Annotated in this window: 43 protein-coding genes and 3 pseudogenes (2 of these 46 only partly in view); 22 read left to right on the top strand and 24 right to left on the bottom strand. The window is 61.7% G+C overall.

Annotated elements, in window-relative coordinates; genetic code table 11:
- Both U1H99_RS20585 and U1H99_RS20580 read left to right on the top strand, forming a co-directional pair.
- Positions 1-581 carry the 3' end of a hypothetical protein gene (locus tag U1H99_RS20585; protein WP_323143577.1) on the top strand. Its footprint begins 859 nt before the window's first position, so the window shows 581 of its 1,440 coding nt (coding positions 860-1,440); its start codon lies beyond the left edge, outside the window; the stop codon is at positions 579-581.
- Positions 582-1,840: 1,259 nt separating this feature from the next.
- Positions 1,841-2,985: pseudogene (locus U1H99_RS20580) on the top strand (IS3 family transposase).
- Between the two features lie 714 nt (positions 2,986-3,699).
- On the opposite strand, the gene U1H99_RS30160 reads toward U1H99_RS20580, so the two are convergent.
- On the bottom strand, positions 3,700-4,233 hold the full coding sequence (locus U1H99_RS30160; protein WP_375341637.1) for an HAD domain-containing protein: 534 nt from the start codon (positions 4,231-4,233) through the stop codon (positions 3,700-3,702).
- A 157-nt stretch (positions 4,234-4,390) separates the two neighbouring features.
- Positions 4,391-4,795 (bottom strand): hypothetical protein, encoded by a 405-nt coding sequence (locus tag U1H99_RS20575; RefSeq protein ID WP_323143576.1) that lies wholly within the window; start codon positions 4,793-4,795, stop codon positions 4,391-4,393.
- Between the two features lie 321 nt (positions 4,796-5,116).
- Here U1H99_RS20575 and U1H99_RS20570 point away from each other — a divergent pair, with 321 nt between their 5' ends.
- From U1H99_RS20570 to U1H99_RS20560, 3 genes are read left to right on the top strand one after another with little or no spacing between them, the layout of a single operon-like run.
- Positions 5,117-6,424 carry a dsDNA nuclease domain-containing protein gene (locus U1H99_RS20570; protein WP_323143575.1) on the top strand — a complete coding sequence of 436 codons (1,308 nt, stop codon included), beginning with the start codon at positions 5,117-5,119 and terminating at the stop codon, positions 6,422-6,424.
- Complete coding sequence (locus U1H99_RS20565) at positions 6,421-6,627, top strand: ATP-binding protein (RefSeq protein WP_323143574.1); 207 nt, start codon at positions 6,421-6,423, stop codon at positions 6,625-6,627. The genes U1H99_RS20570 and U1H99_RS20565 overlap by 4 nt, the downstream gene beginning before the upstream one ends.
- Positions 6,606-8,237, top strand: a complete 1,632-nt coding sequence (locus tag U1H99_RS20560; protein WP_323143573.1) for a hypothetical protein — start codon at positions 6,606-6,608, stop codon at positions 8,235-8,237. Before U1H99_RS20565 ends, U1H99_RS20560 begins: the two co-directional genes overlap by 22 nt.
- Positions 8,238-8,785: 548 nt before the next feature.
- On the opposite strand, the gene U1H99_RS20555 is transcribed toward U1H99_RS20560, so the two are convergent.
- The 3 genes and pseudogenes from U1H99_RS20555 to U1H99_RS30155 all read right to left on the bottom strand — a co-directional run.
- Positions 8,786-10,057, bottom strand: coding sequence for a hypothetical protein (locus U1H99_RS20555; protein ID WP_323143572.1), 1,272 nt, complete (start codon positions 10,055-10,057; stop codon positions 8,786-8,788).
- Between the two features lie 578 nt (positions 10,058-10,635).
- On the bottom strand, positions 10,636-11,466 hold the full coding sequence (locus U1H99_RS20550; RefSeq protein ID WP_323143571.1) for a hypothetical protein: 831 nt from the start codon (positions 11,464-11,466) through the stop codon (positions 10,636-10,638).
- A 102-nt stretch (positions 11,467-11,568) separates the two neighbouring features.
- Positions 11,569-11,715, bottom strand: a pseudogene (locus tag U1H99_RS30155) (DUF4236 domain-containing protein); the annotation flags it as partial.
- A gap of 105 nt (positions 11,716-11,820) precedes the next feature.
- On the opposite strand from U1H99_RS30155, the gene U1H99_RS20545 reads away from it, so the two are divergent.
- The 3 genes from U1H99_RS20545 to U1H99_RS20535 are packed head-to-tail and all read left to right on the top strand — an operon-like array spanning position 11,821 to position 15,190.
- Positions 11,821-12,480, top strand: a complete 660-nt coding sequence (locus U1H99_RS20545; RefSeq protein ID WP_323143570.1) for a vWA domain-containing protein — start codon at positions 11,821-11,823, stop codon at positions 12,478-12,480.
- On the top strand, positions 12,465-13,235 hold the full coding sequence (locus tag U1H99_RS20540; protein WP_323143569.1) for a PP2C family serine/threonine-protein phosphatase: 771 nt from the start codon (positions 12,465-12,467) through the stop codon (positions 13,233-13,235). The genes U1H99_RS20545 and U1H99_RS20540 overlap by 16 nt, the downstream gene beginning before the upstream one ends.
- 11 nt (positions 13,236-13,246) lie before the next feature.
- Positions 13,247-15,190, top strand: a complete 1,944-nt coding sequence (locus tag U1H99_RS20535) for a helix-hairpin-helix domain-containing protein (RefSeq protein ID WP_323143568.1) — start codon at positions 13,247-13,249, stop codon at positions 15,188-15,190.
- 121 nt (positions 15,191-15,311) lie between these two features.
- Here the strand turns inward: U1H99_RS20535 and U1H99_RS20530 are convergent, their stop codons facing one another.
- Entirely contained in the window at positions 15,312-16,634 is a 1,323-nt protein-coding gene (locus U1H99_RS20530; RefSeq protein WP_323143567.1) for an SH3 domain-containing protein, read from the bottom strand.
- Positions 16,635-16,952: 318 nt separating this feature from the next.
- On the opposite strand from U1H99_RS20530, the gene U1H99_RS30150 reads away from it, so the two are divergent.
- Positions 16,953-17,105 carry a YceI family protein gene (locus tag U1H99_RS30150; protein ID WP_375341634.1) on the top strand — a complete coding sequence of 51 codons (153 nt, stop codon included), beginning with the start codon at positions 16,953-16,955 and terminating at the stop codon, positions 17,103-17,105.
- A gap of 115 nt (positions 17,106-17,220) precedes the next feature.
- Here U1H99_RS30150 and U1H99_RS20525 read toward each other — a convergent pair whose 3' ends face one another.
- From U1H99_RS20525 to U1H99_RS20505, 5 genes are all read right to left on the bottom strand, one after another.
- The gene (locus tag U1H99_RS20525) at positions 17,221-18,474 is read right to left on the bottom strand and encodes a HEPN-associated N-terminal domain-containing protein (protein ID WP_323143566.1); all 1,254 of its coding nucleotides are present in this window, start codon (positions 18,472-18,474) and stop codon (positions 17,221-17,223) included.
- A gap of 147 nt (positions 18,475-18,621) precedes the next feature.
- Positions 18,622-19,119 (bottom strand): hypothetical protein, encoded by a 498-nt coding sequence (locus U1H99_RS20520; RefSeq protein WP_323143565.1) that lies wholly within the window; start codon positions 19,117-19,119, stop codon positions 18,622-18,624.
- Entirely contained in the window at positions 19,109-21,472 is a 2,364-nt protein-coding gene (locus U1H99_RS20515; protein WP_323143564.1) for a hypothetical protein, read from the bottom strand. The genes U1H99_RS20520 and U1H99_RS20515 overlap by 11 nt, the downstream gene beginning before the upstream one ends.
- A 6-nt stretch (positions 21,473-21,478) precedes the next feature.
- Positions 21,479-23,548 carry a hypothetical protein gene (locus U1H99_RS20510; RefSeq protein ID WP_323143563.1) on the bottom strand — a complete coding sequence of 690 codons (2,070 nt, stop codon included), beginning with the start codon at positions 23,546-23,548 and terminating at the stop codon, positions 21,479-21,481.
- Positions 23,475-24,764: a tyrosine-type recombinase/integrase gene (locus U1H99_RS20505; protein ID WP_323143562.1), complete on the bottom strand. Its 1,290-nt coding sequence runs from the start codon at positions 24,762-24,764 to the stop codon at positions 23,475-23,477. The genes U1H99_RS20510 and U1H99_RS20505 overlap by 74 nt, the downstream gene beginning before the upstream one ends.
- Positions 24,765-25,200: 436 nt before the next feature.
- Between U1H99_RS20505 and U1H99_RS20500 the strand changes: the two genes are divergently transcribed.
- Complete coding sequence (locus tag U1H99_RS20500; protein WP_323143561.1) at positions 25,201-25,413, top strand: hypothetical protein; 213 nt, start codon at positions 25,201-25,203, stop codon at positions 25,411-25,413.
- 396 nt (positions 25,414-25,809) lie between these two features.
- A pseudogene (locus U1H99_RS20495) lies at positions 25,810-26,346 on the top strand (beta/alpha barrel domain-containing protein); the annotation flags it as partial.
- 137 nt (positions 26,347-26,483) lie between these two features.
- On the opposite strand, the gene U1H99_RS20490 reads toward U1H99_RS20495, so the two are convergent.
- The gene (locus tag U1H99_RS20490) at positions 26,484-27,251 is read right to left on the bottom strand and encodes a sulfite exporter TauE/SafE family protein (protein WP_323143560.1); all 768 of its coding nucleotides are present in this window, start codon (positions 27,249-27,251) and stop codon (positions 26,484-26,486) included.
- A gap of 129 nt (positions 27,252-27,380) precedes the next feature.
- Between U1H99_RS20490 and U1H99_RS20485 the strand changes: the two genes are divergently transcribed.
- From U1H99_RS20485 to U1H99_RS20465, 5 genes are all read left to right on the top strand, one after another.
- Positions 27,381-28,127: an SDR family NAD(P)-dependent oxidoreductase gene (locus U1H99_RS20485; RefSeq protein ID WP_323143559.1), complete on the top strand. Its 747-nt coding sequence runs from the start codon at positions 27,381-27,383 to the stop codon at positions 28,125-28,127.
- A 79-nt stretch (positions 28,128-28,206) separates the two neighbouring features.
- Positions 28,207-28,638, top strand: a complete 432-nt coding sequence (locus U1H99_RS20480; RefSeq protein ID WP_323143558.1) for a DUF4019 domain-containing protein — start codon at positions 28,207-28,209, stop codon at positions 28,636-28,638.
- Positions 28,639-28,727: 89 nt separating this feature from the next.
- Entirely contained in the window at positions 28,728-30,116 is a 1,389-nt protein-coding gene (locus tag U1H99_RS20475; RefSeq protein WP_323143557.1) for an FAD-binding oxidoreductase, read from the top strand.
- 59 nt (positions 30,117-30,175) lie between these two features.
- A complete protein-coding gene (locus U1H99_RS20470) occupies positions 30,176-30,937 on the top strand; it encodes a helix-turn-helix transcriptional regulator (RefSeq protein WP_323143556.1) in 762 nt (253 codons plus the stop codon).
- Positions 30,938-31,040: 103 nt separating this feature from the next.
- Entirely contained in the window at positions 31,041-31,997 is a 957-nt protein-coding gene (locus U1H99_RS20465; RefSeq protein WP_323143555.1) for a DMT family transporter, read from the top strand.
- Here the strand turns inward: U1H99_RS20465 and U1H99_RS20460 are convergent.
- Together U1H99_RS20460 and U1H99_RS20455 are read right to left on the bottom strand one after the other, a co-directional pair.
- On the bottom strand, positions 31,994-33,112 hold the full coding sequence (locus tag U1H99_RS20460) for an L-dopachrome tautomerase-related protein (protein WP_323143554.1): 1,119 nt from the start codon (positions 33,110-33,112) through the stop codon (positions 31,994-31,996). The two genes, U1H99_RS20465 and U1H99_RS20460, sit on opposite strands and share 4 nt — an antisense overlap.
- Before the next feature lie 213 nt (positions 33,113-33,325).
- Entirely contained in the window at positions 33,326-36,097 is a 2,772-nt protein-coding gene (locus U1H99_RS20455) for a hybrid sensor histidine kinase/response regulator (RefSeq protein ID WP_323143553.1), read from the bottom strand.
- Positions 36,098-36,378: 281 nt separating this feature from the next.
- Between U1H99_RS20455 and U1H99_RS20450 the strand changes: the two genes are divergently transcribed.
- Complete coding sequence (locus U1H99_RS20450; RefSeq protein ID WP_323143552.1) at positions 36,379-36,915, top strand: pyridoxamine 5'-phosphate oxidase family protein; 537 nt, start codon at positions 36,379-36,381, stop codon at positions 36,913-36,915.
- Positions 36,916-37,102: 187 nt separating this feature from the next.
- Here U1H99_RS20450 and U1H99_RS20445 read toward each other — a convergent pair whose 3' ends face one another.
- From U1H99_RS20445 to U1H99_RS20415, 7 genes are all read right to left on the bottom strand, one after another.
- Positions 37,103-38,158 carry an L-dopachrome tautomerase-related protein gene (locus U1H99_RS20445; protein ID WP_323143551.1) on the bottom strand — a complete coding sequence of 352 codons (1,056 nt, stop codon included), beginning with the start codon at positions 38,156-38,158 and terminating at the stop codon, positions 37,103-37,105.
- Positions 38,159-38,195: 37 nt separating this feature from the next.
- The gene (locus U1H99_RS20440; protein ID WP_323143550.1) at positions 38,196-39,326 is read right to left on the bottom strand and encodes a DNA topoisomerase IB; all 1,131 of its coding nucleotides are present in this window, start codon (positions 39,324-39,326) and stop codon (positions 38,196-38,198) included.
- Positions 39,327-39,481: 155 nt separating this feature from the next.
- Positions 39,482-41,110, bottom strand: coding sequence for a Na+/H+ antiporter (locus U1H99_RS20435; RefSeq protein ID WP_323143549.1), 1,629 nt, complete (start codon positions 41,108-41,110; stop codon positions 39,482-39,484).
- A 199-nt stretch (positions 41,111-41,309) separates the two neighbouring features.
- Positions 41,310-43,343: a S9 family peptidase gene (locus tag U1H99_RS20430; RefSeq protein WP_323143548.1), complete on the bottom strand. Its 2,034-nt coding sequence runs from the start codon at positions 43,341-43,343 to the stop codon at positions 41,310-41,312.
- A gap of 89 nt (positions 43,344-43,432) precedes the next feature.
- A complete protein-coding gene (locus U1H99_RS20425; protein WP_323143547.1) occupies positions 43,433-45,595 on the bottom strand; it encodes a TonB-dependent receptor plug domain-containing protein in 2,163 nt (720 codons plus the stop codon).
- Between the two features lie 137 nt (positions 45,596-45,732).
- Positions 45,733-47,415 (bottom strand): vWA domain-containing protein, encoded by a 1,683-nt coding sequence (locus U1H99_RS20420; protein ID WP_323143546.1) that lies wholly within the window; start codon positions 47,413-47,415, stop codon positions 45,733-45,735.
- 79 nt (positions 47,416-47,494) lie between these two features.
- A complete protein-coding gene (locus U1H99_RS20415) occupies positions 47,495-49,798 on the bottom strand; it encodes a hybrid sensor histidine kinase/response regulator (RefSeq protein WP_323143545.1) in 2,304 nt (767 codons plus the stop codon).
- A gap of 170 nt (positions 49,799-49,968) precedes the next feature.
- Between U1H99_RS20415 and U1H99_RS20410 the strand changes: the two genes are divergently transcribed.
- A complete protein-coding gene (locus U1H99_RS20410) occupies positions 49,969-50,331 on the top strand; it encodes a hypothetical protein (protein WP_323143544.1) in 363 nt (120 codons plus the stop codon).
- Between the two features lie 209 nt (positions 50,332-50,540).
- The gene (locus tag U1H99_RS20405; RefSeq protein ID WP_323143543.1) at positions 50,541-51,146 is read left to right on the top strand and encodes an isochorismatase family protein; all 606 of its coding nucleotides are present in this window, start codon (positions 50,541-50,543) and stop codon (positions 51,144-51,146) included.
- A 36-nt stretch (positions 51,147-51,182) separates the two neighbouring features.
- On the opposite strand, the gene U1H99_RS20400 is transcribed toward U1H99_RS20405, so the two are convergent.
- From U1H99_RS20400 to U1H99_RS20390, 3 genes are read right to left on the bottom strand one after another with little or no spacing between them, the layout of a single operon-like run.
- On the bottom strand, positions 51,183-52,700 hold the full coding sequence (locus tag U1H99_RS20400; protein WP_323143542.1) for a tetratricopeptide repeat protein: 1,518 nt from the start codon (positions 52,698-52,700) through the stop codon (positions 51,183-51,185).
- The gene (locus U1H99_RS20395; RefSeq protein ID WP_323143541.1) at positions 52,700-54,955 is read right to left on the bottom strand and encodes a xanthine dehydrogenase family protein molybdopterin-binding subunit; all 2,256 of its coding nucleotides are present in this window, start codon (positions 54,953-54,955) and stop codon (positions 52,700-52,702) included. The genes U1H99_RS20400 and U1H99_RS20395 overlap by 1 nt, the downstream gene beginning before the upstream one ends.
- Positions 54,952-55,437 (bottom strand): (2Fe-2S)-binding protein, encoded by a 486-nt coding sequence (locus U1H99_RS20390; RefSeq protein WP_323143540.1) that lies wholly within the window; start codon positions 55,435-55,437, stop codon positions 54,952-54,954. Before U1H99_RS20390 ends, U1H99_RS20395 begins: the two co-directional genes overlap by 4 nt.
- A gap of 230 nt (positions 55,438-55,667) precedes the next feature.
- Here U1H99_RS20390 and U1H99_RS20385 point away from each other — a divergent pair, with 230 nt between their 5' ends.
- The 3 genes from U1H99_RS20385 to U1H99_RS20375 all read left to right on the top strand — a co-directional run.
- Positions 55,668-56,174: a DUF3016 domain-containing protein gene (locus U1H99_RS20385; RefSeq protein WP_323143539.1), complete on the top strand. Its 507-nt coding sequence runs from the start codon at positions 55,668-55,670 to the stop codon at positions 56,172-56,174.
- A 5-nt stretch (positions 56,175-56,179) separates the two neighbouring features.
- On the top strand, positions 56,180-56,908 hold the full coding sequence (locus U1H99_RS20380) for a haloacid dehalogenase type II (protein ID WP_323143538.1): 729 nt from the start codon (positions 56,180-56,182) through the stop codon (positions 56,906-56,908).
- Positions 56,909-56,978: 70 nt separating this feature from the next.
- Positions 56,979-57,671, top strand: partial view of an MYG1 family protein gene (locus U1H99_RS20375; protein WP_141837399.1) — the 5' portion only. 264 nt of this gene lie beyond the right edge of the window; 693 of the gene's 957 nt are visible here — the first part of the coding sequence; its start codon is at positions 56,979-56,981; its stop codon lies beyond the right edge, outside the window.

The raw sequence follows: 57,671 nt of genomic DNA, 5'->3' as shown, positions 1-57,671 counted from the left end.
TGGGCGTCCAGTCGCTTAAGGGTGGCGCCGCAGGTGCCGTTTCCGGCGCCGCGCTCTACATGCTGACCAACTGCGCCGAACTTTCTGCCCCATTCGCCGGCGCGTTCGTCACTGCGGTAAAGGGACTGGCCCCGCTTATTCAGGATTACACGGCCGGGAAAATCTCGCTGGACACTCTGATAGACGAGGGCATGTTCGTTTGCTCTGACGTCGCGATTGTTGGCATTTGTACTGCTGTTGGTCAGGCAGTCATACCGGTGCCGATTCTTGGGGCAGTCATAGGCTCAATCGCAGGCAAAGTCCTGTCTTCGTGCCTCGGAAATAAGGTCCGGGCAGCCCATGCCAAAATCGAGAATCGAATGAAGGTGGCACTTGAACGCCTTGACGATGCATTCAGGAAGAAGGTTGCTGCGATTGAGGTGAAGTTCGACCGTCTAGGCGCACTCACGAAGGCTGCGTTTGACCTTTCACATAATGCTAAGCTTCTTGAAGCTAGCATTCACCTGGCTAGAGAGTATGGGGTGGCTGACTCTTTATTGCTGAAAAACGAGACGGAAGTGGACGCGTACTTCCTTACCTAATGTCTTCATGTCGTCTCATGTTTGGCATATCTGGCCCTTTTATACATCACTTACGCCACCACTAGCGTCGCAGAGAACTATGCCTTCACGGACGATGGTCGCTAGGGTGAGCCGCCTTTGGTCCTGACGGCGAGTGCCTCCGCGCATCGGCGTTTCATGACCGAGGAAGAAGCATTCAAAGCGAGTACATAGCAGTCAATGACTCCAGTCTACGCTTGAGCTTAGATTCGCTTGAAAGCAGTCTAAAGTAAGCTAATAGGTTTTGTCGCTCATTTTGCCCCGGTCGTGAAACTCCACGACTTGGAGACAGCGACACCATTCACCTTGCCATTGAACATGACGTTGTAGCTCGTATTAGCCTTAAATGGAGCCTGCCAACGACGAACGCGTAATTTGCTTGCACGTACTCATTCGGGTCACGGTCCTTAGTGATGAGTCGAACGTCTGGCCGCGTGCTCTGGCCTGATTCGGTCACGGTAAAGCTGGAAACGGTCAGCGTCGAGCCTTCTACAGATACGACGTTCACAGTTGAGGAGAGGGAGCCCTGTAAACACTAGAGCAAATGCTGGTTCTGTCGTCGAGCCGCTAAGGATTACTCGGACCCCGTGGTTCGCCCGGCATCCCGAGGTCGCAATCCACTAAGAAAACGAGTAAGTCCGCCCCTATTGTCGCCCAATCACTAAGAAGTAGCTAGTTTTGTCGCGGAGCCACTAAGATTTACTCGAGCAAGAACCTGTCCCTGGCATTGCAGGCGGCAAAATTCACTAAGAACGCGAGAAATTTCCGGGGTATTGACGCTCAGGGGCTTAGAAAGCCGAAAAAATGTCGCTAAGGCACTAAGAAGTGCGATAGCGAGAAGAGCTGTGCGGTCAAGAGTCGAGGGCCCACGGCAGCGCCGGACAGCGCAGCAACCGCAGAGGTCAGGCAGAAGTCGTCTCCTCACCAATCCACGTGCTCGAAGAGGTTTTTGGGCCAACTGCTTATTAACACCCGAAAATGGCGTTTTCTGGCAAAGCTCTGCGGAAGAGGCGTTCGAGCGAGAGCTCGACATTCGATGGCCTGGGAAGAGAACGGTCTATAGGAGACCCGCCGAAATCAACGGGTTAGCGTAATTTGTGTCAGGTCTCAAGTGCAATGGCGACGCTTTGGCCTCTCCAAGGGCAGAACTATGTGTACGAAAGTGCTCAGGGCAGAACTATTGCCTTCCCCCACCACGACGGACACTTTCGATAGGTATGTTGTCCCTATCGAGGTATTACATGGCACGTGAAAGACGGGTATTTTCAGAAGAGTTTAAGCGCGAAGCAGTCAAGCTGGTAGGCCAGCCTAGTGCGAGCAAAGCGGCAATAGCCCGCGACCTTGGCATCGGTGCTAATTTACTGGGACGATGGTGCCGAGATGCCAACGTCGATGCAGGGGTCGCAGTCGGGCACGAGAAGGTATCGGCCCACGAATACGAGCGTATGCGGCGCGAGCTGGCGAAGGTCAAGACGGAGCGCGACATCCTAAAAAAGGCGCTCGGCTACTTCGCAGCCGAACTCAAGTGAAGTGCGGCTTCATCGCCAAATATCGAGCCATCTGGCCAACGCGAACGATGTGCCGACTACTCGGCGTATCGAGCAGTGGCTTTTACGATTGGCTTGGGCGTCCAGCGAGTGCTCACGAGCGCGAGAATGCCGAACTCCTCAAAGCAATCAAGGATAGCCACGAAGCCAGCGATGGCATATATGGTTCGCCGCGCGTGGTGCGAGACCTTATCGATGCTAGTTTCTTCTGCAGTGAGAATCGTGTGGCGCGGTTGATGAAAGCTACTGGCATTAAGGCCCGTCATAAGCGGCGTCGAGCACCAGGACAGCTTGATTCACCTGTCCACGCCATCGCGCCAAATTTGCTGGACCGGCAGTTTGAAGCCACAGGTCCGAATCAGAAATGGGCCGCGGATTTCACCTAGGTGTGGACTGGCGAAGGCTGGTTATTCGTCGCTGTCGTCCTCGACCTGTACTCGCGGCGTGTAGTAGGCTGGTCGATGCAACCGACGATGACGGGGCAGCTCGTAATGGATGCACTGATGACGGCTATTTTCCGTCGCGGCCGTCCTCGTGCCGTGCTGCATCATTTAGACCAAGGAGCGCAATATACGAGCGAAAATTTTCAGCGGCTACTCGAATCCCACGGCATCGTTTGCAGCATGAGCTGTCGCGGTAACTGCTGGGACAACGCTGCAATGGAAAGCTTCTTCTCGACCCCGAAAACCGAGCGCCTTAGCAAAAAGCATTACCGGACCAGGGATGACTTGAGAGCAGATGTGTTCGACTACATTGAAAGGTTTTACAATCCACGCCGGCGTCATTCCACTATTGGCTACATCAGCCCGATACAGTTTGAAAATCTAAAATGCGCCTAACGGAAGTGTCCGTGACGATGGGGGGAAGCCAAATGTCACAAGATTTGTGCTGTGAGCTCTAGCGCTTTACTTCGATGGTGACGGCAATTAGCACGACTATAGCAAAAAACATAATACATCCAAGGACTACGGTGACTATGCGATATTTTTTTTCGTCGCTCGTTACTGATTGCATGTATTTCAGCATGAAAGTCTCTCAAAGAAAAGGTCCATTTGCCGCGAGCTCTCGGCGTTTTTAGACGCTAGCCGCTGTGGCTGCCGCGTTCTTTTTTACGTCATCCCTAGGCGCTAACGCTTTGCCTCTGGTACACGCTACCAGTTGCAAACGACTTACATTGTTTCGCAGCTGCCTGCGCGACTCAATGACAAACGCAGACGCTTCTTGAGCGAAAAGTCCCTTCTCGGAATTAGAGAGCATATCGTAAAGGGCGCAGAACCGATGGCTGAGTATTTGGGGCGGACCCCAGTCCTGCTCGTGTTTGGGAAGGTTGACATGGAAGTGTCCTAAGGTAGGCCTGCGACGTCATTCTTAGCGTAGCGCGAAGTGACGAATTGTCGCGCTTCGTCTTCCAGCCGCCGTCCGCGAGTGAGAGTTGCTCGCTCAGACTGGCCGCGTTCCAAGCGCGCACGAGGGAATCTGGCTTGGCCTTGGTCAACGGCCGCAGGAGCATGCGCAAGATACCAAAGTTCGAGTCCAAAGTCTCTCCTAATGGGCTAGCGAACATTTCGAACAGGCTGCTTTAATATTTTCCGCGCCGTCCTTAGTTTCGCGTAAGTGAAGCCCACCCAGGCGTCGCAGAAAACGGTTCTCTCTTCGAGCCAAGACCCGGATAAGGCCCCTCCCGACATGTGGTCATCAAGAATAATAAAGGCGAGGGCGTCCGTTGACGCGTAACGCTTGAGCCAGGTCTCGATTTCACTCAAGCGGCTCGAGTTTGTGTCGCGAGGAGTACACCAGTGTTCTGAGAGATTGGAGTTGACGAACTCGAGACCTGTGCGCATGAGTACTTCATTTATCTGGTTCCGGCCCAGATGCGATGCCCATGAAGAGCTGATTACATAATGTGGTTGGTATTCGAAGTCTAACGTTTGCAAATTTCGACGGGCGGCTGCATTAAAAACCTCGTGCCATAACTCAGGCAAAGCGTCTGTAGTTCCGTTTGCGAACGCATCGAGGACCCGATATCCGTTATGGACGGGATGAAAAGCAAGAACGTCATCGAAGTCGAGAAAGACGACAGGTCTCATCTGTTTTATGTAATGGGCATTCACTCAGGCCTCCGTCGAGACTCGTAGCGATGGGTTGTTGTGACTAACGTAACTCGAGGCACTGCCAGAGTGATAGGCAGATACAAACGATTCCGCTGCAGCCACGAGCATTGCGTCGTCATACTGCGTGAGCGTCTCAAGGCTGCAGCGATGCTGGGACGGGCCATGCGAGAATCTGCGCCGTGCGGCGGATGACGAACTGTGCTTCGGCTTCAGAAGTCCACTTGGTAGCGATGAGACGGGACAGATACTGCTCGAGTATCTGGACTTCAGACATATGTGCGCGTTTGCCCTCTTTTGACTCCAGCGATTTTGTAGCTAGCTGAAGTGCAAGGTCTTCGCACTTGTCCCACCGTGCGTACAGTTCTGGAGGTGTACATCCTGCGGCATACAATTTACCGTCGTACATCTTCAGTAGTACCTTCGACTGATATCCGCTGACCGAGCCGTGCGGCTCAGGGCGAGGGAAGTGCGGGGGCACAACACTGTAGTCCGGTTCACGGTCATGAAACAGTCCACCACAATCTTCTTCGTTTTCCATAGCTCCTCCTTGGCCATAAGATAACTTTTGTCCAGTGGTCGGTCAATGAAAAAATCAAAATTATTCAATATAATCATAGACTTACATGATTTCTGCTATAGTAATATAAACAGAGTGAACAGTAAGACTCGGCGGCTGTCAGTAACCATGCTTGAAAATGTAGCCTTCCCCTGACTACTAACAATTACCCAGTTATGGCACAATGATTTATATATGACAACAATTTTCCCAAGGTAACTTCCCGGTCCTTCAAAACTGGCCGCAATGCGATTGCGCATTTCCTGACCGCCGCCGAACCTTAATATCGACACTATCGAATACATGACTACGGCGCCAACTGAACCTCTTCTCCAACAAGTCGCATCGGACTTGTTCCGGGACTTTAAGGGAGATGAAATCGGTGGCCGGCATGCCATCCGCGGCTTCAGTTTTCAGGTGTGGCATGCAGTATTAGAAGCCCTTCGCGCCCACCGGACCGGCAACGACTACGCCGTCGTACTTGAATGGCAGCAGGACGTTGCTGTTTTGGATTCTTCCGTGGCACCGACTGGCGTACGTTTCGTGCAGCTGAAGAAACACGAGGCATCGACCCACTGGAAGCTGAATCATCTCATTGCGTCGCCGAAGGGTAAGGATGAGGATGCGCAAGCGACGGCAGATGAAGCCAACCCCGTCGAACCTGGCGGGGCGGTGACGGAGCCACCCCTTGAACCAGCGGCAACCAGGAAGGCTGCGAAGTCAAAGGCGCCTAAGAAGCCTAAGCCATCAATCCTGGCCAAACTCTATGCGCATCGGCGCCGTTTCAAAACTTTGGGGAAGTCGCGTCTTGAATTCTCGTCAGACGCTCAATTCGAAATGCCAGACGGTTCGGGCGCTAGCTCGCTGCAAAGCAATGTTGAGCTAGCTACTGCCGACCCTTTAGTTCGACAGGCCATTGAGGCCAAACTGCGAGAGCAGCTGGGTCTCGACTCGGCCGAGCCGGTCGACTTCTCTGACTTTGCTCTTGTGGTGAGCGACTGCCCGGTAAATGAGCCACATAAGTACCTCGCCGGTGAGCTTGCACAGATGCAACTGGAGTCGGAACTCAACCTTAGCGGTTCGGCTACCATTCTCGCGGTCCTAATAATCGCTTCGTACGTGAACCTCAGGGCAGGCAGCACTCGACACGCTAAGAATTTTCCCGAGTTGTTGGGCCGCGCGGTCACGCGAAGCGACATTGACCGCTATCTAGCCGCGGCCGACGAAGAAACAGTGTCGGCGCGAGAACTCGTAGAAGAGATTATCGAGCGGTTGAACATCGAGACGGCGCCGTTTACGCTGGTGAGAAACATGAAGAGGCAAGTCGTGCGCGCGTGTATGGAAATCACGAACCGTGCTGGCCCTGTGCCAATCTTAGCCGCGCACCTCAAATCGCTGTACGAAGCGAGGTCGGAGTACAACTCACTACCGAGGGTTACCGATATTTTCTCCGCTTGGTTCGAGGACTTCCAGCAGTTGCAGTTAAGCGAAGCTCGCCCTTACAGCCGCGAGTACATTTACTGTCTAATGTCCATGATTACCCAAAATGCAAACCCCACAAAACAACTACCATCTGTTCCGGCTGGTCCGCAACCTAAGGACTCGCAATGAGGCAAATCGTCACCTATCACGAGCTTTGGCTAGTATCCGAAAGGGACGAGAGCGCCCGGTTCCTGAAGTTCAGTCCGCGCAAGAACCTGCTCGCGGGAACGAATGAAACGGGTAAGTCACGCATCCTAAAGCACCTCGTTTGGGCGCTCGGCGGCGAGCCGTCGACACGCATTGCAGGAAATTGGGACGTCATATTGCAGTAAGCGTAGTGCTCAGTATCGGGCAGAAGCGGTTCACGTTCGTTCGAATGGGGCGCGACCAGCGCGCGGCCTTCGACGGTGAAGGTACGCTCCTACTTGCGACCGAAAGCGCCCAAACATGGGCCAGGTTTTTTGCTGATACGTTCGAGTTCCCGTTGAAGTTGCAGCGCCACCAGGAAGGCGCGTTTGCGTTGGCAGGGCCTGAGTACGCCCTGCTGCCGTTCTACATCGACCAAGAAGGGGGCTGGGCGCGGAAATGGGGGAACTTTCTCCGGCTGTCCCAATTCGCGCGCTGGGAGCCAGTCGTCTTCGAATCCTTCCTGGGCCTGCGGCCGCAGCGCTACTTTGATGCCCAGCTCACGCGGGACGAACTGGTCTTCAAGCTGCGCGAACTACGACTGCAAGCAAAGGTGCAGGCGAGCGCCTACCAGCACGTTAAAGCAATGTTGCCGGCGTCCGATGCCGCGCTCAATGAAAGCGCGTTTGCCAAAGAGCTTCAGCAGGTTGCCAGCCAGGTAGAGGCATTGGTCGATGACGAAAACAGGGTCCGCAACGATTTGTTCGAAATTGCTCAGCGACGCCAGGAGCTGACTGGCGAACTGCAACTTGCGGCCCGGGCAGAGCAGGATTTAGTAGAGGACCTTGCATACCTGTCCACGTATCCGGATGAGGAGCAGTTGAACTGCCCAACGTGTGGCCAAGCACACGGCTTGTCGTTTCGCGCGAAGGTGGAACTTGCTTCGGATGCCAACGAAGCGCATCAACTCTTTCTAAGTGTACGGACTCAGCTGGACAAGTTGAGTAAGCGCGAGGAGGGCTTGCGCAGCAAGCTTGCTAGTGTCACAAAACAAATGGAAGCGCTGCGGGTTTCGACTGAAAGACGGCCGGGGCAGGGTGGTATTGCCGAAATCGTCGCCGCAAAAAGCTTGGCCACTATTGAAGATGCATATGGGCAGACACGCCAACAACTGTCTGAATCTATCAATGAACTCGATGAAAGCCGAAGCGAGCTCCAGGCTGAACTAGACGCGTTGACGGATGCAGAGCGGGTGAAAGAGGTACGAGCCTTTTACAAGGCCGCAGTAAAATCGTGTGCTGACCGTCTCGGCATCGACAAGGCGGAAATTGCTTCTGTCAAAATCGGAGCGCGGCCAGCGATGGGCGCTGGTAGCTCGGGCCCACGCGTCTACTTGGCTATGCACATGGCAATGCTGGAAACCAACGCAAAATATGGTAGCGGGCCGCGCTTCCCCTTCATTGTCGACACGCCTCGTCAACAAGGCTTGGACGACCCTAATACGGGGCGGCTCCTCAGCGCGGTCTACAACCATGCTGAAGCAGAGCAGATTTTCATCGCAAATGAATCAGTGCCCGTTGACTGGACCCCACCGCAGGATTGTTCCGTTCAAACCTTCATAGAGAAGCGTCACTTCTTGCGTGAGGAGGAGTACCGAGCCGGCGTTGAACTGTTAGCGCCAATGGTGGAGGCGATGCGTGAGGCTATCGCGGCCGAGCGCGAGCGTGCTGCCGAGATAGCTGCAGAGAGCGAATCGGTGGAACGGGCAGACCAGCACGACGCCATCGATGCTGACGAGGATGAGGACGAAGATTGAGACACCCTTTAACGTAGGATGCTCCAACCTGCTGTCCTTTTGCGCGCATCTCCTATGGCGGGCGTTCCTGACCAGCTGTACCTGGCTGCCGGGCGTGTAACCGCTACGACGCGACGAGAATGCAGACTCTAGTATTTCTCGATTTTGATGACGTACTTGCCTTCAACTCCGACCACAAGTCACATCAGGTGGCCACTCCTCTCAGGTCGAAACGCTCAGGCCACATTAGCTCGACCTGAGCAACCTACCTGTCGCGCGAAGAGGTCAGTAAGGCTCTCGTCCGTAGCGGCTTGGGATTCGTGGCCTCAGCATTACATTCCGCTTGGCGAAGCGCCACCGATGTCGGTTCCTTGCCCGCGACCAACATAAGCTCCCGGCTTAAACGACATAATGGCCCACTATGGTTCGTCTTACGTGATACTCGACGATACGGCTAGAGGTCATAGGCTGTACGTCACGCCTTTGCAGTCGCACAGGGTGATTTGTGATGAGTCGCAAGGGTTCATGGACAGTCCTATGAACGTGCTTCGGTTTTTCGCTGCACACTACTATCCATACGCTTCCACCAATCTACCAACTAAGGCCTTCGCTTCATCGGGCCGAACTGCGTGGTCTGAGTGAGCTCGCGGTAGCAATATGGCCGAAAGCGCTGTAGGGGACGCAATCCGCTCTGAATCATCGAAGTCGCCAACAAATTCTTCTACCTCCCACCCGAGCCTTTTCTGCAGTTTATCGCAGTGGTGACAAATGCGAACTTCCAACTGCCATGCGCGAGGGGCATCGACAATGCTGAAATGCACCTTTCCTTTATCTGAAACGTAGACGATTTCAGCCTTGCCACGTGAACAGATAGGACAGCACCAGTCGCTGGGCGTTGCATCCCACTTCTCCGCCATGTAGTCGACGCTTCGCAGCATTGCAACGAAGTTAGGCGGTAACTGCCTTCCTGGTTTGGGTCTAACTGTTCGCCACCTCGACATATCGCGCGGGGCTATACGTGTCTGCATTCCCAGCGCATCGCTAAGCGTCTCCCAGCTAAGCCATCTGCTTATAATCTCAGAATGGCGCCCGCCATGACTGTACACCGGCACCGGCTCGAACTGCCTGTCATGTGGCTCGTACCAATGACAATCGGTAGCTGCCGCCTTGGCGACCGCTTTGATGATTCGCATTCGGAGAACGAAAGCTGCCTTCGCTGCTTCCCACTCGACGCGAGCCCTCTCTTCCAATACTCTGTGAGAGCGGTGCGCGGCCACATCAATGAACCGACTGATTTGACCGACCGAGAACGAAAATTCCCGTGGAATCTCTAGGGCGGCCTTTGCCGCAGTATCGGCATTATTGCAGTCCTCGCATACCAAGACCGGTTCATATGCGGCAAACGCTTCGCTCATTCGCTCAATAAGGCGAAGTCCGTCCATTTGTTCAAGTTCAGTGTTCGCTTCGGCGAACGCTGCATGGAACGCCTCGTGCAGCACGTCACCCATATGGTCGTGATGGATAACGTTCTTGGCCAAAATCTGCCCGCGGTTGCCGACCCGTGAAATCTCGAACTTGGGCCTCCGGCAGCATGGGCAAATCCACTCCTGAGGTGAACCGACCCAGTTTGTGTTCATCTCAAAGGGACGAGACCCATGCTTCTCAAGCATTTGTTTTGCAACTGGCGATGCTTGGCCGTCCAAGCACGATATCTCGCCAGTTCCGACACATTCGAGAAGAAGCGATAGTGCGACATTAGCGCCTTCTTCTCGACGCACGTTATGACTTTGCTTTCGGCTCCAAATGCCGAGTCTGCTGAAGAAAAGTTTGTCTGACCACATTGTTCGACCTTAATAATCGTGTCTTTGCTTAGATTGTTTAAGCCTTAAACACTTGACGATTCAACCAGCTAGATGCCCAAGTACTTTGGGTGCCACAATGCGTTTGCAGTATCTATCTTTTTAATTGCGATGTCCTTGTGCCAGTCTAGTTCCCGATTGTTGCTGTGGCTAAGCGAACGCTGCTGAGGACAGTTTGTCAGTCAGGGGCAACACGACAGTGTCAGCGATTTCTCAGTCTTGCAGATGCCGCTCGCGAGCAACGTGCGCGGGACGATAGCCGGCACGGCACGCGGAGTCTTTGGCTTCTTTCTAAATCTTATGCTCAGTCACTTCCTTGCCACCGACGACAACGACTTGATGGGTCGTAACACCGTTCTTTTCAGTGCCCGCCGGGCGATGTTCGATGTATGCCGCCAGCATTGGCTTCTCCATAGACGCCACGGAGTGTGGCTGTCCTCATGTAAGGATGGATGCGAAAAATACAGTATTGCCAAACGAACTGAGTTGAGGCACTACCGGAGAACAGCGATTACACGTTCCATGCTCTTCAATCAAACAAAGTAGGGGCATCTTCAGCTTCAAGCAGGTAGAAGCGATGACATTCGTCGTACTTCAGTACGGACGCGAGCGGTCAATGAGTGCTTGGACAACTGGTAGAGTTCGTTGAGTCCTGAAGTGCTCTGGAATGCTAGCTCCTCGTACAGGGCGACTGGGAGCTGACGATTGTTCTTGAACCGCCTGTCGGGCCCGCCGTTCTTGTTCACATATCGCCAAGTATGGCCCACCACCTCGGCATCGCCAGGAACAGCGCCGTCTTCAATGAATTGCCTGGATTGGCCGCTGACCTCCAAATCCTTGTAAGAGACGGCACCCACTCCAGCCGGCGAGTACACCAGCACACGGTCGGGCATGTAGTAGAGGGACGTCGACCCTGACTTCACATACGGCACTTCTAAATTCGACTTGAGCATTGGCGGCAAGCCTTTACCGAACTGGGCGTCCTTTCGCCTCACTACGGAACCGGCCCCGGCGTGGTATTTGCGGTCGTGGACCGTGGCTTGAGCATCAATACGCCACGCCTTTCGACAACTCGCCAACGTATGAAATGCTTCGTGCAAGGCCTCGAACGCACTCTCGTTCGCTGAGTCCAGTTCGTAGAACAGGACCGAAGTCTTGGCGACCGTGTCCCTTACCGCTATGTAAATCGTGAGTGCAACTAGTACTGCAGCGGAGACAAGAGTAATCCACTCGGGGCCGGTGGAGAAGACGTACCACAGCGCTAGCAGGCCACCAGCCGCGGTCCACTTCCAATAGTTGGGACGATTCGCCTTGCTATTCAACTCGCTCAGCAATTCAGCGGACGACGTGTCTTGCATAGCAGAGACCGGAGCGCTTTCAATGGCGACCATAGGTCCAAGGCCTGGTTGAGGAGCCATGTTCGGTGTCGGCGCAGGCGGCGTTCGCGGTATGGCCACGGGCTGTGCAGTCGGTATTGTGGCGCGGTAGTACAGGCCAGCGCGACCGACAGAGATGTAATTTCCTCGTGGGCCCGTACCAACGCGAAGTCCCTTAATGCCTGCAGACACTCCAACGCCCGACTTAGAAAGGTTGAATCGAAACGGTCCGACGCACACACTTTTTCGCAGATAAAAACCCATGAGACCTCTGAGGAATTGGTTTCAAAACAACAAGCAAGTTGCATTCTTTGCAGTGCAATGTTGCTATAATAAAGGTATTGCAGAAAATCAACTATAGGGGATGTCATGTCAGACCAGATTTCGTTTGGTGCCGCCGAATTCGCGAGCAATCCTGAACCACGTTGCCCTTGTATCCTTTTGCTCGACGTCTCCGGTTCGATGTCTGGTCAACCAATTTCAGAACTAAATGCCGGCTTGTCGGTGTTTAAAGACGAGCTCGCGGCTGACTCGCTCGCGATGAAGCGCGTAGAGGTGGCTCTAGTCACATTCGGCCCGGTCCGCGTCGAGGCGCCGTTCCAGGCTGCCGAATCGTTCTATCCACCGACGCTTTCTGCACAGGGTGACACCCCAATGGGCGAAGCAATTCGCCAGGCGATTCAGCTGGTCGACAACAGAAAGCAAGAGTATCGAGCCAATGGCATCTCTTACTACCGCCCTTGGATTTTCCTTATCACTGACGGCGGTCCTACTGACGAGTGGAAGTCTGCCGCGGCAGCAGTCCGCGAGGGTGAGGAAGCTAAGAAGTTCGCCTTTTTCGCAGTAGGGGTGAAGGGCGCCAACATGGATGTACTTTCGCAAATTAGTACTCGTACTCCTATGTCGCTAGAAGGCCTGAAGTTCCGCGAACTGTTCACCTGGTTGTCCAGCTCCCTGCAGCGCGTGTCGCAATCGACTCCGGGTACTGAGGTCAAGCTGGATGCACCGACGGGATGGGCCTCGGTGTGACTTGGCGAGTCGTTGCCGGCTCTGCAGCCGGCACATCGCACAGCGCTACTGGACTCGACTGTCAGGATAGCTGCTGGGCCCAAGTGGACACGCCCGCAGGTAAGACTGCAGTCTTGTCTATCTTCGTGGCTGACGGTGCCGGTAGTGCAAAGCACGGCGGTGAGGGAGCAGAGCTTGCCATCAAGGCGGCGGCCGAATTCATGCAGAAAAAAGCGGCTTTGCCCGAATTTGGATTAGGTGACGATTTTGCTGTCGACTGCGTCATGGGCATCCGAGCCGTGTTGTTTTCTGCTGCCGAGAAAGCAAAGGTCCGGGCGCGAGAGTTCGCTTGCACTTTCCTCGGAATAGTCTCGACGAACCTCGGTACCCTGATAATGCAAATCGGCGATGGAGGCATCGTAGTCGACATCGGCAACGGTCTCGAAGTCCCAATCGCACCAATGTCCGGCGAATACGCCAACATGACTCATTTCATCACTGATGAAGATGCCGTTGACCGTTTGGAATCGCACGCATTTAGTAAGCCCGTTCTCAAAGCCGCGGCGTTCTCCGATGGCATTCAGCGACTCGCGCTCCAAATGGACACAAACACTGCTCACGAGCCGTTCTTCGCTCCATTTTTCAAGGTTCTTTCTACAGCTACTGCCGAGCAAGAGGACCAGCTCCAGGATGCCCTGATGCGATTTCTGAATAGCGAAGCGGTGAACGAGCGGACCGACGACGATAAAACTCTTGCGCTCGCGGTTCTCATCTAGACGAAATTACTATGACGAAACGCTTCGTCACGGCTTCAGGAGCTGTAGTCCAGTTAGGCCGCGAGCTAGGGAAGGGCGGCGAAGGCTCGGTATTTGAGGTCCCGTCGCTACCAAATCAGGTAGCGAAGCTCTACCACGATAGTTTAGACAGGCCGAAGCAGGACAAGCTCCGCTTTATGGTCACTCGAGGTGACCAAGCCCTGCTCCAGTACTCTGCTTGGCCGCAAGACACGCTTCATCCTTCTTCCGGCGGACCCGTAGCGGGCTTTCTTATGCCTAAGGTCACTGGACGTGACCCCATTCACATGCTGTACGGCCCCGCATACCGACGGCAGAACCGTCCAAAGGCTGCATGGGATTTTCTGCTCTATGCTGCACGCAATACAGCCGTAGCGTTTGAGGCATTGCATGCTCGTGGGCACGTGCTGGGCGACGTCAACCAAGGCAATGTCTTCGTTGGAGCCGATAGCAAGGTCGTACTCATTGACTGCGATTCCTTCCAGATTAACGCCAACGGGACATTGCATTTATGTGAGGTTGGGGTTGCCCACTTTACGCCTCCAGAGCTTCAGGGGCTTTCGTCGTTTCGAGGAGTAAAGAGGTCGGCCAACCACGACAATTTTGGCCTGGCCCTCCTGATTTTCCACCTGCTGTTCGGCGGTCGTCATCCGTTCTCTGGAGTGCCGCAGAAAAGCGAAGCTGGCGAAGCCTTGGAATCGGACATCAAAGCGTTCCGCTACGCATACGCTCGCGACTCCAAGGCAAGAGGAATGCTCCCGCCGCCGAAGTCAATCCCGATTGCGCTCGTACCGGACTCAATGCAAGCGATGTTTGAGCAAGCATTCACAGAGCGAGGTACGTCTGGGTTACGTCCAACAGCCCAGCAATGGGTCGCCGCTATAGACGCGTTAAGAACGCGCATGAAGAAGTGTTCGTCGGCTTCGATTCATGTCTACCCGGACCATCTCACGCATTGCCCATGGTGCGCTTTGGAGCAGCAGGGCATTGTCTACTTCGTTGACCTTGGTACGACAATCACCGCAACGGCCAGTGGGTTCGTCCTGACGAAAGTATGGGCATTAATCGAGGCCATCGCACCTCCGCCACCGGTCAGCATGCCCAACGTTGCAAGTATTACTGTCACCGCTACGCCGCTTCCTGTTGGCCTCAAAGGCAACGGCCATCCAGGCCTTCTAAAAGCCCTCATCGTTATCGTAGCTTTGTGTCTCACTGCAGCAATCCCCGCGGCTTGGATTATCTGGGGTGGAGCCGCTTATTTCGCCTGGAGCGCGGTTGGGGGCTCGGATTCCCCTGAGCTGGCCGGAGAGAAGCTAAAGCGCAAGAACCGGATGATTACCGCTGAGCGAGCTTACCAAGCGCTCGCTGATAGAGCTCGCAAGGAAGCCGGACCAGAAGGCTTTAATCATCGCAAAAAACAACTGTCTGACTTGCGGAATGAATACGTTGGGCTTGCCGCTAAGGAGAAGGTAGAACTCGACAAGTTGCATCAGACAGCGGAGCAACGCCAACGAGACAAGTTCTTGGACCGTTATTTTATCGAAGTAGCTTCAATTCCCGGCGTTGGGCCTGCCAAGAAAGCAGCCTTGCGGTCGTTTGGCATCGAAACCGCAGCCGATGTTCAGTGGAACAAAGTCCGCAGCGTGAAGGGCTTCGGAGAGGTGCTAACGCGAGCTGTCGTCGATTGGAGGAAGGCGTGCGAGCGCAAGTTCGTGTTCAACCCGGCCCAAGCCGTGACCGAAGCAGACCGCAACGCGGTGCGAGCCAAACTAATGGTTCAAAGGAAGGGGCTCGAGGCAAGTCTCCTTGCAGGGGTTACAGAACTTCAGCGTATGAGCACTGAGGTAAACGGAAGAACCGCGGCGCTACGTAACCAGCTTCAAGCCGCTGCTCAAGAGTTTGCGCAAGCCAGAGCAGACCTAGCTGGGTTGAGCTAAGTACGGCATCGGAATAGCGTTGGTGCTCTCGCATTCGTTACAAGGGCAGGTTTGAGGTCGGCACACTTCTCCGGCGAGGGCGACATAGAAGCTCCTATGGTGGGGGCTGACAGAAGTCAACCTAGCGTCGAAATTTCGCGAGGTAGCGCGTGAACACCCAACCACTCACAAGCTGACCATCTCCGTATTCATATGAGACTTCCGTCCAGTCAGCCTTCGTAGAGATGACTGTGACAACCTGGCCAAACTGCAGGGTCTCGACAGATTTAGCTCGAGCGTTGGGGGTACTACGTAGATGGAGGGTAGGGGCTGTGACGAAGCGACAGTCTCGTAAAGCGGTGCCCAGTTCACCCATCGAAAGCTTCTTAATTTCCTTCACCTGCTCGCGGGGTGCTACAGCCGGGGACCGCTTAAGATATGCCTCGATGTACGGCATCGCCAGGTTGGCTGAAACGCTGACGATGAAGGGGGTCACCACGCAGGTGATGAGTGTTAGAAAAGCCCACTTTAAGAATGGGGATGCACGCGCCCAGAGTTCACGGAACCGCTCTGGTGTCTCCGCAGCATCAAGAGCCTTAAGCGTAGCCTCATCGTCCTCCGCGCTGTCTTGGTCAACGAACGAATCATCGACAACGTAAGCACCGGCAGAGATGTCACGTTCGATAGCCTCAAGGAACGAGTTTAGGTAGGTTGGGCGCGCGAGCTTTTCCAGTTGGCCAGTCCATGCTTCAGTCGAACTAAACAGCGCCTCATAGCGACGATTAACGGACTCCGCCGCCGACAGCCAATGCTCACTAGGGACAGTGTGCCGAATGTCTAGCGTATTCAGGAACCGTCTGTACAAACCATCCTCAACCATCGACTTCGACACCTTGTCGACCCACTCCATGCTCGCCTGTGCGCTCGCATGTGCAAGGTCTGTGGGCAAGCGTCCTAGCGCAGCGGCCTGACCACTAAGAAGTGAGCCTTCAAGTGACTTGAGGGACTTGCTGCGGAAGTGGTCAAAGTCTAAGCCACCAGCTAGCTTTTTCACTTGCGCACCGATGTCCAATGCCTTCGTGTACTCATGTAGAGCCAAACGGCTGCCGACAACATCGAACAACGACTGCGTTTTCCAAGTCGTATCAAGCGAGGCCGCCAGGCCCTGCAAAGAGGTCATCTCCTTCATGGCATTTTGTCGCGAATTCATTGACTGCAGAGCTGTCAGGTCTCTCGTGTGCGCCAAGCCGAGTGCATCCATACCAAGCTTATCTGCGCTGAGAACCCCAGCGATAGATTTAGCGTACTCTCTTTGCGCGAAGGTGCCGCCGAGCACCTGCTCAATCTCACGAACCCTATTTTGGGTAGATATAGCGTCAAGGTAAGCGCGAGAGTTGAAAATTGAATTCATTATGGTCGTCACGTGAAGATTGGCGCCTGAAATCCTCAGCGCTGGCAGCAGCAAGGTTACTCGGAAACTGAGCAAGATGCACTAAGGAGTGACTGTTCTTTTCGGCAGTTGGTATGCTACAAAGACCTGAACACGCCGCTTAGCTTGGGACGACTTCATGAGGTTCGACGACTAACGCCTCGAACCCTTGTTATTGGGAGCCTTGACGAGCGGGTTTGTTCGCCGTATTTGCTGGCTTACCGGACATCGCTCGTGTTTTCGCAGCCTTTCCAAATTCACGGAAGTCCGGTAGTGGGGTCGCATCGATAACGATAACTCGTAGGTAGCGTAAGCCGGTATCGACGCGTTCAACGAATACCTAAATGCGCCGACTTGTTCAACGTCGCCAGCTATCCTCAAGCCGAGTTCGTAGCTGCCGACTTGAAACGCTTGGCGGACCAGGTGAAGAGAGTCACAGGGCAAATGACTCTTGTTGGCAAAGCTAATCCGGTTATCCTCACCGCTGCGTACTTCAAGTGCTACTAAAACCCTATCCACAAGCGCAAACCTGCGGTGGTGATTTGGAAACGACTATCAAGCGTAGCAAGGGGAAGTGGTCAACTGTAACTCTCCTAGTCAAACTCACGCTAGCCCTTGAGAATCAAATTCCTTTGAATAGTCCCGAGAAGCCTTTAGGTGCATCGTCCATTCCGAGTGACTTTATCACGCTTTGCCAGTCGTCTAGTTGACAAAATTTCCCATCGACAAATTTCAACTTGTCGAATTTGATTTTCCAATTCCTATCTGACGGGAATAGGACAATGTTATTGCATCCCGGCTTGATAGAGCTAGGAAAAACAATACCATCGATTTTTCTTCCCGATTCATCGATTTCGAAAACTTGCGCCAAGTATTCGGAAACAACCTGAGAAGGTAAGTAGTTAATGTGCTCCATGCCATTTTTCCTAATTGGCTGCGAAATTTCCTCGGTAAATTTCTCGAGAAACAGTAAGGCTTCCCTTTCGTTGCGGTTGTCGCTATCGAACACCGAAGGAATATCGGCAAGTTTTGTTAAGTCGACCACCATCAGTGGCTTTATGTTTTCAAATGTGCCAACCCCAATTGCCATCGGCGGGTGAGATGCGATTTCTCCTAGTGCCGTGCCATAGGCAAACGCCCCGTAAAAATACGATATACCAGCAGGATTCATCCTGCCGGCACTTGCTCGTTCTGACGGAGGAGCGCCGAGTTGTTCTTCGTTAGGCTTCCAATTGTCCTGTGGGTATTTGATGCGGCATCGATAAATCTTCGTGCCTGTAGGGACTTCTCTTAACATATCGAAGTTTCGAAGCAGCCCAGCAATAGTGCTTAGAATTTTTTCCGATGGGATGTGGTCAGGGTCATCGGCGTCTCTACCCTGCGGTATAAGAAAGTGAAATCTGGTGTGGTGTTTGACAGTCTGTACAAAACTCTCCCAGGCGTACCCGAGCTTTTGGTGTAGTCGAGGAGCATTCCAAAATGCGTGTGAGCTCCTTACCCAGGCGGTCTCTGTAAATGCACCTGCGACGTCTTCAACAAATTTTTCCTGTCCATTCAGGGATAACTCACCAAGTACTTCGCGAATGTCAAGTGAGTGCATGGCGAAATCTTCGCTATCGTAGGGAATACCGGAAGCTTCGAGCGACGAAAAATAATAAAAAACAGCTCCAGCTATCGATTCCATGATAGGTTCAGTAGGAGCGGCACTGGGCTCCTCAGTCTTTTCGCCGCAATAGCTACATTCACATTCTTCGACATTCGCGTCAACCTGCTCCGCCAAAAAATCATCACCAACACATGAGCGACACACCCATGTATCTGGCGCGTCCCATCCCCGTTCTAAAGCGGCCATCCATGCTGACTTCGCGAGTCCCATTTATTTCTCCAATTACTGCAGTTGATTCAGCAACAGCTTAATTGTGGCCAACTTTTTCCGAGCACGCTCTTGCCTTGGCAAACGTGTAAAGAACAAAGTGCACTTGCACAGACCCATACAATCATCATACATCTCTTATTGCAGAGTCTAACGGTTTTGCTCTCCAGGTTTAACGATGTGTAGACCAACAATCTCGTTCTGGTTGCGTTTGCCGCGGTTGTTGATACGCTGGATTTCTTCGGCTTTGTCTGCGTATTCGCGTTCGAGCTTTCCCATCCTAATAAGCATCGCCGCATTCTCAGACAGGGCCATCTTGAAACGCTGTTCAAGTACCTTGTTGACCTCACGAAGGTTAGCGTTGATGGTCCTCATATCCGTTGGGGCACGAACAGGAATGGCTTCGTTTACGCCTAGAATTTTCTTGCGTACCTCCGTGTAGCGGCAACCGTCAAAGCCAATCAATGTGCGGGATACTCCAGCTTCAAGTGCTACGCTCGAAATCGTAACCTTGAGCCGTCCTTTCTTCGCTTGCTCGATGAGCTTCGGGTGCTGTGGCCGGCCTTCCTCGACCCGCTTTAACGCGTCGAGTAGATGCTGCTGCATGCCTTCGAACGTCGTTGGCAGGTCAGTTCGTTTACCTCGCATGTGCCACCTCCATTGTCGAGTGCATGACAGTATCCAGAGAGGGGAGGGGAGCACCGAGATTTTGCAGGTATCCCTTTGCCTGCTCAGCTCGCGTCCGCGCAACTCGGTACTCATTACCGCGGCCTTGAGCATCAGCCTGCAGCCAAGCAGTCATGTTCTCGACAAAGCGCTTCGTCCAGTGCTCAATGCTTTCTTCGTCAGCTAGGAACAAGTAGCAGCCAGTACAAATCGATGGCTCACGCATCGAGAAGTTTGGAGCCTTATTGGCCCAGTGGATGGTTTGCGCTCGCTTGTGACATTCAGCTTTGGTCGGCGCAATAGCCGGGATGCACTTGCCGTACCCATGGAAGAAAATTTTCATGTCTCGATTACGACACCAAGCGTCTATCGCTGTGTACGCCTCAGTATTGTTCATGCCTTCAACGATTTTCTCGAGTTCGGGTCGATAGTTATTCATGAGCTTGGCCAGGCGACCTTCCTGCTTAAAAGCCTTCCCGCGGATGTTCGACAAGAACAGTTCAGCAGTGAGGTTGCGATTGAAGTCAGCAACGCCAGCAATAAGGCTCGCGCTAGTGCCAACGTAGGCACCCTCTGTCATCGCAAGCGAGAGATGCTTGAACTGTCGCGCGATGGCCGGCAACATACGCTTGTCGACCTGGAAGACGTACTGCGCGTAGGTCTTACGCCATTGGTGTGTGCGAATGCAATCACCATAGCTGTCTATGTAAGGGCGAGTGGTTTCAGTAAGCACAATTTCAGACCAGTCGACGTACCACATCGCGAAGTTCTTCTGTCCCAAACGGAGAAGATGATTGCTGGGCTTACTCACACTTGAGGGAAAACTCGGAAGACCCCTAGGAACGCCGATGCCGACGATGAGGTAGGGCCGAACGTCAGGTTCTGCCAGTGCTCTGAGAGGAGCAAGAACCTTCTGAAGAACGACAATCGCCTGCACAGCATCAGGAAGTTCTTTTGTCCCGCGCGGAGCAGCAGCAAGCAGCCACTCTTCGTCAACAGGAGTCGGACGCAATTTCTTGAGCTTGGACTTAAGGTAGTAGAGGTCCAACATTCCCGATTTGGAAGGCCGCACTGCTATGCACGAAGGCAAGCCCGTGTCCGAATTCACACCTGCTAACAGGCTACTTATCTCACCGATTCGCATGCCTGTTTCTGCCTGGGCGATGATTGTGCAGGCGTCAACCAAGTCGTCGAGGAGTCGTCGAAGGTCTTCAAAAGCGGACTTGCCTCCAGCGCCTAAGTATTCACGCCAAGGATACGAGTCGCCAAGCGAAGTCGAGAACTTAAAACTTAGAAGGAACGCTTGAACTAGAGGGTTCTCCGAGAGAGTTTGACCTTCGTCTTCGCGTGTCGCCCCATGAATTTGATAGATGCTCTCCATGATTTTAATAAGGTCGCTTGATGCCGTCGCAATGAAGTTGTGCGCTTCATTTAGAAGGGGAATCGCGACCTCGTCAGGCAGCGCAGGGATGCGAGAAGCAAGCTTCGTGGCGAGCTCAGCCGACACTGTATGAGTTGCGCGGCCGGAAAATGGCTGCTCGTGCATGGCGGGAAGGCCGAGGCGAGTCAGCGCAAAGCGTTGCTCCCAAAGGTATCGCCACGTGGAGAGCGAAAAACTCATCGTTCCGGGAGTGATGCCGCCAACGTCTTCGGGGTCAATTTCTTCGTACTCGTCGCCATGCAATATTTGACCAGAACCTGTGGACTCGTCTTCACTCTCATTAACGGTATCGTGGTTGCCTACACACTCATCATCGACAGCTACCTCTTGGCCGTCAGAAGCAGCGTTGGCAGTAGCCCTTTTGAGTTCTTGGGCGGCATCGCTGGACAGGTTTGCGTAGTAATCCACAAGCCAGTCGCAAAAGCGTGTAGAGGCGCGATTATTCAGCTCACCGAAGCTCGCGTAGTTGTGCTCTACCATCCACTTTAAAAGCCGACGAAGACCTGGAAACACGGTGCCTGCAGCGCTTTCTTTGAGCCGTCGTCCATCACGGCGGTCATTGTAGAGGCTCCAAAAAAAGTTACGAGCTTCGTGAAGTAGCTGTGAATGGTCTTCATCAAAAAGGGTAGAGCCATCATGAAGTTTGAAGTCCCAAATACAAGTCACCGTGCTTGTCCCGGAACCTACAGCACGTCCGTCAAATACCCACCTTCTGTCAGGCCAGCGACTTACGCTAGACACCCACTCAACTGGGCCTTTAACACTCTCAGCGTTAGCACTTGTTCGATGTCCTTCAGACGAGATAGCTGCAGTTGCTGTTGCAGCTAATTCAGCCGTAGCGGTCGCGACATCGCTACCGCTAACTAAGCGGATTTCTTCACTTGATTTCGACATCAGTCATTACTCCAAGAGCGGCAATTTGGCCAACGTTATGGTCCTCGCTTTTTCAACTACCGCGGGCGAGAAGCGCGGCAACCAAACCTCTAAAAGCTTCTTCTTTATCGGTGACCATCGAGTAAGCCATGCGTCAGGCGCAATCTCTGCAGCTGCATCGTCAATAGCGTTGAGGAGATTCCACGCTTGAGCGCACGCGTACGCATCATCAAGAGTAATGCCAGCATGCGGACACGCAGGGCAGGAGCCATAGCTCGAACAAAGTTTGTTTGGCGTATATGGACCGCTAAACGGGTCTGCACAAGTCCAGCCCGGCGTAGCGGCTCCCATGTCCGCCCGGTCAGGCCGATTGCGAGGGTCGACCTTGCCTCTAGATTCTCTCCAGCGCTTGCGCAGCTGGCCAACTTGACCCAGGAACTCGTCACCACGCTGCTGAGCCGCAGTGGTGGTATACATACGGTACGTGGTCTCAGGACTAGCATGGTTGCCTGCAGCTTGCTTGGCCCGAATGTCTCCTTCAAACAGCGCATCGGTAACGTCAAGTCCAGTCGTTCGGAATCGGTTAAGCGCGACATGAGGTAGGCCATGGTCTTTGTAGAATCGTTCAAGACCATTTCGCAACGGTTTATCGTTGCCAGCCGTGCTGTAACCCGCAAACGACCGAATCACGCGGTCTCCTTGTTCTGTAACGAACAGGAACAAACGCCCCTGTGTCGCAGGCTGCGCGACCTCCCGGATGTACGCCGTCCACTCTTCGATAAACTTGACGATGCAAGCAGGGTTGTCAGGGTCGTCCGTTGCCGGCCTAATTTGTTTCTGCTCCGTGTTTTTGGAGCGGCCTTTTTTGGCTCTAGCAAGGATTTCGGCCTCGAGCCCTTGAGCTTCGTGGGCTTTCTCTAGTTTTTCCTTTTGTTCGCGATTGATGTTCGCGGGAGACGCAACCAACTCGATGCTACCAACTTCGTTCTTGCGAATAACATAGTCCTTCATGAGACTCTTCAACACTGTCTCAGGGTTGTAGTCCAAATGGATGGACAGCATCAGGACAAAAGGGATGAGCTCACGTGCGTATGGATAAAAGCAAGAATGGATTGTCGGGATGCCGCCGAAAAATTTGTTGTCTTCCACCACCCGCAGAAGCATCTTATCCTGCATCTTCTCAAGCTCGGTAATGCTGAGGATGACGCCAGGCGTGCGGTGCTTCAGCGCTGCCAATGTCAAACCTACGTCCGTATAAGGATTTGTTTTCCATACTTTCGCGTTGAACTTACCAGACGCGTAGTAAGCATCAGCCGGAAAGATGTCGCCCTGTCGGGCAACTGGGTTGTCCATCTTCGCCTGCATTAATGCGCGCTGATGCCGTACCTTCGCCATCGTTGCAGTAATCTCTTTTTTGCATGCAATGTAGATGTCCCGGTACGTCTCTTCGGGAATGATTTCGACAGGCTTACGGTCGTCGGTTTCATCGCGCCAATAGTTACTTCGAAGTGCCAACTCTGATAGCTGATGTTTCCATTTCTCTGTGCCCTGCAGATACTCCAAGACTGCAGAGATAGCCATTTGGAAGTGCTGCTTGGACATTTTCTTGTACTTGGTCCCGTTACTTCGAGTGCGGCGAAGCCAGACGATAAAGTCTTCAAAAAGTGCAGTCGTGATGTCGCTGAGTGCCGCGTTAGGAGCTGCCACGCGAAGGTAGCTGATGAAGCCATTCTTGAGCTGGCTGCACCTCCCATCGACAGTAACGAAAGGGTTTGCTGCAAGGCGTGCGCTTGTTGCAAGCGCTTCCGAGAATGGTTCCCAAAGCATAGGAAAGTCGAGCAGCCAACTGATATCAATCGCTTTTTCGCCACCCGGCGCGGCTTCAAAAGGAACAACGAAGTCTAACCGTTGCCTTGCGTCGCCTTCTACCAGCTCGATGCGGTATGACCTGGCAGCCTTTTCTGAAACGAAGTCAGTGATGTTCGTCGCCTCTCGCTTTTGAGAGTAGGCGCTAGGGGTCTTCTTAATCCGCATGGTCTTCACCCATCCTTTTTTTGACTTCGTACTGCTTTTTCCCAGCGTTACGGCGATGAACATCGATAATTGCGAGATAGATATCAAGCGTCGTCTTGAGACTAGAGTGCCCAAGAAGAATCTGAATCTCCTTCCATGGTTCAGCGTTGCCATCGGCTTTTTCAGAGTGATACTTCCACACTGCGAAGGTGTGCCGCAGGTCGTGAAAGCGATGGCGCACCAGCTTCTCGTGGTACCGTTCGCCAGTTTCAATGTCGATTTTCTCTACAAGATGGGTGATGTCTGCTGCCATGCATGCTTGTTTGAACGCCCATGACAAAGCCGGCGCGCGCACTGCTTTGCCGCAATGTTGAGCGGAGTCAGCGTCATTGACGAAGAGGGATACAGGCCTCTTGTACCTCTGCCCATTCTTAAAGGCATGTGCTTGACCGTTCTTGATAGACTCCTCACGCTCGCCGTCCATGTAAGCCATCAGTTCAGGAATCTGATACCCAGGAACTTGGACAGTACGAGGTTTCAACCGCTTCGTTTTCGTGATGGCAAGAGGGAAAAATCCGTCTTTTCTCATTTCTTCACTTGCCAGCAACCACAGCTTATGTAGCCCTTGTAGCTGGTACACCGTAAGCGACGCAAGCTCATCAACTCGCATTCCGGTACCGATTGCGAGTTCGCAAACCACGCGATTTCTACTCGGCCGCCAGTCGTCTCCGCGTTGCGTAGGAAGAGGGCCAAGTGCTTCCTGAATCAACTGCCACTCAATAGCAGACAGCGGACGTACTGGTTCGCCAAATTCGGAAGTCTCTCGGGACTGGGATTTGGTGCCGTCGTCGCCAGAACTTCTCTTCGAACTCCTCTGTCCACCCAAGTCGTTCTGAAGAGTGACGCGCCCCTTTTTCACCTTGTTGACGATGAATTCGCCCGTGTACCAGCCCTGCTTCTTTGCGTAGGCGTAAAAGCGCTCCACTGTTCCTTGGCGCCTTGAAATCGTGCTGCTCGCAAGTTCGCGGTTTGTCTTGTAGCTAACGATTACCTGGGCTGTATCGCGATAGGCAATGTAGTCAGATTCGCCAGCGACGTCCCACGGCTTCCCAACCTCAAGTTGGTTCGTCACCGGATTTGTCCACTGCACATGGGTCAGATAGTCGAACCAATCGCGCAAGTCATAGGCGAATGCGTTAGCAGTGTTCAGTTTCTTATGGCGCGGCCCACGTCGAATAGCTATTTGCCTAAGGTAGAGCAGGGCAGGCTCTATGATTTTCGCCTCTTCATCGATGACCAAGAAGGGAAATCCCTCAGGCAGCGAATACCTAGCGAGTGGGCTGTCTGCAGGTAACGCTACTGCTGTGTGGACACTTATCGTCATGCGAACATAGCGAAAACCAAAGGATGCCGAGTGTACTGTATGACACAGTATGTCGCAATGCTTTGCGGCAACAAATTGGTGGTCGAGCGTTGTGAACACAACGCGCTAGAGAGCTTTAGAAACTGCAAGTAGCAGACTGGACACCATGCCCTTATGAGCACGTACAAATCAGATGAATCGCCGTCCCCGTCTGCTGTAAGAGAGGACCGCTTTGGAGCCAGGCAGCGAGACGATTCGTGACACTTCTCAACTTTTGGTTAGCCAAGGCCGTCTACTACTTACGTCAGGCTATCCGTGACACATCGCCTGGCATTAACAATGCTGTCGAGACTTTTGGGAGAGGGAACACTACGTGGAAAAGGCTTTAGCTATCGAACTGATAAAGCATGCACTCGACCTTAGCGCACAGCTCAACTTCATCATCGAGAAAGTCGAGACGATTGCCGATGAGGATGAGCGGATTGGGATGCGTGAGTACATGGGAAAACTGTTGGCTGCCAGTGATGAACACCTGTACCGACCGATACTGAAGCAGTATCCTGAGCTCGACCCTGTGAGAACGTAGAGCCTAGTACTGAGGAGGCTGATTATTGGTAAGGTGTCATGCGTTAAGTGTTTCTAGACGTTGTAGTCGACCGCTAACGACTTCTTTCAGGGCTGCTATTTGTAGGTAAAAAGTGTTCGGTGGCGCAGAGCAACTAGCCAAGTAGACATGACGACAATATCGCTTTGTGAACACTAGTTTTTTGCTGAACACTTATAGCAATTTGGTGAACAGAATTCTTTGTGAGCAGTACTTCTACATTGCGGATGACTGAGGAAAATGAACGTTTTTTAATCGTGTAGATAGTCCATTCCTCGTGTGCGTGGCACAGCGTTATGAAAGGTTCGTGCAGGCTCTTCATCAGAGTAAAGTAAGCGATAAATCAGATTGCTGTACTCAGGAATCATGGTGAACACCTCCATCGCACATAAATACATGCAGGCCTTCCAGTCCTTCGACGTGCGCCTGCGCGACTTCCAGAAAAAGGCGCTGGAAGACTGGGTCATGGAATACCGCGGCGACCTCGGCACCGCCCTGACCGACGTGGTCGGCATGGATGCCTTCCTGCGCGACTTCGACCTGTATTTCGCCAAGCTGTTCGACGGCCTGCGCCATGATTCCGGCGACCCGGTCGAGTGGGGCGAAAAGGCGATCGCCCACTACGCCAAGCTGCGCATCGACGCCCGCACCAAGCGCCTGGTGTTCTCCGACGCGCTGACGGTGCCCAAGGCGCTCAACTTGTACCGCCACTTCGCCGACCGCGTCCAGACCGGTTTCGGTATCGGCACCAAGCTGACCAACGACACCCAGTTCGATCCGATCAACATCGTGATGAAGCTGGTGCGCTGCAACGGGCAGGCGGTAGCCAAGCTGTCGGATTCGCCGGGCAAGGGCTTCAGTACCGACGAGACGTTCATCGCTTATTTGCGGCAGGTGTTCGATCAGCGCATTTAAAAACTTCATCGTTGGCTTGAATCCGTCGCCCCTGCGCAGGCAAGGGCCCAAGTTTTGCGGTTCACCACGAACTTGGGCCCCCGCCTGCGCGGGGGCGACGTGCTTACGACAACAATATTACTGAGCGCAGCAGCAGCTCACCGCCCAGCCACCAGCATCATCACCGCCGTCCCCAGCAACACCACACTGAAGCACATGCGCAGCCGCGCCGGCGAAAACCGGTGCGCCAGCGCCACGCCCCACGACACGCTCAGCACCCCGCCCACCGCCATCGGCAAGCCAACCCGCCAATCGACGTGGCCGCCCTGTGCATACGCGACCAGCGCGATCAAGGCGCCCGGTGCCGCCAGCGCCAATCCCATGCCCTGGGCGCGCGTCTGTTTTTCGCCGAACAGGCTGACCAGCGCCGGCACCACGATCAGGCCGCCGCCGACGGTGAAGATGCCCGACATGGCGCCGCTGAATACGCCCAGCACCGGTAGCGCCGCACGCGGCATCGGCTTGGCAGGGGCGTCCACAGTCCCGGTCGTGCCTTTCGGCCGGCGTCCGAAATACAGTGCCAGCAGGATCAGGAACACGGCAAAGGCGATACGCAAGTGACCGGCGTCGATGCCGGTGGCGAGGCGCGCCGCCAGGTAGGTCGTCACCATCGAGAACACGGCGATCGACGCCGCCGAGCGCAGGTCGATGCGGTTGCGCTGGTGGTAGCGCCAGAAGCCGAGCAGCACGTTGGGTGCGATCATGACCAGCGCCGTGCCCTGCGCCAGGTGCTGGTCCATGCCGTACAGGTAGCCGAGCACCGGGATCGCGATCAGGCCGCCGCCGATGCCGAGCAGGCCGCCGGCCACGCCGAGTGCGGCGCCCAGGCCGAAGTTGATGAAAGCGGTGACGAGAGGAAGGGCCATCGGAGGCGTTGCCGGAACAGGATCAAGCCGGCATTGTCGCAGACCGGCGCACTGCAATACCAGAGCGGACGCGGTCTTCGGCCGCTTTCGTCTATGCTGGCATATCCGCACAACCCGACAGGAACCACTATGCCCCAGGATCAACCACAACATGTCGCGATCGTCACCGGCGCCGCCGGCGGCATCGGCCTGGCCGTCGTGCGCCGCCTGCTGCGCGACGGCGCCGCCGTGATGCTGGTCGGCCGCCATCTCGACAAGCTGGACCAGGCCGCCGCGCAGCTGGCCCAGGATGCCGACCCGGCCCGCATCGCCACCATCGCCTGCGACGTATCGCACGAAGACCAGGTCGCGGCCGCGGTGGATGCCACCATCGCCCGCTTCGGCCACTGGAACCAGGTCGTCAACAATGCCGGCCTGATGACCTTCAAGAAGCTCGAGGAACAGGTCGCCGACGACTGGCACGACGTGCTCGGCGTCGACCTGCTGGGCGCCTTCTTCTTTGTCAAGCAGGCCTTCCTCAAGATGAAGGGGGGCGGGGCGGTGGTCAACGTGTCGAGCGTGCACGCGGTCGAGACCGAGCCGCTGGTCGCACCCTATGCCGCAGCCAAGGCCGCGCTGCTGTCGCTGACCCGTTCGGCGGCGCTGGAAGGCAAGCCCAAGGGCATCCGCGTGAATGCGGTGCTGCCGGGGGCGGTCGATACGCCGATGTTGTGGGACAACCCGAACGTCCGCAACGGCACCGAGGTCATCGACAAGGCCGACGTCGGCACGCCGGACGATATCGCCGCCGCCATCGCCTTCCTGCTCAGCGACGACGCGCGTTTCGTCTGCGGCGATGCGATGCGGGTGGACGGCGGACGCCTGGCGCGGCTCTGACGAATGCACCCACGGCGGCGCTGACAGCGGATGAGCGCGGTGCTATCCTGAGCAGGTCCTCTTCTTTTGGAAGGCCGCCATGAACAAACCGATCGCCATGTTGCTTGCCGGCGCCGTGCTGCTGGCTACCGCCGTCCATGCCCAGGACGCCCAGGATCCCGGCGCCGCCGTGGCCGCGGCCACCGACAGCGCCACCCGCTGGCTCGCGATTGCCGACGCCGGCAAGGGCAGCGAGAGCTGGGATGCGATGGCGCCCGCAAGCCAGTCGATGGTCACCAAGGCCGCCTGGACTGGCGGCCTGGCCTCGACACGGGCGCCGCTCGGCGCGGTCAAGTCGCGCAAGCTGCATTCGGCGTCGTTCACGCACGCACTGCCGGGCGCGCCGGCCGGCGACTACGTCGTGATCCAGTACGCCACCGACTTCGCCAACAAGCCGCAGTCACTCGAGACCGTGGTGCCGATGCGCCTGCCGGACGGCAGCTGGAAGGTGTCCGGCTACTTCGTGCGCTGACCCGCCGCGCCAGGCCGACCACGCTTGCACATCCGCCCGCGAGACCTATGCTGGGAGGACGGCATGGGCAGATTTTCGCGGAGGCGGCGATGACGGACATGAAGAGCGACGTGGTCGAGCACTTCCGGGCCACACTCAGGGGGCCGCTGCTGCAGCCGGGCGACCCCGACTACGACGGCGCACGCAGCATCTGGAACGCGATGATCGAGCGGCGCCCGGCTTTCATCGCGCGCTGCAGCGGCACCGCCGACGTGCTGGCGGCGGTCGCCTTCGCGCGCAACCACGGTTTGCCGCTGGCGGTGCGCGGCGGCGGCCACAACATCGCCGGCAATGCCTTGTGCGACGACGGCCTGGTCATCGACCTGTCCGCCATGCGCGCGGTGCGGGTCGACCCCGAGGCGCGCATCGCCCGCGCCGGCGGCGGCGCCACGCTGCGCGACTTCGACCACGAAACCCAGGCATACGGGCTGGCCACGCCGACCGGCATCAATTCCACCACCGGCCTGGCCGGCCTGACCCTGGGCGGCGGTTTCGGCTGGCTCAGCCGCACGCTCGGGCTGACGGTCGATAACCTGGTGGGTGCCGAGATCGTCACCGCCGACGGCCGCCGGCGCCACATCGGGCCGGACCGCGAACCGGACCTGTTCTGGGCGATCCGCGGCGGCGGCGGCAATTTCGGTGTGGTCACCGAGTTCGAGTTCGCCCTGCACCCGGTCGGCCCCGAAGTCACCGCCGGCCTGGTCGTGTTCCCGTTCGCCGAGGCGCGCGAGGTGCTGCGCCGCTACCGCGATTTGGTGCACGGCCTGCCCGACGAAGTCTCGATCTGGGCGGTGCTGCGACGGGCGCCGCCGCTGCCCTTCCTGCCACCCGAGGTGCACGGCGAACCGATCGTGGCGCTGGCCGCGTTTTCGCCGCTGGCGCCGGATGCCGCTCTGCCGCTGGTGACGCCGCTGCGCGGCTTCGGCCAGGTGCTGGGCGAACACGTCGGCGCCGTACCGTACGAGGCCTGGCAGCAGGCTTTCGATCCGCTGCTGGCGCCGGGCGCGCGCAACTACTGGAAATCGCATAATTTCACGGCCCTGAGCGACGACGCCATCGACGCGGTGCTGCGCTACGCCGCCACGCTGCCGACGCCGCACTGCGAAATCTTCCTTGGCTTGATCGGCGGACGCGCCAACGAGCCCCTGCCTGCCGATACCGCCTATCCGCACCGCGACGTGCTGTACGCGATGAACGTGCACGGGCGCTGGCTGGCGCCGGAAGACGATGCCCTCGTGGTCAACTGGGCGCGCGAATTCTTCGGGACCGTGGCGCCGTTCGCGGCGGGCAGCGTGTACATCAATTTCCTGACGCAGGATGAAGGGGCGCGCATCCGCGACGCGTATGGCGGCAATTACGACCGGCTGGTGCAGGTCAAGCGCCAGTACGACCCGGATAATCTGTTCCGCTTCAACCATAATATCCTGCCGGACGGCTGAAGCGCTGCGCTGGAAGAGGGTGCTACACTGGCGTTGCCCCTAGTATCCCTACCTCTCGCATGCCTTCGACACCCACCGCCGACCTTCACCTGCGCAGCTACGACCGGGTCCGCGAATCGGACCGCCACGACTTCGCCCAGCTGGTGCTGCCGCTGAGCGGTACGCTGCTGCTCGAGATCGAAGGCCGCCAGGGCCGGCTCGATCCGGTGCACGCCGCCTTCGTCGCGCCGGGTGCCTGGCACTCGCAGGTCAGCAGAGCGCCGAACCAGTCCGTCATCCTCGACCTCGACCTGGCCAGCGTGACGCCCGAGACGGCCGGGCGCCTGATCGAGCGGCCGTTCCCGCAACTGGGTGCGGCCGCGCGCAAGCTGGTCGAATTCATGGGCATCATGGCGTCCCAGCAGCCGGCCGCGCAGGGGCCGGCGCCGGCGCTGCTGCAGGGCTGGGTGCCGCTGCTGCTCGATACGCTTGCGCTGGACACGCCGCGCCCGCTATCGCGCCTGAGCGCGCTGATGGCCCGGATCGAGGCCGATCCGGGCCATCCCTGGACCACCGACACCATGGCGGCCAGCGCCGGTCTCAGCGTCAGCCGCCTGCACGCGCTGTTCCGCGACGAGTGCGACACCAGTCCACACGCTTGGCTGCTTGCGCAGCGCCTCGCGCGCGCCCGCACCTGGCTGGCGCAGTCCGACTTGCCGATCGCCGAACTGGCGTTGCGGGCCGGTTTTTCCGAGCAGAGCGCACTGACCCGCGCCATGCGCCAGGCCAGCGGCGAAACCCCGGCCGCCTACCGCCGCCGCGCGCGCGCTCGCTCGCTGTAGCGAGCAGGCTGGCGGGCAAGAGAATTAGTCCAGACAAGAGGAGAGCAGGTCAAGAAACCGCCGCAGCCGGGATGCATAATGCCGGCCTCGGAGGTGTTTTTACATGCAATCACGCAATCTATTATTCGGCCTCGGCGCCGGCATCCTGGCCGGCGCCATGTGGGGACTGGTCTTCCTGACGCCGGAACTGACGCGCGGCTTCCTGCCGATCCAGCTGTCCGCCGGGCGCTACCTGGCTTATGGCGTGCTCGCCGCAGTCATGGTGGCGCCGGCCTGGCGCCGGCTGGCCGCCACCCTCGGCTGGAAGGAGTGGCGCGCGCTGGTCTGGCTCAGCTTTACCGGCAACATCCTGTACTACGTGTGCCTGGCGAACGGCGTGCGCGGGGGCGGCGTCGCAATGACCTCGCTGGTGATCGGGCTGCTGCCGGTAACGATCACGCTGGTCGGCAGCCGTGCCCACCATGCGGTGGCGCTGCGGCGCCTGCTGCCGTCGCTGGTCCTGAGTGCCGGCGGCCTGGTCTGCATCAGCTGGGAAGCGCTGGCGCGGTCGGCGCCGGGTTCGCTGTTCGGCCTGCTGAGCGCGGCCGGCGCGCTGCTGTCGTGGACCGCGTATGCGGTCGGCAACAGCCGCTGGCTGGCCCGGCTCGACCACGTGTCGGCCCACGAGTGGAGCCTGCTGACCGGCGTCGTCACCGGCCTGCAGGCCCTGCTGCTGGCGGTGCCGGCGTTCTGGCTGGCGCCGGGCGATCATGCGGCGGCCGAGTGGCTGCGCTTCGGCGCCATCATGGCGGCGGTTGCGCTGCTGTGTTCGGTGGTCGGGAATGCGCTGTGGAACCGCGCCAGCCGCCTGCTGCCGCTGACCATGGTCGGGCAGATGATCGTGTTCGAGACCCTGTTCGCGCTGCTGTACGGCTTCGTGTGGGAACAGCGCTGGCCGACCATGCTCGAAAGCCTGGCCATGGTGCTGCTGGTGGCCGGCGTGCTGACCTGCGCGACGGCGCACCGCAAGCCGGCCACAACCGAAGCAGAAACCGAAGCCGAAGCCCACACCGTGGCCTAAGGCGTCGATCCGGCCGGCGGTCTCAGTTTCCACAACTGCGTCGGCAAGGCCAGCGGCGCGTCGCGCCGGAAGAAGGCCGAGTCCTGGATGCGCGAGGTGGTGACGTAGAGCGCGCCATCCGGTCCCTGGCTGAAGGTGTCCGGCCAGCGCAGGCGCGGATCCTGGGCCACCACGCGCAGGCCGCCGCCGGGGCCCTGGTTCAGGTCGCGGGCCTTGACGGCGTTGTCTTCGATCGCGGTAATGAAGAGCGTGTTGGTCCCGCGGCCGATCCAGAAGCCGTCCGTGGGACCGACCCGGCCGTAGGGCTGCACCGCATCCGCCACGTCCTGGCCGGCCAGGCCGCGCGTCACCAGTACGCTCGTCGCGATCCGGTACAGCCTGGTGCCGGTGAGCGGTTTCCAGTACAGGTAGCCGTCTTCCGACAGGGCGATGCTGTCGGCCGCGAACAGCACCGGGCGCCCGTCCGGGTAGCGCAGCGGGCGGCCATCGGTGCGCACCACCACGCCCGGTTCCGGCTGGGTCGACGGGTGGCCGTCCAGCACGCGCCGCGCTGTCCCGCTGGCGAGTTCGACCACCACCAACGCGCCGCGCTGCCCGGAATCGGTGAGGTAGGCGTAGCGGCCGTCGGCCGAGAAGCGCACGTCGTTCAGGTAGGAACCGGGAATCGCGACATCCTCGCCGAAGCGGATCACCTGCGCCACGCGGTCGCTGGCGAGGTCGATGCGCACCAGCTTCGGCCCGCCGCGCACGATGCCATCGAGGCCGGGGGCGGCCGGGTCGACCACCCACAGGCTACCGCGGCCGTCAGCGACCACGCTCTGCACGCAGACCCAGTGGCTGGCCGGATCCAGTTCGTCGCGCCGCACGTTGCGCCAGGCGTTCCAGCCGGCGTCGGGGTAGGGCCGCAGCGAACCGTCGCGAAGGACTTCCGCCACCGACAGCGGGGCGTCCTCGGTCCAGCGCGGGAAATTCACGAAAATCCGACCGCGCTCGCTGACCGAGACACCGGTGACCTGGTGCGCAAAATGCGCTACCGCCTGCAGCCCGTTGCCGGCCGGGTAAGACCACTGCGCTTGCGCAAACGCGATGCCGCTGCCCCCGGCATGTGCAAGCACGAGCGCAAATAGCGCCAATAGGTTTTTGAAAGGGTTTCTGAAAACCGGCCTCATCTGTGCCTCCGTCCTGGAAACAGCCTGTTGGAGCGTCGATTCTGGCACGCGGCCGGGCGCAGGCGCGTAGGCGCCCGCTGATTCGCTGCGAGGAATGGGCCAGGGCAGGGTTAAAGAGTTCTTACCCGGGCACATCGGACTCGCCAGCGAATCGCGTCGTCAGGCCGGCGCCAGCGTATCGAGCAGCCCCAGCAGGCGCGGCAAGTCCACCGGCTTGACCAGGTGCAGCGCAAAGCCGGCACGGCGCGAGGCTTCCAGGTCCTGGCGCTGGCCGTAGCCGCTGAGGGCGATCATGGTGGCCCGCGCCGCCAGCGGCAGCGCGCGCAGGTGGCGCACCAGCTGGTGGCCGTCCATGTCGGGCAGGCCGATGTCGAGCAGGCAGACGTCGACCGCCTCGGCCTGCACCCGGCGCAGGGCCGCCTGCGAGGTTTCCTCGACCATCACCGTGTGCCCGCTCGAGGCCAGCACGATGCCGAGCGATTCGCCGGCGTCGCGGTTGTCGTCGACGATCAGGATGCGCAGCGGCACACGTGCCGCCGGCGCCAGGGGGGCGGCCGTCGCGGCGGGCACCGGTTCCAGGGTGTCCACCAGCAGCGGCAGCACGACGTCGAAGCGGCTGCCGCGGCCCGGCCCCGCGCTGTTGGCCTCGACCCGGCCGCCATGCAGGCCGACCATGCTGCGCACCAGCGCCAGGCCGAGACCTAGCCCGCCCTGGGCGCGGTCGGGCGTGCGCTTGGCCTGGGTGAACAGCTCGAACACCTCGGGCAGCAGGGCGGCATCGATGCCGATCCCGTTGTCGATCACGCTCAGCCTGATTTCACCGTGCGCGAGCTCAGCGCAGACCTTGATCTCGCCGCCGTCCGGCGTGTACTTGGCCGCATTGTTGAGCAGGTTGACGATCACCTGCACCAGTCGCTTGCGGTCGCCGAGCACGGTGACGTGGGCGTCGCCCAGCCGGGTGGCCAGCGTATGGCCCTTGCGTTCGATCAGCGGGCGCGCCTGTTCGATCGCGCTCTGCACGGCGGCGCCCAGGTCGACCGGCTCGCGTTCCAGTTCCACCAGCCCGCGCGTGACGCGCGAGACGTCGAGCAGGTCGTCCACCAGTTCCACCATGTGCCTGACCTGGCGCGCGATGACGTCGCTGGCGTTGCCGATGCGCCTGGGATCGGCACCGGGCAGCTTGAGGATCTGGGCGGCGGTGCTGATCGGCGCCAGCGGATTGCGCAGCTCGTGGGCCAGCATCGCCAGGAATTCGTCCTTGCGCGCATTGGCGGCCTTCAGTTCCTCGGCCGCCAGCTTCTGGTCGTGGATGTCGGTCACGGTGCCCATCCAGCGCAGGATCGCGCCGTCTTCGTCGCGCAGCGGAAGGCCGCGGTTCAGCACCCAGCGGTACTCGCCGTCGTGGCGGCGGATGCGGTGCTCGGCCTCGAACAGGGCGCCGCTGCCGAGGCTGCGCTGCCAGTTGGCCTGCAGCCCAGGCAGGTCGTCGGGATGGATCACGTCCAGCCAGTGCATCTCGCGCAGGTCGTCGCTGGACCGGCCGGTGAATTCGCACCAGCGGCCGTTCGAGTAATCGTTGCGGCCATCCGGCAGGGTCGACCAGACCATCTGCGGCATGGCCTCGGTGATGGTGCGGAAGCGCTGTTCGCTTTCACGCAGGGCGCGCTGGGTGCCGATCTGTTCGGTCATGTCCATGCTGACCGAGACCGCGCCGCCGACGGCACCGCCCCCGTCGCGGATCGGCTCGGCGCAGATCAGCAGGGTGCGCCGCTCGCCGGGCCGTCCGAAGGGCTCGATGTCGACGATGTCGGCGTCGACCCGTTCACCGCGCAACGCCCGCACCGTTGCCCAGTCGTCGGCGCCCAGCGGCTTGCCCTGGCGTTCGGAACCGTCCGCCCACCAGCCGCGCCAATCGCCATATTCGTGCCGGCTGCGCGACATTGGATGCTCGCCCCACAGCATCTGGTTCATGCGGTTGGTGGCGGACAGGCCGCCTTCGGCGTCGACGTAGGCGATGCCGACCGGGACCGAGCTGAGCAGGGCGTCCAGCCGGCGCCGCTCGGCTTCGGCCAGGGCCGCGGCGGTGCGCGCCTGCAGTTCGCTGGCCTGCAGCGCGCGCTCGGCGTTCATCCGCTCGGTGATGTCGGTGAACAGCAGGGCGACGCGGCGCTGCCCCGGATACTCGATGCGGCCGGCGTACACGTTGAACCAGCGTCCCATCACCGGCGACTCCTCGACGAAGCGGCGCGCCACGCCGCTGCGCGCGATCTCGTCGTAGATGTCGATCCATCGCTGCTCGATGTCCGGCACCAGCTGGCGCGCGGTCTTGCCGACGCTGTCGGCGAGGCCGGTCTGGGCCACGAAGGCCTTGTTGACCTCGACAAACAGGTAGTCGACCGCCTTGTCGTCGGCATCGCGAATGATGTCGATCATGCAGAAGCCGTCGTCCATGGTCTCGATCAGCGCGTGGTTGGTCTGTTTCAGGCGCTCGCGCAGCAGGTGGTCTTCGGTGACGTCGTTGCAGATCACCAGCACGCCGCGGATTCCGGACTCGTCCTCGATCGGGCTGTAGCCATAGGTCCACCAGATGTCCTGGCGCTCGCCGTGGCGGGTCAGCGGCACCAGCCGGTCTTCGTGCCAGGTCGGCTCGCCGCCCGCCATCACGCGTTCGATGTCCGGACCGATCAGGTCCCAGGCTTCTTCCCAGCACACCCTGCCGGGCTGGCCGAGGGCGGCCGGATGGCGTTCCGGGCCCATGGTCTGGCGGTAGCCGTCGTTGTAGAACTGGATCAGGTCGTCGCCCCACCAGATGAACATCGGGTGGTTGCTCGACAGGATCAGGCGGATCACGGTCTTCAGCGTGGATGGCCAGGTGTCGGGCGCACCCAGCGCCGTGGCCTGCCAGTCGTGGGCGCGGATCAGGGCGCCCATTTCGCCTCCGCCGGCGAGGAAATTGAAACTCGAGTTCAAGCTGGTCCGATCGGTTGTACGGCCGCGTGCTGTGCGCCGGTTATTTCTGCAAAAGAGGCTGACTGTAACATTTTTCACTTTGGCGGTCATGCTCGGGGCGATCGGCATGCCGCCATGGCCAGGCCGGTGACCGCGCAGTTTCCGAACAGTTAATGGTACGGCGGTGCGCTCGCGCACAGTCGGCGCGCGATGGAATGCCTAGAGTCGTCGCAACGGCCATCCCGGCCATAAGGAGACTGACCATGGATTCGATCAACCGCAACCAACCCGAAGAAAACCGCCGCGACCTCAGCGGCGCCGACGCCGTGAAACGCGTCAAGGACATGGCCGACGACGCCGAGTCGTGCTTCTTCGTCACCGCCGCCGCCACCGGCGAAACCAACGGCGTGCGTCCGATGAGCATTCGCGAGACCGACGATGCCGGCAACCTCTGGTTCCTGAGCGCCAGCGACAGCCACAAGAACCAGGAACTGGCGTCCAACCCGGCCGTCAAGCTCTACTTCCAGGTCGGCGCCCATGCCGGCTTCCTGGAACTCGAAGGCCGTGCCGAAGTGCTGACCGACCGTGCGCGCATCCACGAACTGTGGAACCCGCTGCTCAAGACCTGGTTCACCGAGGGCGAGGACGATCCGCGCGTGACCGCGATCCGGTTCACGCCGCAGTCGGGTTACTACTGGGACAACAAGCACGGCAACGTCGTGGCCGGCGCCAAGGTGGCGGTTGGGGCCTTGATCGGCAAGACGCTGGATGATTCGATCGAGGGGCGCTTGACGTTCTAACCGATCACCGAGTGTTGTCGCGTACGACTTTGTGCCTGCAAAGGAGTATGTCATTCCCGCGAAAGCGGGAATCCATACCGAGATTCCGAAGACGGTATTTCTGAAGCACCGCAGTACATCCGAAGTACCGAATTCTGTTATTGAGTATAGATTCCCGCTTTCGCGGGAATGACGTTTTTTAGTTCGTCTATTTTGCAAACACCAGCTTCCACAACTGCGTAGGCAAGGCCGCCGGCGCATCCGGCTTGAAGAAGGCCGAATCCTGGATGTGCGAGGTGGTCACGTAGATCGTGCCGTCCGGTCCCTGGCTGAAGGTATCCGGCCAGCGCAGGCGCTCGTCCTGCACCACGGTACGGATGTCGGCCGACGGTCCCTGCGCCAGGTCGCGCACCTTGATCGCATTGTCCTGCACCGAAGTCAGGTACATGTCGTCGGTGCCGCGCGCGATCAGCAAACCGTCGTTCACGCCGTTCTTGCCGTACGGTTCGACCGACCCGGACACGTCTTCGCCACGCAGGCCGGCGCCGAGCAGCGCCTCGGTCGGGATGCGGTACAGGTCGTCGCCCTTGATGGCCTGCCAGTACAGGTACTTGCCGTCGCCGGAGAGTTCAATGCCGTCGGCCGAAAATTCCACGCCGCGGCCGTCCGGACGGCGCAGCACTTCGCCGTCGACGCTGACGTTCAGGCCCTTCTTCATCTGCGTGGAGGGATGGCCGTCCAGCAGGCGCACGCTCTTGCCGTCCGCGAGGTCGACCACCACCAGCGCGCCGACCACGCCCGAATCGGTGATGTAGGCGTATTTACCGTCGTTCGAGAAACGCACGTCGTTCAGGTAGGACCCCTGCGGCGCCACGTCTTCGTCGAAGGCGATGGTCTGCACGGCCTTGTCGGTCGCGAGGTCGATCTTCACCAGCTTGGCGCCGCCCGACACCAGGTGGGCCTGGGCCGGCGCTGCCGGGTCCAGCACCCACAGGCTGCCGCGGCCATCGGCGACGATGCTCTGCACGCACACCCAGTGGTCGTCCGGCGTGGTCTCGTCCTTCTTGGCGTTGCGCCAGGCATTCCACTCCTCGTCCGGATACGGCTTCACGCTGCCGTCGACCAGTTCGGCCACCGACACCGGGCTGTCCTCGGTCCAGCGCGGGAAGTTGACGAAGATGCGGTTGTCCTCGGAGACCGAGATACCGGTCACCTGGTGTTCGAAGGCCTGGACCAGTTCGATCGTGCATGTACCTGCTGTCATTCTGTTTCCTTTCAGTTGAGTGGATAGGCGAATGCGCTCACGCCGCGCGGCGCTTCACCTGGAGCTTGGTATCGTCCGGGACTTCCTGCGCCAGGCGCCGCTGCAGCATGGCCAGCACCGCGGCTTCCTCGGGCTGCAGGTCGGGCAGGTCCTCGACCAGCTTTTCCTCGGCCAGCGCGCGCAGGCCTTCCAGCATGGTGCCGTCCATGTAGGCGTCGAGCACGGCCGGGTGCACGTAGCACTTGCGGCACACCGACGGCGTGTTGCCGAGCTTTTCGGCCACCGATTCGATGGCGCGCACCACGTTCTTCTTGGCCTGGGCTTCGGAATCGACTTTCTCGAATTCCTGCAGCGCCAGCGCCGCCAGCACCGTGCCCGACCAGGTGCGGAAGTCCTTGGCCGTGTATTCCTCGCCGGTGATCTCGCGCAGGTAGTCGTTGACGTCGCTCGAGTCGACCGTGTGCGGCTCGCCGTCGTCGCCGACGTATTCGAACAGGTGCTGGCCGGGCAGGTCGCGGGTGCGCTGGATGATGCGCGCCAGGCGCTTGTCGTGCACCTTGACGTCGTGGTGGACGCCGCTCTTGCCGCGGAAACGGAACTCGACTTCGCTGCCGTCGATCTTGACGTGGCGGTTGCGCAGGGTCGTGAGGCCGTACGACTTGTTCTCGCGCGCGTATTCGTCGTTGCCGATGCGGATCATGGTGGCCTCGAGCAGGTAGACGATGGTCGCCAGCACCTTTTCGCGCGGCAGGCCGGGCAGGCCCAGGCCGCGGTCGACTTCCTTGCGGATATGCGGCAGCGCCTTGCCGAAGTTGAGCATGCGCTCATACTTGACCTCGTCGCGCACGGTGCGCCACTTGGGGTGGTAGCGGTACTGCTTGCGCCCGCGCGCGTCGCGCCCGGTGGCCTGCAGGTGGCCGTTGGCTTGCGGGCAGATCCAGACATCTTGCCACGCCGGCGGGATCACCAGCGACTTGATGCGCTTGAGCGTGGCCTCGTCGTCGACCTTCTGGCCCTTGGCATCGACGTAGTCGAAGCCGTCCTTGGCCGGCGCGCGGCGGATGCCGGGGCGGTCGTCGTGGACGTAGCGCAAGCCGGCCGCCTTGGCTGCGGCGGGCGGGTCGGCGTTGGGGAGCGAATTGCTGTCCTGCTGTGTATCTTCTTTCATGGTCGGCCTCGTAGGGTGGGCACCCCGTGCCCACGCGGGCGTTCGCACAATGCTGACGTCCGCGTGGGCTCGGAGAGCCCACCCTACGGAAGGCCTGCCCGAAAGACCAGTCTAAGCGTGCCCCGTTGGTACGCACCGTTCGGAAACGAACATTGCTAGCGGTACCTTGCCTCCACAAGGTCGATCTCGCGCAGCAGCTTGCGCGCGGTCTCGTCCGGGATCTCGCGGCGCCGGCCCAGGCGCAGGATGGTGTCGCGCTCGGCGCGCAGCGCAATCAGGCGGTACGCGCGCTCGGTATCGCGCGCGTGCTGCGGATCGTGGCCGGCGTCGCCCTCCTGGACCACGCGCAGCCGGTGGCGGTACAGCTTGGCGACGTGGCCGGCCGTGTTGGTATGCAGTTCCGCGTCCGGACCGCGGCTGCGCTCGCGTCCCTCGCGCTCGACCGCTTCCACCGCTGCCGCGATGGCCGCGTTGCGCGCCTTGTCCTCGTGTTGCTCGGCTTCGCCTTCGCTCGGCACTTCCAGTCCGCGCAGCAGGCGCGGCAGCATGACGCTGGCAAGTATCAGCGACACCACGATCACCGCGCTGGCCAGCAGGATCGCCAGGTGCCGGCCCGGGAACGGGTCGCCGTTCGGCAGCGCCAGCGGCAGCGTCATCACGCCGGCCATGGTGAGGGCGCCGCGCACGCCGGCGAACGAAGTCGCCAGCACCAGGCGCAGGCGCGGCTTGTACACTTGCTGGCCCAGGCGGCGCTGGTTGAGGATGGTCAGGCGCAGCGACACCCAGACCCAGACGAAGCGCAGCAGCACCAGCCCCAGGCTCAGCGCCAGCGCATTGCCGGCCAGCCACCAGGGGTTGAACGGGTGGCCGCCGCCCGGCGGGTGCACGGCTTCGCGCAGGATGTCGGGCAACTGCTCGCCCAGCAGCACGAACATCACGCCGTTCAGTGTGAATTGCAGCGTGTCCCAGACCACGGTGCGGTGCACGCGGGTGGTCGGCGTGGCCGAGCCGCCCAGTTCGACGTAGCTCATCGTGATGCCGGCCGCAACCGCGGCCAGGATCCCGGACGCGCCGATGTGTTCGGCGGCCAGGTAGGCGCCGAAGGGCGTCAGCAGGTTGATCAGGATCGGCGCGCCCTCGTCGTCGCCGAAGCGGCGCGTCAGGAACTGGTGGACGCGCGAGATCGCGAAGGTGACCGCCACGCCGGCCGCGATGCCGCCGAACGCGACCCACAGGAAGGTCAGGCCGGCCTGCGCCATCGAGAAGGTGCCGGTCATGGCCGCCGCCACCGCGAAGCGGAAGCACACCAGGCCGCTGGCGTCGTTGAGCAGCGATTCGCCCTCGATGATGTGCATCAGGCGCGGCGGCACCGGGATGCGGCTGGTGATCGCCGATACCGCCACCGGATCGGTCGGGGCCACGATCGCCGCCAGCGCGAAGCAGACCGCGAGCGGCATTTCCGGGATCAGCCAGTGCATCAGGAAGCCGGCGCCGACCACGGTGAACAGCACCAGGCCGAAAGCCAGCTCGATGATCGTGCCCTTGTCGCGGAACAGGCCGACCTTGGGGATGCGCCAGCCATCCAGGAACAGCAGCGGCGGCAGGAACAGCAGGAAGAAGATGTCCGGCTCCAGCGCCGTGCCGTGCTTCAGCACCCCCGAGATCACGGCGCCCAGCGCGATCTGGATCAGCGGCAGCGGCACGGCGAAGGGCAGCATCCGTCCCAGGAAGCCGCTGGCAACCACGGCGAGCAGCATCGCCAGGACGATTTCAATCGAATCCATTCTTTTACATTCCGTTTACATGGCAAAGACGGATGATAAAGGAATGTAGCGGTAAGCGTGATCTGCTTGGCAATTTATGCGGGCAAGCCCTCCGAGTGTTGCCATCGAAGGCGGTACCTGGCGCGGGCCGGCGTCCGCGGCCTTGCTCGGTGCCGGACTTTACTAAACCGGCGCACCGATGCCACCCGCCTTGCCGGGTTCAGTCACCCCCGTTGCCGATCTGCTTCTGCAGGAAGCGCTCGACCCGGCCCCAGAAATCCAGCCGCGTGGCGACCAGCGTCCAGCCGTGCGCTTCCTCGTCATAGACCACCCACTCGACCTGCTTGTTATGGGGCTTGACGGCGTCGTACAGCTTGCGGCCGTGGTAAAGCGGCACCCGCAGGTCGGCGCCGCCGTAGGCCAGCAGCAGCGGCTGGGTCAGCCGGGCCGCCTGCTTCAGGGGCGAGGTGGCGTCGAACTGGGCGGCGTCCTTGACCGGATCGCCCACCAGGGTCGGCATGCCGTAGCGCTTGTAGGCCTCGGAGGTGTCGCTGTCGCGGGTCCAGTTGCCGCTGTAGAGCAGGCCGATGTCGGTGACGCCGACCCAGTCGATCCCGCATCGGTACAGGTCGGGGTCGCGGATCAGGCCCACCAGGGTGGCATAGCCACCGTAGCTGGCGCCGGCGATGCAGATGCGCCGCCCATCGGCCATGCCCTGGGCGATGGCCCAGCGCGTGGCGTCGGCGATGTCGTCCTGCATCGCCAGGCCCCACTGCTTCCAGCCGGCCCGGAAGTGGGCCTCGCCATAACCGGTACTGCCGCGGAATTCTGGCTCCAGCACCAGGTAGCCGCGCGAGGCCAGGAACTGGCTGTCGCTTTCCCAGCGCCAGTCGCGCCCGCGCACGTAGGGGCCGCCGTGGACCAGCACCACCATCGGCAGTTTCTTGCCCGCCGCGTTGGGCGGCACCGTCAGCCAGGCCGGGATCGTCCTGCCGTCGCGCGCCTTCACGGTCACCATGTCCTGCCTGGCCATCCTGGCTGGATCGATGGCCGGGTGGGTGTTGCCCAGCATCGACAGCTTGCCGCTCTGCAGGTCGAACAGCATGAACAGCGGGGGCTGGCGATCGGACCACGAGCGCACCAGCAGGAAGGGGCTGTCGGAACGCTTGCCGGTGCTCAGCACGTTGACGCGGTCGGGCAACAGCTTGTCGACCGTCGCCTGTGCCGCCTTCATGGCCGGATCGAACCAGGCCACCGCTTCGGTATCGGCCGTATAGCGGACGCCCAGCAGCTTGCCGGCGCCGGCTACCAGCTCGCCCCGGAAATCGTATTCGTCCAGGTCGACCAGCGGCTGCTCGGCCAGCTTCCCGCTGGCGAGGTCGTAGGCGAACAGCGCGCTCTTGTCGCGCCCGCGGCGGCTGACCACGTACAGCGTGCCGTCGGGTGCGAAGCCGAGCGGCGTGAACGCACCCTTGGCCCCGAGGAAGACGTCCTGCGCGAACAGTTTGCGCCAGCGGCCGCTGGTTGGATCGAGGTAATGCAGGGTCTCGATGTTCTCCTCGACCGTGGTGGCCAGCGCCGGCCGGCCCTTGGCATCGAGCCACCAGTCCTGCGTCTTGCCTTGCGCCGGACCGGTGACCGGGTCCCAGCGTCCGCTGACGGTGTCGAGCCTGATCAGTTCGACCTCCTTGACCGCATGATCTTTTCCGAATTCGACGCTCTCGACGTAGACCGCGTTGGAATCCTGCGCGCCGGCCTGGTCCAGCATGAAAGTATGCCAGGGCAGCGCCTCGCGCCAGCTGTCGCTGCCGTTCGAGATGAATTTGCTTCCCGTCACATGCACCAGCTGACGCCGCAAGCTGCCGTCGATGTTCACGGCAAACAGGCCGGGCGCATAGCGCTCTTCACCCGGCGCCGTGTGCTTGTCGCGCGAATCGTAGAGCAGCCTGTCGTCGTTGACCCACTCGAAGCGGCCGACGTCGGCGCCCGCGAACGCGGCCACTACCTTGATCGATTTGTCGGCCAGGGTCACGACGCCGAGCTGGTCATGGCCATCCGTATTATTGACGAGCATGGCCAGATGCTTGCCGTCCGGCGACAGCTTGGCGTTGCTCAGGCTGGGATTATCGAAGAAGGCGGCGATCGGGACGGGCGGCTCGCCGGCGTGCGCGACGCCGATGGCCAGCAGGGTCAGGCCCAGCAGCAGGCTGCGGCGGAGGGTCGCGCTAGCGACGACAAGAAAGGTGGCGCGCATGATGGAAGCAGGAACGATGAGGGCAACATGGTACCGCGTCGAAACTGTTTGTTCTACTGCAATATTTCGTGAGAATCTATCTGACTGTACTAGATCGGCAGCTCCACCTGCAGCCGCAGCGCCGCACGGCGCGGCGTACCGACGAAGCGCTGCTGCAGCAGTGCCGCATCCTGGTAGATCTGGCTGTCGCGTGCGCTACGCCGCAACACATCGGGCAGCGTCAGGCGCCACTGGGCGCCGGCGGCCGACCAGGCCGCATACACTTCCAGCTCGCGCACCATGCCGATGCTTGATGTCAGGTTCGGGGCCACGCGCGCCGTGTTGGTGCCGACCACATGCAGGTTGAGGCCGGCCGCCAGCTTGTGCGCGTGGCCGGCAAAGCGCGCATCGGCGCCCAGGTTGAGCGTGAACGGCGCCTGCGCCGCGAGCCGGTTGTCCGGGCCGGGCAGGGCGTCGACGTGCGACCAGTTGCGGCCCAGGTTGGCGCGCAGCTCGATGGCAGGCCACCGGGCTGACGCGTCGCGCGCGGGTGCCGGCAGCGGCAGGCGCAGGTCGGCTTCGATGCCGTGCACGCCGGCGCCGCCGTTGTTGGCGGGCGTCGCGACCCAGCTTGCGCCATCCTGGTACAGCCGCTGCAGCACCACGTCGCGGATGCGGCGCGCATACACCGAGACGCTGGCCATGCCGTCGTGCGCGAAATAGGACTCCAGCGCCGCGTCCAGGCCCCAGGCCAGTTCCGGACGCAGGCCCGGGTTGCCTTCGAAGTCGGGGTTGGCCGGGCCGTTGTCGTTGTTGACGGTGTAGCGGCGCGGCACCAGGGCGCTCGGCTGCGGCGCCTTGTAAGTGCGCGCCAGCGCCAGGCGTAGCTGGTCGCGCGGGCGGCCCGGCAGTTTCCACACCAGTTGCCCGATCGGGCTGAACACGCTGGCGTGTACCGCGCGCCCGTCGAAGCCGCGGCCTGCGGTGCGCGTGTCCAGGCCTTCCCAGCGCAGGCCGAGGTAGGCTTGCAGGTCGGGCCGCAACTGCCACTCGTCCTGGGCAAACAGCGCCAGGCGCCGCACGTCGGCCGTGTAGTCCTGGTCGAGCGTGTAGTAGGGGGCCGTGCCGGGCGCGCGGTCCTGCTGCAAGCGGATTTCGGCGCGGCGCGTCAGCATGGCATCCCAGCCGAACGCGATGTCGTGGCCTGCGCCCAGCGGCGTCACGTACTTGCCGCTGGTGGAGGCGCGCCGTTCGCCGGCGCTGGAGCCGACGGCGCGTTCGAACCAGGGTGTGCCGCCGGCGTCGATGCCGCGGAACAGGTAGTCGCCGGGACGCCGGTTGGCTTCCAGGCCGGCCTTCAGCGACAGGCGGCCGTCGCCGATGCGGCGCGACCAGGACAGGTCTGACTTGGCCAGCCAGGTGTCGTAGGCGGCGCGGCTGGTGGCGTCGGGCGAGGCGGTCGGCTGGCCGAGCAGCGTGGTTTCCAGCTGGCGGCTCATCGAGCGGCTGCGCGCCAGATCGAACAGGCCGGTGAGCGCGAGCGTATCGCCGTCCGCGGTCTTGCGCTCCATGCGCGGCGCCAGGCTCAGTTTGGTAAGGCGGCTCTCGTCGCGTGCGTCGAAGTGGCGCAGCGTGGTGCCGGCGCTGCCTTCCGTGCGCTCGTCGATGCCCGGATCGTCGTGACGGCGCGCCTGCGATGCGGTGGCGGCCAGCCCGTAGCTGGTGCTCCCGGCGCTGCCGGACCACTGCAGCGTGGCCGCCGGGCTGGCACGCCGCTGCGCCTGTGCGGCGCTCAGCTTCAGGCTGCGCGCGCTTTTGGCCGCACCTGCGCGCGCCTTGCGCATCACGATGTTGATGGTGCCCGCGATCGCCTGCGCGCCCGTGTCGGCGCTGGCGCTGCGCAGGATCTCGATGCGTTCGACCAGGTCGGGCGACAGGGTGTCGATGGCGAAGCCGCCCGGGGCCGGATCGCCGTCGACCAGGATCTGGGTGTAGCCGGCGCCCAGCCCGCGCATGCGGATTTCGCTTCCGCTGACGCTGACGCCGGGCTGGCGCTTCAGCGCATCCGGCAGCGTGGTATCGCCATATTTATCCAGCTCCTCGCGCCCGACCACGATGCGTCCCAGGCTGTCCTGCCGGCGCAGTTCCTGGCTGCCGGGGCCCTTGACCTCGACCTGCTGCAGCGGCGCTTCGGGCGCCTGCTGGGCCGTCGCGGCGCCGTGGAACATGAGGAGAGGCAGGGGCAGCAGCGGCAACGGCAGGCGGCGGAGCATGGAGGCGGGACGGTCGACGAAGTGGCGGGAGCGCAAGTATAGGCAGCTCCCGCAGCCGACGGCCAGTCATTTCGGCGAGCCGTGCAGCGCGCGCGTTAAAGCGAAAATAAGCGAAAACCAGCGCGCCGCAATGGCGGTCAAGGCTGGCCGGCCTGCGCCACCTTGCCCAGCGCATCGGCCATGCGCACCAGCTTCACGAACTCCGCGCGGTAGCCTTCCGGATCGGGGCCGCGCGCGGCGTTCGCCATCGCGGCGATCTGCTCGTAGCTGGTGTCGGCCAGCGGCGTTTCGCCGCGCAGGCGCTGGCCGAAGGCGGCGACGGCCACCGCGAAGCGCTGGTCGTCGGGTGCGGCCTCGAAGCGGGCCCGTGCCGCGCCGGCACGCACCGGATGCTCGACCAGGCGGCTGCTCCCTTCGCCCGGCAGCTTGTAGCGCAGCTTGACGAAGCATAGCTCGTCGCCGCCCCTGGCCGCGGTCTTCGCCGTCTTCTCCTCGCCGTAGCGCAGCGGATCGACCAGCGTGCCGGCCGCGGCGCTCGGCGTGATCTCGTAGATCGCGGTGACGGTGTGGCCTGCGCCCATGTCGCCGGCATCGACCTTGTCGTCCTTGAAATCCTGGCGCTGCAGCATGCGGGTTTCGTAGCCGATCAGGCGGTAGGCGGCCACCCGCTCGGGATTGAATTCGACCTGCACCTTGACGTCGTTCGCGATCGGGAACATGGTCGAGCCGAGTTCTTCGCCGAGCGCCTTGCTGGCTTCCATGAGCGTATCGATGTAGGCCGCATTGCCGTTGCCCGACTGGGCCAGGCGCTGCATCAGGGCGTCGTTCAGGTTGCCTTCGCCGACGCCCAGGATCGACAGGTAGACGCCGCTCTTGCGTTTTCCGGCGACGAACTGTTCGAGCTGGCGCGGGTCGGTGATGCCGACGTTGAAGTCGCCGTCGGTGGCCAGCACCACGCGGTTGACCGCCGCGCGGTCGAAGTTGCGCTCGGCCAGCGCATAGGCGCGCTGCAGGCCTTCGCCGCCGGCGGTGCCGCCGCCCGCGTGCAGGGCGTCGATGGCGTCGAGGATCTTGCGGCGTTCGCTGCCGGGCGTCGGCTCCAGCGCCACCGCGGTGCCGTTGGCATAGGTGACGATGGCGACGCGGTCGTCGTCGCGCAGCCGTTCGGCAAACAGGTGGAACCCCTGCTTGAGCAGCGGCAGGCGGTCCTGCCCCATCATCGAGCCGGACACGTCGACCAGCAGCACCACGTTGGCGCGCGGACGCTGCGCCTGATGCAGGTCGTAACCGCGCACGGCGATGTGGACCAGCTGGTTGCCGGCCTTCCACGGGCTCGGCATGACTTCGGTGGTGACCGCGAACGGCGTGCGGCTATTCTTCGGCGCGGCGTAGCGATAGGGGAAATAGTTCACCATTTCCTCGACCCGCACCGCTTCCAGTGGCGGCAAGCGGCCCGCGGACAGCAGGCGCCGCACGAAGGCATACGAGGCGGTGTCGACGTCGGCGCTGAAGGTCGATACCGGCTGGTCCGCCACCAGGATCGCCTTGCCGGCTTCCTTGTCCGGGAACTTGTCGGTGGACGGCGCCACGACCGGCCACGGCGCCGGCGCCACGACGGCGCGCTGGCTGGTGGCGTAGGCCGCGGCGCCGGGAGCGCGCGACATCACCCTAGGGGCTGGGGGAGGGGGCGCCGCCGGCGGCCCGCGGTAGGCGCCGACGTCGTCGCTGACGACGGTGTCGCGGATGGTGGTCTGGTTGCTGCAGCCCGCCAGCAGCAGGGCGCAGGCGAGGGTGATCGAGGTACCGCAGTGCGTCTTCATGGTGTCCCTGTCGTGGTTATCGTGGCGCCTGTTGGCGTTCCGATAACTTGATACAGGGCGCGGCGTTTGGCAACTGCGGTTACATATTGTCATCAGCCGGCGTGCCGGCCGGCGCCAGCGTCGCCAGGATCTCCGCCAGCCGCACGGTATCCACCGGCTTGACCAGGTAGTGGTCGAAGCCGGCCGCCAGCGCCGTCGCGCGGTCCTGCTGGCGGCCGTAGCCGGTCATCGCGATCAGCGTGCTGCCCGCGGCCTGCGGCAGGCGGCGCAGGCGGCGCGCCAGTTCGTTGCCGTCGAAGTCGGGCAGGCCGATGTCGAGCAGGCAGACGTCCGGCCGCGTCAGGCGCGCCAGTTCCAGCGCATCGCCGGCGGTGTACGCGATGTCGACCTCGTGTCCGGCCGAGCGCAGGAACAGCTGCAGCGTGTGCACCGCGTCGACGTGATCGTCGCACAGCAGGATGCGCAGCGGTGCAGTGGCCACATCGGCGGCAACGGCGGCGGCATCCGCATCCGCGTGTGCCAGCGGCGCGCCCAGCCCGTGCACCTGGCGCGGCAGCCGTACCGTGAAGGTCGAGCCCTGGCCCGGGCCGGGGCTGGCCGCCTGCACGCTGCCGCCATGCAGCTCGACCAGGCTCTTGACCAGCGCCAGGCCCAGTCCGAGGCCGCCCTGCGAGCGGTCGGGCGTGCGCTCGGCCTGGGTGAACAGGTCGAACACGCGGCCGACCAGGCCGGCGTCCATGCCGATGCCGTTGTCGGACACGCTCAACAGCCAGCTGCCCTGGCCGGCGTCGCCTTCGCCCTCCAGCCGCAAGCGGATCGTGCCGCCCTCGGGCGTGTACTTGCCGGCGTTGCCGAGCATGTTGGCGACCACCTGCACCAGGCGCTTGTGGTCGCCCATCGCGGGGGCCGGCGCGCGCGCCGGATCCGGCAGCTCGACCAGCAGGCGGTGGCGGCGCGCCGTCACCAGCGGCCGGATCTGCTCGATCGCATCCTCGATCACGCGCTTCAGGTCGAGCGGCTGGGCCGAGATCGAGACGAGGCCGCGCGTCACCCGCGACACATCCAGCAGGTCGTCCACCAGGCCGGTCATGTGCTGGACCTGGCGTACGATGATCGAGCAGGTCTGGTGGATCTGGGCATTCTCCGAATGCAGCAGCCGCAGCAGGTTGGCGCCGGTGCTGATCGGCGCCAGCGGGTTGCGCAGTTCGTGCGCCAGCATCGCCAGGAACTCGTCCTTGCGCTGGTCGGCGCTGCGCAGCTCGCGCTCGGCCAGCGAACGCGCCGCTTCCTTCTTCTGCAGCGCCGCCGCCATCCGGTCCAGCGCCTGCGCCAGGCTGCCGATCTCCTCGTTGCCGTAATCGATGCGCGAACGCGCCTCGAGGTCGCCGGCGGCGAGGCGTTCGGCGGTGCCCATCAGCTTGTGCACGCGGCGCACGATCAGCACGTCGCCCACCAGCCAGGCCGCCAGCAGGGCCAGCAGGATGGTCGCGCCGAGGCCGAGCAGCGACATGATCTGGTCGTGGCGCGCCGCGCGCAGGATACCTTCGGTCGGGATGCCGATGGTGACGGTATAGTCGGTCAGCGTGGGCGTGCCGACGCGCGCGAAGCTGTGCAGGCGCTCGATGCCGTCCATGCCGTGCAGGGTGACGGCACCCGCGCTCGCCGCCGGCGCCTGCATCGCTTCCAGCATCGCCTTCGGCACCGGCTTGCCGAACCAGCGCTCGGGTTCGGGGCGGCGCGAGATGATGCCGCCGCGCGCATCGAAGGTGGTCAGGATCGAGCCGGGCGGCAGGTCGACGTCGTTGATGAAGGTGTCCAGCGCCTCCAGGTCCATCGCCGCGAACACCACGGCCAGCACCTTGCCGGCGCGGTCGATGACGGGGTAGGTGAGGTTGATCGTGTGCTTCTTGATCACGCGCCCGAACACGTAGTCGCCGGCGATGAAGCGGCGTTCCTTGATGGCGCGCCGGAAGTGGCCGCGGTCGCCCAGGTTGACCGGATGCAGCAGCGGCACGGCGCTGCAGGTAACGTCGCCGTTCAGCTGGATCAGGCCGAAGTTGACGAAGCCCTCGTTGCGGTCGAGGACGTCCGACAGCAGTGCGGTGCAGCGCGCGGTATCGCCCATCAGGTCGGGCACGCTGGCAAGGTCGACCAGGATCTGGCGCGCACCCTGGATCGACTGGGCTTCGTTGGCGGCGGCCATGGCGGTCAGGCGCCGCAGGTGTTCTTCGGACGCCTGCACCGCATGTTCGCGCTCGCGCACCCCGGCCAGCACGGTCATGATCGCCAGCGGCATCATCGCCAGTGCCACCAGCAGCATCAGCCGGCTGCGCAGGCTGTTCAGCCGGAAGCGGCCCAGCCCGCGGTTCAACCCAGAGTTCATCTTGCTTTTTGTCTATATGTATTGCTCCAGCTCGCGAGTGTACACCTTGCTGTCGAGCTTGTGCGGCTTATCCATGCCCCATGCATGCCTCCCGTGGCCTGCGAGCGCCACCGCCTTGGCATTTCTGGTACGGTGGACTTCAACACAATGTACTCAATGCAGGAGAAACCATGCAAAATCCGATCGTACGCACTTTCGTGCAACTGGCTTCCGCCGAACAGGCACGCAACGAACTGCTGGCCGCCGGCCTGGCCGCCGATAACGTCGTGATCGACGTCCGCATCGACGAGACCGGCCCGGTGCAGGGCAATTTCACCGTCGGCGACAACCCCGAGGTCAAGGGCAAGACCGCCTATACCCACACCTATGCGCCGACCGCCCAGGACGACGTGCGCGACTGCCAGATCACCGTCACGACGGCGGACGCGGCGCAGGCGCAGCAGGCGGTGGCCATCCTCGACCGGCTGGGAGCGCTGAATCCGGATCCGGCGGCGCGCGCTGCGCAGGCGTCGGGTTCGACGTTGCCGCATTGATTGCCTGAGTTTCAAATGCCGTCATCCCCGCGAAAGCGGGGATCCATACTGAATTGCAGAATTCGGTGTCCCAGACAAACCTCGATGCTTCATAAATACCGTCTTCGGTAAGCTCAGCATGGGGGCAAATAGCCCTGCTGGGCTATTTGCCGCGTTTGCGGGAACGACGTATCATATTTGCGCGACTATAGCGCACCGCGGAGACAACCATGAGTGCCATCCACCTCGAACCAGGCGACGCCCTGTTGATCATCGACCTGCAATACGACTTCCTGCCCGGCGGCGCCCTCGGCGTCGCCAACGGCCATGAAGTCATCGCCCCGATCAACCACCTGATCGAACTGTTCCAGGCCCAGGGCCTGCCGATCGTCGCCTCGCGCGACTGGCACCCGCAGGACCACTGCTCGTTCGCGGCCCAGGGCGGGCCGTGGCCGCCGCACTGCCAGGCGGGCAGCCCGGGCGCGGAATTCGCCGCCGAGCTGGCGCTGCCGGACGACGCCATCGTGGTGTCGAAAGCCGACACCGCCGCCGTCGACGCCTACTCGGCCTTCGGCGGCACCGACCTGTCCGCCCAGTTGCGCGCGCGCGAAGTGACGCGGGTGACGGTCTGCGGCCTGGCCACCGACTACTGCGTGCTGAACACCGTGACCGATGCGCTGGAAGAGGGCTTCGACACCCTGATCGTGCCGGAAGCGATGCGCGCGGTCGACGTCAAGCCCGGCGACGGCACGCGCGCCATCGACCGCATGGTGGCGCGCGGCGCGGTGCCGGTGCGGCTGGGCGAGATCGGGATGACGGCGCTGTCGGTGGCTTGAAGCTGGCTTGCTTCTGCCGGCTTGCCGCGGCGGGTTTCAGGTCCGGCGCAGTAGAACCAGGTGCCCGGCCACCTCGTGCCCGTGTTCGCGGCGCAGTGCCGCCGCCCGGGTTTCCACCACGACGAAGCCGTGTTGCGCGGCCAGCCGCTCGATATACGCCAGTGCATGCGTAAAGCGGTTCGACGCCGTGATCGCGTAGCCGCTGGCGCGGTCGCCATCGTCGTCGCTCGCCGCTTCCACCGAAAACGCGAACCAGCCCCCGGCCTGCAGGGCTTGCGCCACGCCGGCGAATACGCCAGCGAGATCGCCGATGTACACGAACACGTCGGCCGCCAGCACCAGGCCGTAGCGGCCGGCCTGTCCGTCGCCCGCCAGGAAGTCGCCGATGTCGGCGCAGGCGAGGGCATCGTACAGGTTTGACGCGCGCGCCTTGTCCAGCATGCGCTGCGACAGGTCGACCCCGGTCAGCTTGCGCGCCAGCGGCCGCAGGAAGGGTGCGCACAGGCCGGTGCCGCAGCCGAGGTCGAGCACCTCGCCTTGCGTGCCGGTGACGTGCGCGCGCAGCAGCGCGTCCAGCAGGGCCGGCGTGCGGTAGGCGAGCACCTCGACCAGGTGCTGGTCGAAATGGCCGGCGTACTGGTCGAACAATCCTTTGATGTAGTCGGGCGGGGCGCTCGCGGGCAGGGCGCCTTCGCCCAGCGCCGCCAGCGCAAAGCCGAGCTCAGTGGCGTCGGCGCCGAGTGCCAGCGCCGCGCGGTAGGCGGCGATGGCTTCCGGCTTGCGGCCGAGCGCGCGCAGCGTGTTGGCGCGGTAGTGCTGGGCCAGCGCATAGGCCGGGTCGAGCGCCAGCGCGCGTTCGTAGCTGTCGAGTGCCGCCGCCAGGTCGCCGGCCTTTTTCAGCGCGCTGCCGCGCGCGCACCAGATGTCGGCGCGCGGCGCCTTCGTCAATGCCCGCTCGTAGGCGGCGCAGGCCTCGTCGAAACGTTCCAGCGCCTGCAAAGCATTGCCGAGCGCCAGCAGCGCATCCGGGTAGGCCGCACGTAGCTGCAGCGCGCGTCCGGCGCTGGCGGCGGCATCGTCGAAGCGTCCAAGGTCGTTCAGCACGATGGCGCGGTGGCACCAGGTCTCGGCCGCATCGTGGCGCAGGCCGAGCGCCTGTTCGTAGCTGGCCAGGGCCTCGTCCAGCCGCCCAAGGCGCCGCAGCGCGTTGCCGCGGTTGTCCCAGGCCAGCGCGTAGCGCGGGTCGAGGCGCAGCGCCTGGTCGTAGCTGTCCAGGGCGGCCTGGGGCTGGCCCAGGTCCTGCAGCGCCGCGCCCAGGTTGCAGTGGGCGCGCGCCTGGGCGGGGTCGACCTGCAGCGCATCGCGGATCAGGTCGGCGGCGGCTGCGGCATCGCCGCGCTGGCGCGCGATCACGCCCAGCAGGTGCAGGGCGTCGAACTGGCGCGGCGCCTGCGCCAGCACCTGCCGGTACAGGCCGGCCGCCGCATCCAGCTTGCCCTGCTGGTGCGCCTGCAGGGCTTGTTGCAGCAGAGCGTGGGTCGGGGAGGACAGCATCAGCTCCAGCTGAGGTCGGTCTTGCTGAGCGGCAGTTCGCGCACGCGCTTGCCGGTGGCAGCGAAAATCGCGTTGCAGACGGCCGGCGCCAGCGGCGGGAACACCGGTTCGCCCAGACCGGTGACCGGGTAATCGGTCTTCAGGAAGTGCGATTCGATTTTGGTCGGCGTGTCCGGCATGCGCAGCAGCGGGTACTCGTGGAAATTGCTCTGTACGATGCGGCCCTTGTCGATGTCGAGCGCCGGTCCCATCAAGGTAGACAGGCCGTCGATCACCGAACCCTCGACCTGGTTCTCGGCGCCGGACAGGTTGACGATCTGGGCACCGATGTCGGTCACCACCACCACGCGGTCGACTGTCAGCTTGCCGTCCTTCGACACCGTGACTTCGGCCACTTCGGCCACATAGCCGCGGTGGCTGAAGTGGAAGGCCACGCCGGCGCCCTGGCCACGCGCAAACTTGCGCTTGCCCCAGTCGGCCTTGTCGGCAACCGTCTTCAGCACGTTGCGCATGCGCGCCACGCTGTAGGGCTGGCCGCGTTCGCCGGTGCCCGGCACGATGTCCTTGTCGCCCAGCAGTTCCAGCCGGAATTCGACCGGATCGCGCCCGGCGGCATGCGCCAGCTCGTCGATGAAGCTGTGGAACACCCAGGCGAACACGTTGCTGCCCGGCGCGCGCCACGGTCCCATCGGGATGCGGCATTCGATCGGGGTTTGCTCGAGCAGGCAGTTGGCGGCCCAGCGGCCCGGGAATTCGTCGCCCGACAAATTGCCGCCGCTGCCCGGCTGCAGCACGCTGTTGTTGGTGCCGTCGCTTTCCTTGCGCTCGATGCGGTTGGCGAAGGTGACGAAATGGTTGTGCCAGGCCACCAGCTTGCCGGCGTCGTCGACGCCGCCGCGCAGGAAGTGGAAGCCGCCTGCACGGAAATGGTCTTGCTGCAAATCGTCCTCGCGGGTCCAGGTCAGCTTGACCGGCGCCTTGATTTTTTGCGAGATGGCCGCCGCATCGACGATGAAGTCGGACGACAGCCTGCGCCCGAAGCCGCCGCCACTGCGCGTGATGTGCAGTGTGATCTTTTCCTTGGGCATGTCGAAGGTGGACGCGGCCAGCGCCTGGCCCGAGCCCGGGTTCTGGGTCGGCGCCCACAGTTCCAGGCTGCCGTCCGGCTTGAACCAGGCGGTGCAGTTCTGCGGTTCCATGCTCGCGTGCGAGATGAAGGGGTAGCTGTATGCCGCCTCGACCGTATGGGCGGCGCCCGCCAGCGCGGCGTTGACGTCGCCGTCCTTGCGCATGGTCGCCGCACCCGGCTGCCTGGACAGCGCCTGGGCCTGGGCCGTGAAGCCGGCCCAGCTATGGTTGGCGCCTTCGCCCTCGTCCCATTTCACGTCCAGCTTCTTGCGCGCGCGCAGCGCGTTCCAGGTCGAGTTGGCGACGATCGCCACGCCCGGGCGCAAGCCGTTCAAATTGGCCGTGCCCTCGACGATGAAGGCATCCTTGACACCCGGCATGGCCTTGATGGCGTCGAGGTTGGCGCTGACCGGGCGTCCGCCCAGTGTCGGGCACTTGACGTAGGTCGCGTACAACATGCCCGGCAGCTTGACGTCGATGCCGAACAGCGGCTTCCCGCTGACCACCAGGCCATTGTCGACGCCGCCGATGCGCGTGCCCAGCAGGCGATAGGCCGACGGATCCTTCAACTGGACGTTCTTGGCATCCGGCACCGGCAGCGTGGCCGCCACCTTGACCAGCGCCCCATAGCCGAGCTTGCGCCCGGACCCCTTGTGTTGGACGCTGCCCTGGGCGGTCGCGCATTCGGCCGCCGGCACGTTCCAGGCCTGGCTGGCGGCCTGCACCAGGATCGCGCGCGCGGTGGCGCCGAGGCGGTGGAAGTTGTCGTAGTTGGTCGGGGTCGAGGTCGAACCGCCGGCGCCCTGCGAACCGTAGGCCGGGTTCAGGTCGCCCTGCACGACGCGCACGTCTTTCCAGTCGACGTCGAGCTCTTCGGCGATGATCATCGGCAGCGAGGTCTTGATGCCCTGGCCGATTTCCGGCTGCTTCGAGATCAGGGTGACGCGGCCATCCTGGCCGATGCGGATGAAGGCATTGGGGGCAAACTCGCCGCCGTCGGCCGGGGCCGTGGCGCCGGCGGCCGCGATGACGCCGCCGCTATGCAGGCCCAGCAGCAGGGAAGCGCCGCCGGCGGTCGACTGGCGCAGGAAATTGCGGCGCGCATTGGACACGGGCGTGCGGGTCATTTCTTGCCCTTTCCGGTGGTCGTCGACGCGATCTCGGCCGCGCGATGGATGCCGGCACGGATGCGCACGTAGGTCGCGCAGCGGCACAGGTTGCCGGCCATGGCGTCGTCGATCTGGGCGTCGGTCGGACGCGGGGTCTGCTTGAGCAGGGCGCAGGCGCTCATGATCTGGCCGGACTGGCAGTAGCCGCATTGCGGCACGTCGAGTTCCTGCCAGGCCTGCTGCAGCGGGTGCATGGCGCGCGCATCCAGGCCTTCGATGGTGGTGATCTTGTGCTTGCCGACGCTGGCCACCGGCATCTGGCACGAGCGGGCCGGATGGCCGTCGATGTGGACGGTGCAGGCTCCGCAGGCGCCGATGCCGCAGCCGTACTTGGTACCGACCAGGTTCAGGGTGTCGCGCAAGGCCCACAGCAGCGGGGTGTCGGGTTCGACGTCGACTGACTGGACCTTGCCGTTGACGTTCAGGTTGTATTTACTCATGTCTCGGCTCTGTTCTCACGCTAATTAAGTTGCCAGATCATAACGACGTCATCGTAAACCAAAGCGGGCGGGTCCAAGCAATAAAATTTGTTGCCGGCGGCTCGAGCGTCGTTTTACATTCACAGCGCATCCGCCCGCCCCGGAACGCGGCGGGCGCGCGCCGGCGGCACGGCCGAGGGAAGCGGCGTATAGTTGAACCGACATCGTTTTCCCGAAAGGACGGACGCCCCATGACCTGCCTACGGCATCTTGCATTCGCCGCCTGCCTGGCCTCGCACGGCATCGCCATGGCCGGCGTCACCGTCAACTACGTCCACGACGCCCGGTTCACCGACCTGCCGCGCACGCCCTGGCAGCGCCAGCAGGCGCTGGAAGATATCAGCGCCCATTTCCAGGCGCTCGGCAAGGACTTGCCGGCGGGGCAGGACCTGGTCATCGACGTGCTCGACATCGACCTGGCCGGCCGCGAGGAGCCGAACCGCTTTGCCCTGAGCGGTGTGCGTATCCTGAGTCACGGCGGCGACTGGCCGCGCATGCGGCTGCGCTATTCGCTGGTCGAGGACGGCAAGGTCTTGAAGAGCGGCGACGCCCAGCTCAGCGACAAGGCCTATGGCAATCGCGTGAATGCCTACCCGTCGGACGCGCGCTGGCCGCACGAAAAACAGATGATCGACGACTGGTGGCGCGCGACGATCGTGCCGGACCCGGGCGCCGCCAAACAGGTTTCCACGGAGTGATGCCCATGTCCTTGCCATTCGAACAGCTTGCATTCCTGGGTTTCGACGTCTTCGGTACCGTGGTGGATTGGCGCTCTGGCGTCGCCCGTGCTGCCGAGCCTTTTCTGGCGCGCCATGGCATTACAGTCGATCCCTTCGAATTCGCCAGGGAATGGCGTTCCCTGTACCAGCCGTCGATGGAAGCGGTGCGTACCGGCGCGCGGCCCTGGGTGCGGCTCGACGTGCTCAACCGCGAAAACCTGGCGCAGGTGCTGGAACGGCACGGTGTCCCCGCTTCCAGCATCCCCCAGGCCGAGCTCGCCGAGCTGAACCGGGCGTGGGAACGTCTCGATCCCTGGCCGGATGCGGTCGAGGGCTTGTCGCGCCTGAAGCGGCGTTTTGCCATCGGTCCGGTGTCAAATGGCCATATCGCCGGCATGTTGCGGCTGGCACGTTTCGGCGGCCTGCCCTGGGACGTGATCCTGGGCGCGGAAATCGCCCGCAACTACAAGCCGCGTCCCGAGGTCTACCTGCGGTCGGCCGAGGCGGCCGGGGTGGCGCCCGCCCAGTTCGGGATGGTGGCGGCCCATAACACCGACCTGGCGGCCGCCCGCGCACTCGGCCTGCGCACGATGTTCGTGCGGCGCCGCTTCGAACACGGCCCCGGCCAGAGCACCGATTTGCAGCCCGAACAGGACTGGGATATCGTGGCCGACGACCTGGTGGCGCTGGCCGATGCGCTGCACTGCCCGTGACGGGCGCTGCGGCCCGGTAAAGCCGGTATCATCTTGAAACAGCGAATATGTTTTAAAGATGAAAGAGCTTATGGTAATCGTGACCCACAGCGGAAAATTCCATGCCGACGATGCATGGGCCGCCGCCACCCTGAACGTGTTGTATCCCGGCAGCGAGATCGTGCGCACGCGCAATCCGGCCATCATCGACAAGGCCGATTTCGCGGTCGACGTCGGCGGCATCTGGGACCCGGCCAGCGGCCGCTTCGACCACCACCAGAAAGGTTTCGACGGCGCCCGCCAGAGCGGGGTGGTGTATGCCAGTGCCGGCCTGGTGTGGCGCGAGCACGGTGCCCGCTGCGTGGCTATCCTGGCCGAGACCCATACCGGCCAGCGTCTGTCCGACGACGCCGCGCGCGAGATCGCCTACGCCATCGATGCCGACATCGTCCAGTACCTCGACATGTCGGACACCGGCGCTGCACGCAATGCGCCCGGCAGCTATGGCCTGTCGGCGGTGATTTCCGGTTTCAACCCGAACTGGCTGGACGAGCAGCGCATCGGCTATGGCGAGCCGACCGAAGCGTACCGCCTCGGCCAGTTCCGGCGCGCGATGGCGCTGCTGACCGATATCATGGTCAATGCGGTCAAGTACCGCGTCGGCGCCACGCTGGCGGTGGAGCAGGTGCGCCAGTCCGAGCTGCTGGAAGACGGCAAGGTGCTGTACCTGAAAAACAGCGCGTTGCCCTGGACCAGCGTGGTGCGCAAGGAAATGCCGAAAGTC

The organism is Massilia phyllosphaerae, from assembly GCF_034659755.1.
Lineage (GTDB): Bacteria > Pseudomonadota > Gammaproteobacteria > Burkholderiales > Burkholderiaceae_D > Telluria > Telluria phyllosphaerae.
Note: the sequence above shows the minus strand (reverse complement) of the source record. Positions and strands in the feature narration are given on the sequence as shown.

Excerpts from the sequence above, each read along its gene's own strand:
- U1H99_RS20405 (WP_323143543.1), top strand. The coding sequence starts at position 50,541 with ATGAGTGCCATCCACCTCGAACCAGGCGACGCCCTGTTGATCATCGAC.
- U1H99_RS20400 (WP_323143542.1), bottom strand. The coding sequence starts at position 52,700 with ATGCTGTCCTCCCCGACCCACGCTCTGCTGCAACAAGCCCTGCAGGCG.
- U1H99_RS20420 (WP_323143546.1), bottom strand. The coding sequence starts at position 47,415 with ATGAAGACGCACTGCGGTACCTCGATCACCCTCGCCTGCGCCCTGCTG.
- U1H99_RS20475 (WP_323143557.1), top strand. The coding sequence starts at position 28,728 with ATGACGGACATGAAGAGCGACGTGGTCGAGCACTTCCGGGCCACACTC.
- U1H99_RS20415 (WP_323143545.1), bottom strand. The coding sequence starts at position 49,798 with ATGAACTCTGGGTTGAACCGCGGGCTGGGCCGCTTCCGGCTGAACAGC.
- U1H99_RS20465 (WP_323143555.1), top strand. The coding sequence starts at position 31,041 with ATGCAATCACGCAATCTATTATTCGGCCTCGGCGCCGGCATCCTGGCC.
- U1H99_RS20395 (WP_323143541.1), bottom strand. The coding sequence starts at position 54,955 with ATGACCCGCACGCCCGTGTCCAATGCGCGCCGCAATTTCCTGCGCCAG.
- U1H99_RS20480 (WP_323143558.1), top strand. The coding sequence starts at position 28,207 with ATGAACAAACCGATCGCCATGTTGCTTGCCGGCGCCGTGCTGCTGGCT.
- U1H99_RS20380 (WP_323143538.1), top strand. The coding sequence starts at position 56,180 with ATGTCCTTGCCATTCGAACAGCTTGCATTCCTGGGTTTCGACGTCTTC.
- U1H99_RS20550 (WP_323143571.1), bottom strand. The coding sequence starts at position 11,466 with ATGGTCGCCATTGAAAGCGCTCCGGTCTCTGCTATGCAAGACACGTCG.
- U1H99_RS20410 (WP_323143544.1), top strand. The coding sequence starts at position 49,969 with ATGCAAAATCCGATCGTACGCACTTTCGTGCAACTGGCTTCCGCCGAA.
- U1H99_RS20390 (WP_323143540.1), bottom strand. The coding sequence starts at position 55,437 with ATGAGTAAATACAACCTGAACGTCAACGGCAAGGTCCAGTCAGTCGAC.
- U1H99_RS20515 (WP_323143564.1), bottom strand. The coding sequence starts at position 21,472 with ATGTCGAAATCAAGTGAAGAAATCCGCTTAGTTAGCGGTAGCGATGTC.
- U1H99_RS20490 (WP_323143560.1), bottom strand. The coding sequence starts at position 27,251 with ATGGCCCTTCCTCTCGTCACCGCTTTCATCAACTTCGGCCTGGGCGCC.
- U1H99_RS20445 (WP_323143551.1), bottom strand. The coding sequence starts at position 38,158 with ATGACAGCAGGTACATGCACGATCGAACTGGTCCAGGCCTTCGAACAC.
- U1H99_RS20510 (WP_323143563.1), bottom strand. The coding sequence starts at position 23,548 with ATGTTCATCGCCGTAACGCTGGGAAAAAGCAGTACGAAGTCAAAAAAA.
- U1H99_RS20430 (WP_323143548.1), bottom strand. The coding sequence starts at position 43,343 with ATGCGCGCCACCTTTCTTGTCGTCGCTAGCGCGACCCTCCGCCGCAGC.
- U1H99_RS20570 (WP_323143575.1), top strand. The coding sequence starts at position 5,117 with ATGACTACGGCGCCAACTGAACCTCTTCTCCAACAAGTCGCATCGGAC.
- U1H99_RS20455 (WP_323143553.1), bottom strand. The coding sequence starts at position 36,097 with ATGGGCGCCCTGATCCGCGCCCACGACTGGCAGGCCACGGCGCTGGGT.
- U1H99_RS20450 (WP_323143552.1), top strand. The coding sequence starts at position 36,379 with ATGGATTCGATCAACCGCAACCAACCCGAAGAAAACCGCCGCGACCTC.
- U1H99_RS20525 (WP_323143566.1), bottom strand. The coding sequence starts at position 18,474 with ATGGGACTCGCGAAGTCAGCATGGATGGCCGCTTTAGAACGGGGATGG.
- U1H99_RS20575 (WP_323143576.1), bottom strand. The coding sequence starts at position 4,795 with ATGGAAAACGAAGAAGATTGTGGTGGACTGTTTCATGACCGTGAACCG.
- U1H99_RS20540 (WP_323143569.1), top strand. The coding sequence starts at position 12,465 with ATGGGCCTCGGTGTGACTTGGCGAGTCGTTGCCGGCTCTGCAGCCGGC.
- U1H99_RS20485 (WP_323143559.1), top strand. The coding sequence starts at position 27,381 with ATGCCCCAGGATCAACCACAACATGTCGCGATCGTCACCGGCGCCGCC.
- U1H99_RS20555 (WP_323143572.1), bottom strand. The coding sequence starts at position 10,057 with ATGTGGTCAGACAAACTTTTCTTCAGCAGACTCGGCATTTGGAGCCGA.
- U1H99_RS20520 (WP_323143565.1), bottom strand. The coding sequence starts at position 19,119 with ATGCGAGGTAAACGAACTGACCTGCCAACGACGTTCGAAGGCATGCAG.
- U1H99_RS30160 (WP_375341637.1), bottom strand. The coding sequence starts at position 4,233 with ATGAGACCTGTCGTCTTTCTCGACTTCGATGACGTTCTTGCTTTTCAT.
- U1H99_RS20425 (WP_323143547.1), bottom strand. The coding sequence starts at position 45,595 with ATGCTCCGCCGCCTGCCGTTGCCGCTGCTGCCCCTGCCTCTCCTCATG.
- U1H99_RS20545 (WP_323143570.1), top strand. The coding sequence starts at position 11,821 with ATGTCAGACCAGATTTCGTTTGGTGCCGCCGAATTCGCGAGCAATCCT.
- U1H99_RS20440 (WP_323143550.1), bottom strand. The coding sequence starts at position 39,326 with ATGAAAGAAGATACACAGCAGGACAGCAATTCGCTCCCCAACGCCGAC.
- U1H99_RS20435 (WP_323143549.1), bottom strand. The coding sequence starts at position 41,110 with ATGGATTCGATTGAAATCGTCCTGGCGATGCTGCTCGCCGTGGTTGCC.
- U1H99_RS20535 (WP_323143568.1), top strand. The coding sequence starts at position 13,247 with ATGACGAAACGCTTCGTCACGGCTTCAGGAGCTGTAGTCCAGTTAGGC.
- U1H99_RS20565 (WP_323143574.1), top strand. The coding sequence starts at position 6,421 with ATGAGGCAAATCGTCACCTATCACGAGCTTTGGCTAGTATCCGAAAGG.
- U1H99_RS20385 (WP_323143539.1), top strand. The coding sequence starts at position 55,668 with ATGACCTGCCTACGGCATCTTGCATTCGCCGCCTGCCTGGCCTCGCAC.
- U1H99_RS20470 (WP_323143556.1), top strand. The coding sequence starts at position 30,176 with ATGCCTTCGACACCCACCGCCGACCTTCACCTGCGCAGCTACGACCGG.